This window comes from Vibrio sp. 1F263 (genome assembly GCF_041439035.1).
GTDB classification, from domain to species: Bacteria; Pseudomonadota; Gammaproteobacteria; order Enterobacterales; family Vibrionaceae; genus Vibrio; species Vibrio tasmaniensis_A.
Genome location: NZ_JBGONI010000005.1, coordinates 115344 through 173014, shown reverse-complemented (window position 1 = coordinate 173014; position 57671 = coordinate 115344). Strand labels below are relative to the sequence as shown.

Genomic DNA, 57671 nt, shown 5'->3' with positions numbered 1-57671 from the left:
GCTAATTCACATATGTTTTACAATGTAAATTAGTCTAGCTCAACTAGGTTCTTCTTGAACTCAGCGTGTTGCTTTTTCACTTCGTCTTCTGGCTCACCAGTCATTAGACTCACAATAACGATAGAAAGCGTCGATAGGATGATTCCCGGTACGATTTCGTAAACATCGAACCAACCGCCCGTGAACTGCTTCCAAAGTACAATCGTAACACCACCAACCACGATACCCGCTAGAGCGCCGTTACGGTTCATACGAGACCAGTATAGGCTTAATACGATTGCAGGACCGAATGCAGCACCAAAACCAGCCCATGCGTAAGATACAAGGCCAAGTACTGAGCTGTCTGGTGTCATCGCCAGAACAAGAGCAACAAGAGAAATTAGAATAACCGCGAAACGGCCGACACGAACAATCTCTTCTGACGTTGCGTCTTTCTTCAAAACTTGCTTATACAGGTCTTCTGCCATTGCAGATGAAGAAACAAGAAGTTGTGAATCCGCAGTACTCATGATTGCCGCTAGAATGGCAGCAAGTAGGATGCCGGCGATTACTGGGTGGAACATCGCGTTCACAAGAAGCATGAAGATCTTCTCGCCATCGTCTAGCTTAGGTGCGCCAGAGTTCGTCACATAGATTAGACCAACAAGACCCACAAGCATTGCACCAATCATAGACAGTGCAGTCCAGATAACGGCAATGCGGCGCGCTGTTGTTAGGTCTTTATTACTACGTGTTGCTTTGAAACGCGCAAGGATGTGTGGTTGACCGAAGTAACCCAAACCCCATGCCGCTAGTGAGATGATCGCAATAGCAGACAGTGGCTCACCCTTCGCATCATTCCATAGCGTTAGCAGCTCTGGGTTGATGTTGTGTAGGTCGCTAGAAAGCTGACCTAGGCCACCGTTCATTGCCGCGATTGGTACAATCAATAGCGCTGCAGACATGAGTAGACCTTGAACCAAGTCAGTCCAAGATACCGCTAGGAAACCACCAAACAGAGTGTACGAAACTACACAGACTGTACCGATAATTACCGCTGTTGTGTAATCAAGGCCGAATACCGTTTCAAACAATTTACCACCTGCTACCAAGCCTGAACTTGTGTAGAAAAGGAAGAATAAAAGGATAAAGAAAGCAGAAATTGTTTGGATCAGCTTAGAATTATCATTGAAACGACGAGATAGGAACTCAGGCAGCGTCAGTGATTCAGTCGTAATGCTGTAAGTACGTAGACGTTTTGCACTGATTAACCAGTTTGCCCAAGTACCAACAAGTAGACCACCAGCAAGCCAAAATGCTTCAAAGCCAGCAGCGTAAGCGTAACCTGGCAGGCCAAGTAGCAACCAACCACTCATGTCTGATGCGCCAGCAGAAAGTGCAGCAGGCCATGGGCCTAACGAACGACCACCTAGGAAGTAGTCTGTTGAGTTAGATGTACGTTTGTAAGCAATAACACCGATCGCTAGCATCATAATTAGATACGCAATGAACGTCGTCGTTATTGCAAAACTGTTTTCTATCATTTGATAGTCCTCATTTTGTAGAAAGCCTTCCATGCCTAATTCAATGCAAGACACTCACCGTAAAGGCAAGCGAGTGCATTGAGTTAGGTATTGAGGCTCCAATGCACTATGAATTAAATCCAAAGATGGAGAAAACCCAACAATGGAAAAAACCAAAAGTACTTAGAGCCAATTTTACTGAAGGTTAGTGAGCTTCACTTCCAAGTTCGAGCAAGGTCGCGTTACCGCCCACGGCTGTTATATTTATAGTTCGCGTACGCTCGGTAATGAAGCGCAGCGATAGGTGTGGATCATTAGCAACATTCATTGTCACCAGATCCGTTTCAGCTACTAAACCGACGATTGCACCGTCACGCTTAGCAAGCTGTAAATTGATAGCTTGTGCCGTTTGCGAGTTACCTACGTAACCCACGCTACGTACATCGCAAGACAACAACTGTTGAGCAGCGTCGTACGAAGCAACCTGCACCAGGTTGGTTGGTAGATTCGCTTGTTTCGCGGCATCTGCAATTAAGGTGTTGAACTGCACGTCATCACTGCACAATTGAACGCTGTTACCTGCCAATAGTGCTGCAGTAATCATCGCTGTTGCAGTTTGCAGTGCGGGCACCTTCTCTTCACAATCATCAACAATCACCAAAGCCACACCGCGGCCTGCGGCATACAACTCATTGGTTTCGCCCGTAGGACCTGCCATTAAGTGATGCTCAGAAAGCAGCGCAGACGCTTGCTCTAGATGATAAGTTGCCACTGCAGCCAAAGGCACAGATTGACTTTCGATCTCTGATTTCAGCGCAAGTACCTGAGCACTCTTGTAATCAAAGTCGGTAAGATTCCATTGTTCCCACGCTAGCAAAGCATCAGAAAAACCTGTCACTTGATGAACCATGATACTGCTCCTTATGCCTTGTCTTGTGATTGAGAGAAATGAACATCTGTAAAACGGTATAGGTAGTGAGGACCACCCGCTTTAGGGCCAGTACCTGACAAACCTTGGCCGCCGAATGGTTGAACCCCAACAACGGCGCCCACTTGGTCACGGTTGATGTAGCAGTTACCCACACGAATGTGCTTCTCGATCCAACGATAAGTTGTTTCGTTACGGCTGTGGATACCCATAGTTAGGCCAAAGCCCGTTTGGTTAATTTGATCGACCACTTGCGCCAACTCACTCGCTTTGAAGCGAACAATGTGCAGCACAGGGCCAAACTGTTCTTCTTTCAAGCAGCTGATGTCATCAATTTCAAAAGCACTTGGTGGAACAAAATCACCATGTTCACAATCACTACCTAGAGAAAGTTGAGCCACCTTCTTCTGGGTATTGGTCATGTTTTCTAAGTGCGCCATTAGCTTCTGTTTTGCGTTTTGGTCGATAACAGGGCCAACATCGGTTTTATGCAGGTGTGGAATGCCAACACTCAGCTCGTCCATTGCACCGTGAATCAATCCAACCACGCGGTCTGCAATGTCTTCTTGGATGTAAAGCACACGTAGTGCAGAACAACGCTGACCTGCTGAAGCGAATGCTGAACGAATCACATCACGAACTACCTGTTCAGGCAGTGCCGTACTGTCGACGATCATCGCGTTCTGGCCGCCTGTTTCCGCAATAAACGGAACTGGCTTAGCGTTACGAGTGGCTAATGACACATTGATACGCTGTGCCGTTGGCGTAGAACCAGTAAAGGCAACGCCCGCAATCGCATCATGGCTTGTTAGTGCACTGCCGATCTCAGCACCGCGACCCGGTAGTAACTGAATGGTGCCAGCAGGGAAGCCCGCTTCATTCATCAGTTCAACCGCACGAGCAGCAATCAAGCTTGTTTGCTCGGCAGGCTTAGCCACAACCGTATTACCCGCCACTAGTGCTGCAGTAATTTGGCCAAGGAAGATGGCTAGAGGGAAGTTCCAAGGGCTGATACAAACGAAAACACCACGACCTTGTCGAGAAGCGATTCGTGTTTGGCCATCAAAACCTTTTAGTTCGAAACCTTGTAGGTTATCCGCTTGTTTAGCGTAGTAACGACAGAAGTCGACTGCTTCACGTACTTCATCAACACTATCGTGAATTGTCTTACCCGCTTCTTGATGACAAATCGCCACCAGCTCAGCGAGGTTGTCTTCCATCAAGTCAGCCAACTTATCAAGCGCTGCCGCTTTGGTTTCAACTGAAGTTGCGTTCCAATCAGCAAATGCTGCATCTGCGCCAGTGATCGCTGCGGAAACATGATCAAGGTTAGCAAAAGCCACCTGACCCACATTAATACGACGATCGTAAGGTGCCGTCACTTGCTCAACGTTCTGCTCAGCCTTGATCATGCTTTCGGCAAGAGATTCCCCGTTGATCACAGGGCCCGCAGTCCATTGATTGTTTAAGAAGCTTTTTACTTGCTCTTCAAATTGATGCGCTTCGCTTTCAATATCAATGTTCACACCGTAAGAGTTTTTACGCTCAGGGAATACCGCTGGAGGCAGAGGAATCTTAGTGTTGTGCAGCGTATCGAACGCCAGAAGCATATCGACAGGGTGTTGCGTCAGCTCTTCCACAGGGCAACGCGCATCAACTAAACGGTGTACAAACGAGCTGTTTGCACCGTTTTCTAGCAAGCGACGTACTAGGTATGGCAGTAGATCTTTATGGCTGCCAACCGGTGCGTATATACGTACCGACTGTTGGTAAGCTTCCATCGCATGGTTGTACAGAGAATCACCCATGCCGTGTAAGCGTTGGAATTCAAAGTCTTTATGGTCGGTCATGACAGCAATAGCAGAAACTGTATGAGCATTGTGGCTCGCAAACTGCGGGAAGATATTGCCGCGAACACTTGGGCTCAATAGGTAACGCGCACAAGCAAGGTAAGCTACGTCTGTCGCTTCTTTACGTGTGTAAACTGGGTAATCAGTAAAGCCAGCTTGTTGCGACCATTTGATTTCGCTGTCCCAGTAAGCACCTTTAACTAAGCGAAGCGGGATCAAATCACCCTGCTCTTTCGCTAGGCGGTTTAGCCATACTAGAACCGGTAGTGCACGCTTTGAGTAAGCTTGAATAACCAGACCAAATTTACCCCAACCTTTTACAAGGTCAGTGCGGTACAGTTTTTCGAATAATTTAAGAGAAAGCTCTAGGCGATCCGCTTCTTCCGCATCAATCGTAATCGCAACGTCTAGCTCTACTGCGCGGCGCAATAGCTGCTCTAACGTGTCGCAAAGTTCCGTCAATACGCGGTCTTCATTCGCCACTTCATAACGTGGGTGAAGCGCAGAAAGCTTGATAGATACCGATGGCGCAGGGCTCGATTTTGAAGAGACCTTCGATTCTGGAGAAACATAGTTGTCTCGACCTACGGCTTCAATCGCCATTAGGTAATCTTTGAAGTATTTGTTTGCGTCAGCTGTAGTCAGTGCCGCTTCACCTAGCATGTCGTATGAGTAGGTAAAACCTTTGTCACGCATAGACTTACCGTTCTTTTGCGCTTCAGCAATGCTGCGACCAAGAACAAATTGGTGACCCATCACCTTCATCGCTTGGTGCATCGCTTTGCGAATCACCGGCTCAGAAAGCTTGTTCACTAAACGGTTAACCGCTTGACCTGCACTCTGCTCTTTAGATGAAAGTCCAACCACCTTGCCTGTTAGCATTAATCCCCAAGTGGATGCGTTAACAAATACTGAGTCTGAATTCTTTAGGTGAGATTTCCAATCCGCAACGCTTAATTTGTCACGAATCAGCGCATCAGCGGTTGCTGAATCAGGAATACGCATCAAGGCTTCCGCCAGACACATTAGCAAGATGCCCTCTTGAGTATCTAAGCTGTATTCAAGCAACAATGCATCGATCATCTGGATAGAAGTCTTATCCGCACGGATAGCTTCGATCAATGATGTCGTTTTGTCTGTGATCTGCTGCTTTTCTGACTCAGAAGGGGTAGCTAGCGGCAGAAGTTGCTCTAGCCATTGGGTTTCATCCACCATATATAATGGTGAGATAAGCGACCATAGATCAGCAAGCGACTGCTCGTTGAATTCTGGCTTTAACACATCAGTAGCTGTAAACATGCGTTTTCCTTAATCTCACACCCGGAATTAGCCCGGGATCTCTACAATGGCTGCAGTGTATTTAGAGTATATAAGGATTACTTGTCAAAAACTCCGAGTTTTTTGCTAAAAACTCGCTTTATTAACAAAACAAACACAAGGTCACATATGAAACTTTAAAATAATATGCCGTTTTGTTTCACTATTTAACAGAAATTTTCTTTTTGTATTGAGATGGTGACATGCCTTGAAGGCGTGAAAAGGTGTGAGTAAAGGAAGATTGACCGGAGAAACCAGCCAGTTCAGCGACCTGACCAAGGCTGAGGTTACCTTGTTCGATTAAACGACGAGATCGGTCGATACGCTTGCCTAACACGTACTGATGCGGGGTAATGCCCATTTGATCTTTGAATAGCATGTGGAACTGGCTTTCACCCAGAAACACACTGCCTGCAAGCTGCGCGACGGAGATTTTATTTGCTAAATGCTGTTCTATGTAGCGATCCAACGCTTCAAGATCAAAGCGTGAATCTTTGATTGAGGTTTCAAATGCCGAGATGTGTCTTTGCATCAGCGCGATCACCGTGTCATTACAGGCTCGGCTTAGTAGAAGATCATTAGGACTGGCCTGCATTTCTTGCACCAACATATGGATAAGCTTTTGAATTTGCGCGTCTAATTGGAAGTAGACGTTCGATGATTCTAACTGATTGATCTTCTCTAGCATCAGAGGGTCATCATCCGTTGGCACTGGCATATTGAGTACTAGGATGTCCGACTGGCCAACCACACCACCGAAAGCATGATCAGAGCTCGCCGTTACCACACAACCTTGACCTGGGCCGACAAGATTACCTTTACCGCTCACTTCAAATTCAGCCTGACCTTTTAAACCAATCACCACCTGCGAATAATGATGATCGTGACAGTCCATATGCGAAGGCAAAGTTATGATCTCCGCTGGTCGGGGGCCTGTAAGCCCTAGCGGAGACAAGTCTAGGTTTGGAAAGGGTAAAGGTTTTGGCATGACAGCAAAGTACTTAGGTCGACATGATAAGAATAATACTCTGAAATCTGCAGAAGATGAATTTGTAAATGATCATGAGAGATGTTTTCTCTTCTTCAAAGAAAGATCATTATTGATAACCACGTGATCATGTCTCCGGAAGTATGATCAAGTGAGCCCAAACTACGGGCTTTGTAAAGTCAACCTTCCAATCTTTAGGCCATTCTTCCTTGTTCCAAGAGCAAATAAATCTGAACACCAAAAGTCAAAGCAAGTCACAAATGGAAACCAAATGACTACACCATAACGACAATATTTTCTTATATAGCTCAATTATTTCGGTGTAAATATGTAAAAAGTGTATCCGAAGTACCGAAACTTAGCTTTTGAGTAGATTGGAGGGCAATAAAACGGTATAAAGACGGGTACTGTGTTAATTGCTAATAACTAGTGACTGACAACTAGGAAGTAGACACTTTATTAACGAGCCAATTTTAAATATACAAGTTGCAGGGACCTATGACTAACTTTCGAATTTCAGCGCTTTTACTTGCGCTATCCCCACTTTGGGTATCTGCATCGTTATCAGCTGAAGAACTGAATCAAGTCGATCCCGTTTCAGCTATCGATGCAAAGCTAACAGAGAAAAACTCAGATATTGAGCGTATTTCAGCGACCAAAGTATCGGCAACTGAGACCTTAAAACAACTTCAAAACCAGAACAGTAAGTTGTTACGTGAAGGTGAAGAGTTAAAGGCAAAACGTAACCGAGCTAAATCTGTACTCGACAAACAATACAGTCGCTTACTTGACGATCCAGAAACGGATCTGGTTTCTTTTCAGAAAGGATACCAAGATGCTTGGGCTGCGGTTAAAGAGAATCAATCGTCTCAGCTAGATAATCAGCAAGCGATGAATGAGAACGAAATTTACCTTTCTCAAATTAAGCAAAAGCAAGCTCGTTTGAATAATGAGCTGGCTAACTTGAAAGAATCAAAAGTTGAAGCTCGCGTTAAACGTATTGCAACAGAACTTCGTGAAAGTGCCGTTCTTGAAACGAGCTACACCACCACATGTTCATCAACAATGACACTGGGTGAGTGTATTGCTCAAGGTAAACACCTGACGAAGCAGAAAGCAGTACAAAACTTCAAGAGCAAATTACTTGAACAGCTCACAGAAAGCACGCTAGCGAAGCAAAACTTACAAGGTGTTCAATTGAACATTCATGTTCAAGACAGCCAAGCAATCAAGAGCGGTTTCTCTGGAAACAACTCTTACTTTGTGCAGATGCAAGCTCAACTTCAAGCAAAACCGGAAGCGATTGCAGCATGTAACTTATTGAACGTTTCAACTCGCTACTGTTTAACGGACAGCGACGTTAAGGTTACAAAGAAGAGCGACAAGCAGTGGGCAAACGTGATGGTACGTTCTGATCAGTACAATGACTCAGTCACTATCAACGGCATTAAATACGGCAGCACACCCCTAGAGGTTTCGCTACCGAGCGGTCGTCACCAAGTAACCATTTCAAAAGAAGGTTACGAGTCATACAACCGCACAGTGACTATTAACGGCAGCGATACTATTTGGGTGAAACTCCTTCCTAGTAAAGAAAATGAAATCTAAATATATAAAGCTAAGCCTGATATAAATAGCCGTGCCTATTTCACAAAGCTGAATGAATACTCGCCATCTTGTTTGTAGTTATAGAAAGTAGCTTCAAACGAAATGGCGTTTTCGTTAGAATATTCAATTAACCTAAATTACGACTGAAGTAGCCCAACATGCGCCAAGGTTTTCCTACTCTATTATTTGCACTTGCTCCATGCTTAATGACGCCTGCTGTTTTCGCTGAAGCGACATCTCCAGCAATCACGTCATCAGTCATCGACATTGAAAGCTCTCTTTTCGAAGAACATGCCAGTTTAACGGCTATCGAGAAGAAGATGGCGGACAAACAAAATCAAGTCGACAACCAAGCAGAGCAAATGGCACGTCAAGCCAAGTTATTAGCTCAATCAGAGCAAAAACTCGCAACGGCGAAAACTAGCCTAGAGCAAGATTACACTCGCATGATTGATGAGCCAGATTTCGATATCTCGCCGGCTCAAAATCGCTTTCAAGATGCCTGGAAATCGGTAAAAGAGCACAAGCTTACGATTTCGGATTCAGAGCAAAAGCTTCAAAGCTTAGTGATGGAACTAGAGGCCATCAAAGCCGAAAAATCGGCTGTAGAAATGTCTATCGCCCATTTGAATCAAGACAAACTAAGAGCAAGAGCTGAGAGATTAAGAAGCGAGGTCACTCAAACACAAGAACATACCGTTAGCTTTACCAACCGCTGTAGCAGCGACATGACGTTAGCTCAATGTTCAGACCAAACGGTGGCTTTGACACTTCAAAAAGCAGTAAAACAATTTCAAAATAGCCTTGTATCCAACGCGACAGAATCAAAAATAGTAAAAGAACACCTAGCGTCTGCATCTTTGAATATTCACGTTCTACAACACAGCGTGAAATCATCTGGCTTCTCCGAAGATAACCGTTACCGAGCCGTGATTACCGCGAATTTAGAAACTCGTCCAGATAAGAACACTCCTTGCCGCTTACTTGGCATTCAATCCTCAAACTGTTTCGATCAGAGCGATCTGCAAGCCGATGATCAGCAGAAAGAAGTTGCATGGGTTAACTTGGTGGTTCGTTCAAATCAATATAATGACAAGGTTTCTATCAATGGTGTGAACTATGGCAGCACTCCGGTTGAAGTGATGTTACCTACAGGGCAGCACATGGTTACGATTGAGAAAGAAGGTTATCTTTCTTTCCACCAAGAGCTGAAAATAGCCCGAGATCACAATCTAAGAGCAGTATTACAAGCGAAGCAGAACTCACTGAATGTGGGGACTAAGTTTGCTGACCCAATGGGCAATGGTGCTCAAAGTCCAGAAATGATTGTGGTTGGATCTGGGACTTACCTACTCGGTGAAAATAACGCTGAGCAAGTCACGATCAAACACCCATTTGCATTAGCGGCAACCCCAACTCGTGTTCAAGATTTTAAAGCATTTGTGAAAAATACGGGGTACCAGACAGACGCTGAGCTTATGAACACTTGTGATACCTTCGTGAATGCAGAAATCACGACTGTGTCAGACAATGACTGGAAAACTCCTGGTTTCAAGCAAGTCGATAACTCACCCGTTGTATGCGTCAGCCAAAGCGATGCGAAAGCATACACACGTTGGTTATCTAAAAAAACAGGATTTACTTACCGTCTACCAACACAACAAGAGTGGGAAGCGGCGGCAAGAGCGGGTCAAGATACCAGCTTCTGGTGGGGCAACAAATTCCGTTCAGGTAGAGCTAATACTGGTTGGTCTGGTACACAGTGGTCAAACGTCAGTACTTCTCCTGTTAAATCATTCTTGCCAACGCCAACGGGTTTCTACGACATGGTAGGTAACGTTTGGGAATGGACTGCAACCCAAAAAGGCATCGCTAAGGGGGGCGCGTGGAGCTTCTCTCCTGAAGAGGCAAAAGTGTTTGCTGAACTGTACGTTTCGCCTTCTACTGCCGCTAACTACTTAGGATTCCGAGTATTACGAGAGTTATAAGCTCTTGGTATTACTCAAAGCCCTCAAATATTTACCTTAGATTCTCCTAGTATCAGGTTGAGTCAGTGTTTATAGGGGAATTCCCTCCTTATATTCGATCTCGCCTAGGAGTAAATTCGTCGATAGAGTAGTAAGTCACTCTGGGTATCTATCTGATACCTCAGCTTAATTTACATGACCCTCGTAAATTAAACTGGAAATCTTCTACGTGTCGACAAGGTATATCTTGTCTTTGGCCAGCCCTTCTTCAGGCTGGCTTTTTTTTGCTTTTTTCTCATCCTTTTTGTTTAGCCATTGATCAATAAAAGCGCACTTAAACAGCATGCCGTTCAACTATTAATCACACTCCATTTTTGATGCATAACTCGACTTCTAATTGTCATTGCAGCTCTATAAGAAACTGATATCATTGCGACACTCCCTCTCACGAGATAAAGCCTTGCCGGATCCCCTCGACTCCATACATCGTTCTTTATTTGAACAACTTCCAGGTTGCTGGGGTTGCAAAGATACTGACTCTGTCTTCGTGTATGCCAACCTTGCTTACAACCAATTAATTGGCTTAAAACCCAACGAAACTTGTACGGGCTTAACCGATTTCGATATGCCTAGTCAAACAACCGAATGTGCGCAGGATTTCAGGGCTCAAGACAAGCATGTAATGGATACACGCAGTACTCTTAAAATCCTCGATATTCACCCTTATCCAGACGGACGATGGCACGCCCATATTTTTACTAAAACCCCTTGGCTTGATGGGAATGGCGAAGTTCAAGGCACCATTTTTTATGGTCAAGAACTCACAGACACCGCCATCTTAGAGGTAGGCCATTGGGTGTGTCAGGCGACTTGCGAAAAAGACAATCAAGTGTCCATTGCAGGATCGAAGCCACGCATATCAAAGCTCAAAAAGCGACTGACTTCGCGAGAATCAGAAGTGCTGTTCTTGCTGCTATTCGGCAAGAAACCACAGTACATCGCGTCTACGTTGAACATTTCAATCAAAACGGTCGAAGGGCATGTCGCCAGGTTGAAGCAGAAATTTGATGCGCGCAGTAAAAGCCAGTTGATTGAGTATGCGTTGGACTCGGGGCTAGGCTCTATGATCCCAGAAACCCTGCTTAAAAAGCAGATCTCCGTTGTTCTGCACAGTGACTAGATATTGGTTTGATGAGATACAGACAAAAAAATACCGTTGATAAGTCTAATCAACGGTATTTTTGGATCAGTTAAGCAGTTAAGCAGTTAAGCAAATTAAGGCGCCAGGCGGTCGATATCCCAACGGCTATCTTGGCGTGAGAATAAGAAGCGATCATGCAAGCGGTGCTCGCCACCTTGCCAAAATTCAATGCTATCCACACGCACACGGAAGCCACCCCAGAAAGAAGGCACAGGAATCTCTCCTTTCGCGAACTTCTGTTTAAGCTCTAGATATTTGCCTTCTAAAATCCCACGAGCAGAGATACGACTACTTTGCTTACTTGCAATTGCGGCCAATTGGCTCTCTTTTGGTCGTGACGAGAAGTACTTCATATTTTCCATTGCTGTCAGTTTTTCAGCCGTGCCCGTAATATGAACTTGTCGCTCAAGAGGGTGCCAAGGGAAATGCAAACTGATTTTGCTATTGTGCTCTAGCTGGTGCGCTTTACGGCTACCTAAGTTGGTGTAAAAAACGAAGCCGTCTTTATCAACATTCTTTAGCAGAACAATTCGCTGGAATGGCTGACCATTTTCATCAACCGTAGCAACTGTCATGGCAGTAGGGTCCGTCAACTTAGCTTCAATAGCTTGCTCTAGCCATAGATTGAATTGCTCAATCGGGTCTGCGGCTAAGTCTTTACGTCTCAATCCACCCTTAGCGTATTCGCGACGAATATCGGTCAGTTCCATTTGCTTGCTCCTTTCAATTTTTTTTGATTTTGCGCTGTAATCCTTTGAAACACAAGTCTAAGCCATGGTTTTGTCTCACAGAAGGTGCTCTGTGTTAACAAGATCTCGGTACTCTATCCATCATATTGATAATCTGTATACAAACCGATGACATGCTGAGATCCTAGTGACTAAGATACTGCTTAACATAATGACTCCCTTCGTTTTATTCTCATTGTTATTGGGGGCTATTGGGCTGAGCGCAACTCATTTTTTGGCAGTACAATTTCAAGAAAAAGTGGTCACTCAAAAGCTCAACGAAGCAGCCAATAAAGCGAACCTACAAATCGACTCTGAACTGGATAAATTCAAACAGATCCCTGATTTGCTCAGCCATGACCCACGTCTGCTCTCTTATTTTGACTCATCACCACAAACAGACAAGATTTCCGCTGCGCAGCTCAATCAATTGCTATTTGAATGGTCGAATCAAAGCCAAGCTGACACCATCTATATTCATGACCCGAGCGGTACTGTGGTCGCTTCCAGTAATTACCAGAAACTCGGTACTTTCGTGGGTGAGAACTTCTCGTTTCGTCCTTATTTTGCGTCCGCGATTGAAGGTAACAGCACACACTATGTCGCACTGGGTGCTCGCTCCAACGTACGCGGTTACTTTTTGTCTTCGCCTCTGTATATAGAGAATGACATTGTTGGGGTTATCACCGTTAAAGTGAGTCTAGAGAACCTTGAAAACATCCTAACCAGCGATGATTTTGAGATTGTGGTACTCGACTCTAACCAAGTGGTTTTTCTCTCCAGCCAAACTCAGTGGCTTTATCACTCGTTGTTGCCATTAAGCCAGAAGCAACAAACCGATATCGCCCTGCAGCGCCAATACGGTCAAAGCGAAATTTCGATCATAGAAGCTTTTCGCTCTTCCAACTATCAACCACAAGTTAACGACGCCAATCAGCCCAACAACATTCAACCAAATCGAGTACAAAGAGAACTCACGGCAAACCGATTGTTTAAACTTGGACCGTTCAATCTTTACCCCGCAACCTTCAGTAACAATCAGTACCAAGTTGTCGCATTAAAAAAGGCCGAAGCAGAGCTTATTAAAGTGCTGCAGATCGATGTCATCTTCGTGGTGATTTACAGCTTGGTGATGCTCATCGCGTGGTCTTGGCGACAGACTTACGTCGCGAAAGTTGCGCTAACCCGGCTCAACCAAAACCTAGAACAAACCGTTGATAAACGTACTCACTATTTGAAGAAATCCAATCAACAACTTCAGCAAACCATTTTTCAATACCAAGCATCGCAGTTAAAGCTGAAGCAGACAGAACAAGAGCTGACCCAAACAGCAAAATTAGCGGTGCTCGGAGAGCTGTCAGCCAGCATTAACCACGAAATCAACCAACCGCTTGCAGCGCTTCGAACTTATAGCGAGAACAGCTTAAAGCTGCTTGAAATGGACCGGACAGATTTAGTGAAGAGCAATCTTGAGAAAATGATTGGCCTCAACAACACCATTACCGACATCATAGCGCGACTCAAAGTCTTTACTCGCAAGGTCACTAAACAAGAACATCATGTCGCGAACCTGCACCAAGCGGTCAACAACGCCACCAGTATTCTCAGTGCGCTGATGATCAAGCAAGGCATTACACTAAGACTAAGCACGGTGCCAAATAACATTAATATTGCCATTCATCCAACCGAACTCGAGCAAGTACTGGTGAATCTGGTTCACAACGCGACCCAAGCGCTTCAACAACACGTTCTTGAACAGAAAATCTTGCAGGAGCAACAAAACTTGGAAAACGTTGACCAACCGGCCAGCCCACAGATAGGCATCGAATGGCAATTGCATCATAATTCTTGTCAGTTGATCATTTGGGACAACGGAATTGGCATGCCGGACGATAAGCTAGAACAGCTTTTCAACCCGTTTTTTACCACTAAACCGGAAGGCCTAGGGCTAGGGCTTTCAATATCGAAACGGATTATTGAAGCTTATCACGGCACGATCAGCGCCAACCGATTAGAGCCTTCAGGCATGGTATTCTCGCTAAACATCCCGTTATATAACGATAAGGGCTAACGTGCCGTTGTTATCGTTGATTAGAAAATGAATTTTACATACTGCTAATTTCACACATAGCTAACCTCACATACTGTTAAGGATTCGACTTTTGCACCCTCTGCCTAAACTCTATTTTGTCGATGATGAACCCGCCATTCGAGACTCCGTAGAGCAAGCCATGCTCATTGAAGGCATCGATATTGCCTGCTTCCCCAATGCCATTGAGGCACTAAAGAGAATAGATGTGACGCAAGCTGGGATTGTCATTACCGATATTCACATGCCAGTGATGGATGGCATTCAATTGACACAAAAGCTGCTGAATCAAAACCCTCATTTTCAGATCATCGTACTGACAGGCCATGGGGACGTGCAAACAGCCGTATCCGCAATGAAAGCTGGCGCTTATGATTTTTTGGAAAAACCGTTTGTGGTCGATGCCCTGCTGACCGCAGTAAAAAAAGCATCGGATAAGCTCGCTTTGGTTGAAGAGAATAATCTATTACGTAAAGAGTTGGCGGTACAGAATCAGGTGGGCCCAAAACTGATTGGTCAATCGCCATCAATGCAGGCATTACGCCGAGAACTGATCTCTCTAGATACCAAAACTAACCCACTTCTACTGTTCGTCGGTGACTTAGGAACGGGTAAAAGGGTCACGGCGCAGTACACGCACGATCTTCACAGCCATCAAGCTGCAGAGCTTTGCCCTGTTGCTGCGTTTAATTTGCCACGCAGTGACGAAGCGACATTCCATCAGTTTGTTTTGCAACTGTTCTTGAAACATCAGGGTGGGACACTTTATATCCATGAAACAGAAGCATTAACTCAAGACCAATGGCAGTGGCTAGCGAACCTAAAACCCACTCTACTTCGTGAAAACTCATGCAAGACCAATGCAACTTGTATCATTTTAGCAACCACAATACTTCCTACTACAATGGTAAGTGAGTTCCGTCGATTTGATTTGCTACCGCTAGCGCAACGAATAGAAGATATTGGTTCTTTGTTTAAACATTTTGCTCGTGGTGCGGCAAGTCGATATCAGTTACCCCCACCGGTGATTACAGAAAAAGAGGTTCAACGATTGATCGCCACTCACTGGAGTGAAAATATTCGACAGCTTCGCCAACATGCAGAACTCAGAGTGTTGACTAAACCCAAGCTGACATCGCTTGAATCAGAGCCTAATCATAATCAAGATCAAAGCGATAAGAGCCACATCGTTCTAAAGACTGAAGAGCAACAACTGTCATTAAGCCAACGAACCGATAGCTTTGAGCAAATCATCTTGATAGAGGCACTACATCGTCATCAAGGGCGCTTAAAAGAGGTACAGCAAGAACTGCAAGTATCGCGAAAAACGCTTTATGACAAGCTGAGAAAACACCAACTTGATAAAACAGATTTCAAAAAACAATAAGAGTTAAAAAATATATAAATTCAAAGATTTAAAGGAGCAAAGCCTTAACATTTATCAAAAGTAAGAATACACTCACAAAGCTTGCACTTTTATTTAGCGAACAAGGACTGTTATGAGTCAGAAAAATTTCAGCAAATTGAACGAGACCGAACTTGAGTATGTCGATGACAAAACAGCGGCACTGCTCCTCAATACGCCCACCAGTGCGCGTATTATGTTGTGGGTTATCGTTCTGTTTTTTGTCGCTGCTATTGGTTGGTCTGCTTGGGCTGAAATCGACAAAGTGACTGTTGGCCAAGGCAAGGTGATCCCTTCCTCTCAGATTCAGGTGGTGCAAAACCTTGAAGGTGGTTTGGTTAAAGAAATTTTAGTCAAAGAAGGGCAACGAGTTCAAAAAGGGCAACAATTACTATTAATAGATGACACTCGATTCCGCTCTGACTTTCGTGAACGTGAGCAACAAGTTGCGAACTTAACGGCTAATGTACTCATGCTGTCCGCCTCACTGACCAGTGTGGTTATCAATGAAGAATTCTCAGTAAAAGAGTGGAAAAAAAGTGTCTTACTCGATTATGGTAAACTCGCCTTCCCACCACTATTCTACGACCTTCACCCCAAATTGGTTAATCGCCAAAAAGCAGAATATCGTCAAGATCTGAATAACCTGAAGAACCAACTTTCCGTTTTTGATCAACAGGTTGGACAGAAGCAACAAGACCTAGTTGAAATAAAAGCGCGTGTTCAGAATTTAAGACAGAGTTACAACTTTGCCCGCCAAGAGCTGGATATTACCAAGCCTCTTGCTGATGAAGGGGTGGTGCCAAAAATTGAACTGCTCAAGCTGCAAAGACAAGTTAACGACACTCGTCGAGAAATGACCTCTAGCGAACTCAAAATCCCTCTTCTACGTTCAGCAATCAAAGAAGCGATGCTCAGTCGTATCGATGCTGCACTGAACTTCCGATCAGAACAACAAGAGAAGCTAAACCAAGCACAAGATAAGCTCTCTGCAATGACGGAATCAGCGGTTGGCCTTGAAGACAGAGTTAATCGTACTGTAGTAGTTTCTCCAGTAACAGGAACCGTCAAAACGCTTGGTATTAATACCGTAGGCGGTGTTATCCAACCGGGTATGGACATTGTTGAGATTGTACCAACTGAAGATTCCCTATTAGTTGAGGCGAAAATTGCTCCACAAGATATCGCATTCCTCCGTCCAGAATTGAGCGCTGTGGTTAAGTTCAGTGCCTATGACTTTACTAAATATGGTGGTTTAGTGGGTGTGTTAGAACACATCAGTGCTGACACCACTCAAGATGAAGAAGGCAATAGTTTTTACATCGTGCGTGTTCGTACCGAGAAGTACAGCTTTGGGGCTAATGAAGAGCTGCCTATCATTCCAGGTATGACCGCTTCTGTCGATATCATCACCGGTAAAAGAACCGTGCTTGAATATATGTTGAAGCCAATTTTGAGTGCTCAAAACAACGCACTAAAAGAGTAAGGACGGTTAATGCTTGAGAACGTCTTCCTAGATGCAGTGAAAAAACAAGAGCAGCGGCAATGAAATCTCGTTTTTCGTTATTGCTGCTGTTCCTTACCTCTTTTACTTCCGGAGCACTGAACAAGAGTGACCAAAGGTGGATAGACGCAGTCTCTGTAACCTACGGAGAAAGAGCAGGGAAACGAGTGTCGACATGGCGCTCAAATATGACGTCGTACGCAGGGTTAAGTGAAAAAGAGAAACTCGATTCGGTAAACCGGTTCTTCAACCAAATGTACTTTGTCGATGACAGTATACTTTGGGGAAAGAATGACTACTGGGCGACACCGCTGGAGTTTTTGGGTAGTAACGCGGGTGACTGTGAAGATTTCACTATCGCAAAATACTTCTCTTTACTTGAGCTGGGCGTCCCAGATAAGAAATTACGATTAGTGTACGTAAAAGCACTTGAGTTAAACCAATTCCATATGGTGTTGGCTTACTACTCTACACCCAGTGCAGAACCGTTAATTTTAGATAACTTAAACCCTGAAATAAAACGTGGCTCCAAGCGCAGAGATCTACGACCGATATACAGCTTCAATGGTAAAAACCTATGGTTGATCAAGTCGGCGGCAGGCAGCGGTAAGTTATCAGGAAAATCTTCAAGATTGAGCTTATGGAACGACTTACGTTCGCGTGAGCGCTCTCTAAAATTAAACAAACCCATTATCAATTACGATGAGTAGGTACAATGACTTTATATAAACAGCTTGTGGTCGGAATGGTTGCGGTTTTCATATTACTGATGACCTCAGTTTTTATGATCGAATTCAATACCACCCGTGACTACTTAGAAGAGCAGCAACGCTCTGAAGTAAATAATACCATTAATACTGTTGGACTGGCGCTCGCCCCTTACCTCGAAGAAAAGGATCAAGTGGCTGTAGAGTCTGTTATCAACGCACTGTTTGATGGTAGTTCTTACTCTGTCGTACGATTGATTTTTTTAGACACAGGAGATGATATTCTTCGTTCATACCCTGTGAAACCAAGTGGTGTCCCACAATGGTTTACCAACCTGAATTTGTTTAAACCGATTCATGATCGCCGCGTGATTACCAGTGGTTGGATGCAACTTGCTGAAGTTGAGATAGTGAGCCACCCAGGCCCAGCCTATACTCAGCTTTGGGAGGCATTTACACGGCTAGTGACCTTCTTTGGAGCGATTTTCTTACTGGGTTTGATCTCGATTTCATGGATACTCCAACGAGCACTACGTCCGCTGTCATTAATCATAAAAAAAATGGATCAAATCGCCAAAAATCAGTTCGGTGAGCCTCTGGTTCGCCCTAAAACAAAAGACCTCATCTTAGTCGTCGACGGTATTAACCACATGTCGACTCAAGTTGAACTTGCATTTAAGAGCCAAGCACAAGAAGCGCAACGACTTCGTGAACGCGCGTATATCGATCCTGTATCTCAGTTAGGTAACCGTGCTTACTACATGTCTCAACTAACTCAGTGGTTAGAAGAGTCTAGTTTAGGTGGTCTGGCGGTGCTAAAAGCCGAATTTATTAGTGAAGAATATGATGACAAAGGCTATCAAGAAGGCGATGCCTTAGTTCACCAATTAGCTGAACAGCTACAGGCATCTATTTCATCTCCAGATATTACTATCGCTCGTATTTCTAGTGATGAGTTTGGCTTCATTATGCCGAACATTGATGAAAGTGAACTGAAACTCGTCGCGAGCAGCATCGTAAACTGCATTCAAAATCTAGGTTCAGATCCAACAGGTATGGCGAATCCACACATAGCTCTCGGTGTGACGTACAGCAAGAAACGTAAAACCAGTACTGAAATCATGTCTTTGGTCGATAACGCACTGTCTAGCGCGAAAGCGAACCGTGAGCTCGCTTACGGTTACGTAACTGCTGACGACCATGGCGCTGTAATGGGTAAACAGCAATGGCGCATGTTGGTCGAAGAAGCAATCATCAATGACCTAGTAACTTTCCGCTTCCAAGCTGCAAATAATAGTTTTGGCAAAACCTATCACCAAGAAGTGTTCTCTGCGATTGAGAAAGAGGGGGTTCGTTACGGTGCCAACCAATACTTATACGCATTAGAACAGCTTGAAATGAGCCATATCCTAGATCAATACGTTATCGAGAAGATGATTGATAAGCTGAATGCAAAAGAGCTTACTAGCCCCGTTGCTATCAATATCTCGCCAAGCAGTATTTCTCAGCCAAGCTTCATCCGTTGGATCGGAAAGTCTCTTGAGAAAAATGCGTCAATCGCTCATCTGTTGCATTTTGAAATTCCCGAAAACTGTTTCGTCAATGTTCCTCACTACACGGCACTATTGTGTAACACCATTCGCAACGCTGATGCGGTGTTTGGTGTCGATAACTATGGACGCAACTTCCAATCGCTCGATTACATCAACGAGTACCGCCCTAGCTATGTGAAGCTGGATTACCTATTTACTCATAACCTTGATGACGAAAAACAGAAATTTACGTTAACGTCTATCTCAAGAACGGCTCATAACCTTGGTGTGACGACTATTGCGTCACGAATTGAAACTCAGACTCAGTTAGATATTTTGTCTGATAACTACGTAGAAGTGTTCCAAGGCTTCATTGTTGATAAATAGTTGTAAGGTTATATCGCATGCAAGATCCACTATTAAACTCACTGATCTACGTTAGTCGGTATTACGGGTTAGCCAACTCGCCCGAAGCGTTGATCAATGGGCTACCACTCTCTGATGGAAAGCTAACCCCTTTCCTATTCCCTCGCTCTGCAGAGCGTGCGGGGTTAGTGGCCAAAGAAAACCGTTCCGATCTAGAAAACATCCCTCACTTAATTCTGCCAGCCGTATTGTTACTCAAGCAAGGTGAGGCTTGCGTTCTTAATAGTATCGATATTGAGAAGCAAGAAGCCGAAATCATCACAACGGAAAGTGGGATGATGCCAATCGTCATCCCAATCGAAGAGTTGAAAGAGCAATTCATCGGCCGTTACTTCTTAGTAAAGAAACAATTCCGTTATGATGAACGCTCACCAGAAATTTTAAAAACGCGCGAAGGTCACTGGTTTTGGAGCACAATTTGGCAATCTAAAAAAATCTATCGAGATGTGCTGATCGCATCAATTCTAATCAACCTTTTCGCTATTGCAGCTCCAATGTTTACTCGTTTGGTGTACGACAAAGTGGTGCCAAACCTTGCGTTTGAGACGCTATGGGTACTCGCGAGTGGTATTTTTGTCGTCTTCCTCTTTGACTTGCTTTTAAAGTTAATGCGAAGCTACTTTATTGACGTTGCGGGTAAGAAATCCGATATCCTGATTTCATCTAAGTTGTTCAGTAAGGTGCTCGGGATTCGTATGGAAGCGAAGCCTGCTTCTGTCGGTGCTTTTGCTAAAAACCTGCAAGAATTCGAGTCAATCCGTGAGTTCTTTACTTCGGCAACAATAGGCTCATTAATCGATTTGCCATTCGCTCTTATGTTCCTGGCGTTAATTTGGTTAATGGCTGGCAACCTTGTGTTTGTTCCTGTCGTTGGCGTGGTGATACTGATCATCTATGCGTTGTTAATACAAGGCCCGCTGCGTCGTACCATTGAAGAAGGCTCTCGCCTTGCTTCTCAGAAGTACGCAAACTTAATTGAGAGTTTAGCGGGGCTAGAAACCGTTAAGCTATTCAGCGCTCAAAGCCAATTCCAATTCCGCTGGGAAGAAGCTGTTGCGCACATGGCAAACTGGAACATCAAAAGTCGTCGTATTACCGATAGCATCCAAAATACAGCAGGCTTTGTTCAACAAAGTACCAATGTGGGGATGATCATTTTTGGTGTGTACCTAATGGCAGAAGGCACTCTTACAATGGGTGGCTTGATTGCCGCTACTATGTTGAGTGGTAGAGCAATTGGTCCTCTTGTCCAATTATCATTGCTTTCTACGCGTTATAACCAAGCGAAGTCATCAATGACCTTGATTGAACAAGTCATGTCGATGCCCAGTGAGCAAGAGGAAGGTAAGCGATACATCCACCGCCCTATTATTCAAGGGCATATCGCGCTTGATAAAGTAACATTCCATTACCCTGATTCGCCAATCGCTTCTATAAGAGACCTGACTCTTAATATTAGTCCAGGTGAAAAGGTCGCGATTATTGGGCGAATTGGTTCAGGTAAAAGCACACTTGAACGCCTGATTATGGGCCTGTACAAGCCCACAGAAGGTCATGTTCGCATTGATGATACCGATATGGAACAACTTCACCATGTCGACGTACGACGCAATATAGGCTGTGTGCCGCAGGACAGTAATCTATTCTATGGCACGGTAAGAGACAACATTACCTTGGGACGCCCGTTGGTTGACGATCGTGATGTCATGGATGCTGCCAACCGTGCAGGTGTAACCGCTTTTACTCAGCAAGATCCGGCAGGCTTAGAACGCCAAGTAGGTGAAGGTGGTGGTTTACTCTCAGGAGGTCAACGTCAGTCGATAGCTATAGCTAGAGCCTTCCTAGGGCGCCCTCCTGTATTATTGATGGACGAACCTACCAGCGCTATGGATAACCGTTCAGAGATGCACATTAAGCATCAGCTGAGCCAGCTGTTACCTAGTGAGACTTTGATTCTTATCACCCACAAAACGTCGATGTTGGATATCGTGGATAGAGTGATTGTGATGGAGAAAGGCAGCATTATTGCCGACGGACCAAAATCACAAGTTCTGTCAGACTTGAAGCAAGGAAAGGTAAAAGCGGCAAGTTAAAGCGCTCATGTGACTTAAAGAATCGAACTAAGTCAATATCAGCAAAAGCAAAGGGGGAGCATCAGCTCCCCCTTTCTTATTTGGTCTAATGAGCAGAAAACTGCTCGAACCGCTCTATTCTGTCTGGGGCAATATCAGAGTCGCTCAATTACAATGAGATATCTTCTTTCTCCATTTTGAAAGAACATTGAATTTCATATTGATTGAACGAGAAAACACTGCCGCCGTGCGTTCGCTTAGTCGTCACCATCTCATCACCAAACAAAACAGATACACGGGTGTACACTTTCTCGTGCGCCTCTACTGTGCACTCGGCAAGGTTTGTTTCAAATTCAGCTTCGAGTGTATCCAACTGCAATTTAGTCTTCTCTATCGCTTGATTGTTTTTTTCTCGTTGCTGCTCAATCTCCAACGCTTGCTCTTCGCTTCTTTCCGCTTTTGGTCGCTTCTTAAATTCGAGTTCTTGACGGATGACGTCCATGGTTTGTTCTTGAGCGTGCTTATAAATCTCCTTCAATTGAGCTATCTTTTTTTGATATCCCTCGAAGCGAGCAAAGCCATGAACCTTAGTTGCTGTATCCCCTTCAACGCCTAAGAAAACACATTCCACTTTACCGCCGACTTTAGCTTCACCGCCACTAAGTGTGCCATGCTTCTTAAAGGTATCCATCACAATGAGGTTGTTGCCACAACGAATGTCGTTACTCATGCTATGTAGGTTGAGTAGAATGTCATTGGCGGTTTGCAGTTCAGTATTCTGTGCGTAGCTTGCTGTGATAGAGCCTTTGCTAAGTACCTTACAACTTTTTGGCTCATCCTCTTTGGTCGTATGACCAATAATTCCTTTCGCGACTTTTATATCCCCCTGAGCCTGAACTTCTGCAGATTCAATAAAGCCACCAACAGTAATGCTTCCGGTCGCCTTCACTATCATTCCAGGTTCTATATTCCCAGAGACAAACACATTACCTTTGAATTTAACGTGCCCAGTAGATACGTCGACATTGCTAACACATAAGGCGTCATCCACTTCGATACTTCGCTCTTTAATAATGGGCAGACCAGAGGATGAAGAAAGTAATAAATTAGGGTCGTCAGGGGAAATGTGGGTGCCTTTTCCTGGCTTAATCAAACTGTCTTGGCCCGGAAGGGGTGGGATAATTCGACCTTGGACGGTAAAGCCCGCAATACCCTTGGTGGCAGGAGTTCGTTTCATTAGCGGGTCATTCTGACCAACGGTAATGGTTTCGCCGAGATCTCGCATATCGATCTTACCGGCGTCTTTACTGCGAGGCTTTAATACTTGATGAGTAATATCTTCAACCAATGCTGAAAACTTAGCATCTTTACCCTTCACAGCTGGAGAACCTTTGGCAACGGGCTGAGTAAATTTTTCACCCGGCTTTAGCTTGCTGCTCATCATCAATACTTTTCTAAGTGCTAGCTTATTAATTCCTTTCGTTATGTGAGCCTGAGCCAAGCAATGAATGATATCGCTGCCACGTAATGCCTGCCCATTATATGCCCCAGTTACAACAAGACTTGCGAGCATCTCATCATCAGACAGTTCAACCGTAACACTGGAATTACGAACTTCAGCAATTAATATTCCTTGATAAGCTTCTCCCTTACCTTCTTTAGCAAGAGTGACAAAACGCAGTATCTCTTCTTCGAAAATAAAATAGTTTGATGCGTTCAAAGCTTCTAAGGTTGTTGGTAATGTCTTATTGTCAAAGCTTGCGTTGACCACAAACCCAGACGGCAGACATGCCATCACTTGCTTCCTATCTTCCGACAATGTAACGATGCTATCCCACATTCGAATTGTGTACCCTTAATAACTCTGTTGTTATGCAGTCTATATAATTCGCTCAGTGCTTAGAATCACTACAGTAGAATAATCAGCGTCACATCACTTACTTTCGATGTTGCAAAGGGACTCATAAATAAGACTGACCGATTCTAATCTCTTCTTCACCTTTACAAAAAAGATTCTTTCACGATTTTTCAAACTATGAATATTGGGTACGAGCATAAGATCGCAATACAGCGACGGAGCTTCATCACCAAACGATTCGGGATGAATTGATGTGATAATATGAAATTATACCTTCCAAACAACGGCGATGATTAGATCGGTAGAATTGAGATAGGAAATGAGCGCCATGATGGACATGTTCAACAAATTGAGAAATTGCATAAAGATTGGATTATTGAAATGACATAGGTCATTGCATACCGCGGTTCAGTTTACAGTGTAAATCCGGCCTTCTAATTTACACTGTAAATCTAATTAACAGCTCGACATATGCTCTGTCGTTCCAAATTTAGTGACGATCGTTGACCTACTTATTTACAGTGTAAATTTAATAGTAGAGTACCGACATCTTTCCTAAACTGTAGCTCAGCTTGTTTTCGTCCGACTAGATTAAACTGTTCGACACAAGTCCCCCACTCTTTCTGCTGCACGACTTTCGCGATAAGTAAGTCTGAAACAACGAAACCTGTATCGATTATAGCGTCAGATTCAGTTATGTGCGCTTGATGACCATTACTTTGGAGAATCAAATTCAGGACACTGAAACCAATGCTGTCGTAACTATTACCACCATCGACATAATTCCTGATGAGTTGGATTTCAGACTCTGCCATAGATTCCGCTTGCCTTGGTAATAATGCGCGCACCATATCAACCTCGAGAGAAGCCAAAGAACCAGAAGTGAGAAAACAGAAACTACGTTCAAAGTGACTTATCAGATTGTAGACCCAATTCTGTGCGCTTTTATTAAGTGGCTTAACCATCAATACCGAGTGACAGCCGCTTGCTTGATCGCGCTGGTGGCCAATGTGCACAGGTACAAAATCGTTATCGCGCCAGAATGAAATCAATTCACTGGTCGCGCCAAAGCTCGTTGCTAAGTAATCCGCCTGATTAGTTTGCTTTGACAACTGCCCCAACATCCAACGACCAATCCCCGAACCTTGATGACGTGTTGAAACGGCAATACGCATAACTCGAAGGCAACGACTGAGCGCCGCTTGCGTACAACCCAGTTGGTTTGCGAGTAACACTGGAGCTAGGTGACCTTGAGGTCTTCGTTTTCCAAGTTGAATCTGAGCAATCAGATCGCTATCCAACCGACCTTCTTCAGTTACCAACATACAACCTAAACATTCGTTTTTCTGCCAAGCAGCGTACAAACGGATTGCTGGATTGTTGAGAAACTGCATTAGATCGTTTGGTGACGTTTGATAATGAGCGTCAACAAGAAGAGAAAAGCATTGCTGTAGCGGCTCCGGGTTCGCCAAGCATTCTGCCTTTGATAACTCGACCAAGCTCAGTTGGTTGATTGCCAGATCAGAAAAGCTATCTAACTCATGAATCACCGAGTCACTCAGCGACGCGTCGTTACCAAGCAGGAAGCAATCAAACAACCAGCGCTCTAGTGGATCATTGCGATTCCAACGAATGGGCTGATCGAGCTTAAAGCCTTTCCACCCCGGGCGATGCTCTGAAAGCCAAGACTCGAACTTAAGTCCAAACCCTCTCCCACTCCCCTCGTATCCGTGAACGGTGGTTGAAAAAACCATACGATGATAAATGCCAACCATAGATTTAAGCATCGGGATTGGAATCGCAGCCGCTTCATCGACTAATAGCAAATCACAATCAGGCTTAGACTTAAGTAATTCATCTGGTGCTACGAATCTTAAACTTCCGCTTTGATAGCAAATGTAAGTTGCGTTGAGCACTTCACAGTCTTCTAGGCTTTGACTCGCGTGGGAAAATACAGGCTCGATTGCTTTCACTGAAGGCGCTGTCACGATGATATTTAATCCATACTGCTCAACCAAAAGCTGAGCAGCGGCAATACCCAATGTAGAACTTTTACCACGCCCTCTATCTGCCGTGAGAACTAAAGGTCGTTTACGATGCCCAGACACCACTTTTTTAACCAACTCAACAGCCAGATTTTGCTGTTCGAATTTGTTCAAACTGTTTTCAAAGTCTTGCTTGAGTGGAAGTGCTTTAGTCGCTTGAACAACATCGTCTGTTTCGTTGTGTTGTGAAATCGAGATGAGCTTATTGAAATTCTCCTTTAACCAACGTTGGCCAAAGCTCTCGTTATCTTCAGAGTCATCAACTTTTGGCGGCAACACCAACAACAGCCCACCACCGATTAACGAACCTAGTGCAGCGCTAAAACCATTCGCATCAAACTGCTCTCTAAAATCACAAACAAGAACTTGGCACTCACGACCAAGCAATTGTTGGCCTTTTTTGACTGGAGCATGAATCACACCTTCAAACGGAGTTCCACCAATCTGGAAGATGCTCGGAGTGTACGAATTTTCAAGGAAGGTTAAAACAGCAGAGTTTTGCCAATCAAAGTCGCCATCAAAGACCACACCGTAACGGTGACCATTGTGTTGGGCAATATTAGAAAGTGTATACAGAAAAGTATTGGTTGGGTTTGTCATAGTTAGCGTCCAGATTCATCTAAACACAGTTTATCACAGCCAAATAAAAAGCCGCATAAAGCGGCTTTAGAGGAGTAATGAAAGTCGTGACTTAGTCTAACTTAGATTGTACGAATGCTAGGATTTCTTCCATTGTTGTATCATCAACTTTCTTAAGATTTAACGCCAAGTTTGAACCCTTACGGCTATATGACGCTCGACCTTTAATAAGTTCAACTTTTGGAGACGCTTTCTTCGCGGGTGCTGGTGCTAGTTCGAGCACCCAACCTTCTAAAGTCTCTGTCACGTCTTTTGTTAAACGAGTTACGCCTTGAGCTTCGCTGCGCTGCCACACAAAACCTTCAGAAGCACCACACTTGGTCAGTAATGTTTGTTGCTGCTCACTAGTAAGACCGCTAAATTGTTTGTGTAACTTAACAATAGTCGGACGGCCAAGATCGCTCACATTTGGGTAAGCTTGTAATAATTCAAGTGGTAAAGCGGCCGCTTTCAACGCGCCACTCACCAAAGCTTCACTGCACTGGAACATTTTAGCGAGTGCTTTCTGGTCTTCAGCTTCGCCTTTATCAAGCTTCGCTTGCATCTCCTTCCCCTTCTCATAGAGCGAAAGGGGTTTATGAGCGTTAGCTACATCTGATAAAAACTTAGCATGTTCGCCGTTAATGTTTTCAGCGACATAGATCAAGAACTCTTTGTCAGCCAAAATACATGACATACGACGACGGCTACCATCAAGAACTTCAATCTTGCCGTCTTTGTTCTTACGGCCAACCGCTGGATATTGCTGGCCGCGCTCTTTAAGCGTAGTTAGTACGTCAGAAAGCGCGTGCTCATTCAAGAAAGACTGCTCACGAGCATTCTCTTCAAAAACAACCGTTCGTGTTGCTACATCAGCGGCTGGAATTCGAACCAATTCAAATGAAACTAAATCTTCACCCGCAACAGAAAGCTCAATCACTTGAGCTTGCTCTTTTACCGCAGTTTGAGCTTCTTGTGGCGTAGCTACGCGACGTTTGTTTGCTTTACCAAATAGCTTTGCATTTAAGTCAGATGTTTTAATTGCCATTCTTGTTATCCCTGATTAAGTGAAGGCCAGTTGCTATGTAATACACGCTCTAATTCTAGAGCACTTTTTTGTACTGCGTCTTGAGCCACAGCCAGAGTTTTCTTACCGCCCTCAAAGTCGCTTACCGTCAGATCGAAAACCGTGCTGTAAGTGTCAGCACAAGTTTCAAAGGCGCGGCTTCTTGGAATCGTGGCCATCATTACTTGGTCATTCAACAGGTAGTTCATCTCAGTCAGAACTGATACCTGTTTTTTATTGTCGTCTTCAAACATCGTTGGCATTAGACGAACGAACTCAAGCCCTTTCCAATCGTCCGGGAACATTTCATAAACCGTTGGCAAGTGCTGGAAGAAGTTAACCGTTGAAGCCCAGTCCAAACGCTTGGCTGCACATGGTATTAAAAGCGCGTTCGACGCGTACATTGCATTCCACACTAACGGGTCCACGTGTGGTCCTGTATCAATCATGATCACATCAAAATCATCGGCGATTTTGTCGATAAGCTTTTCTTTCAAAAGACGAACAATATCAAGTGACTGATCTCTAGACAGACTTTGCCATGCTTCAGCGTTAAACATCGCATCTTCTGGGAAGGCTGAAATAGTCTTCAAATTAGGATACTGAGTTGGCAACAGCACGTTCTTACGCAAGAATTCTAGGTCAACATCCTGCTCTTCTGGCACATTATCCAACATGATATCAACTGCAGAATAAATGCTGTCATGCTCTGCACCACTAATTTGTGGGTTTAAGAACAGACGCAAAGAGCCTTGTGGATCCAAGTCAATCAAACAGATACGGTAGCGCTTGTCCAAATTTAGAGATAAGCACGCAGCTAAGTGAACTGCCGTCATTGATTTACCCGTACCGCCCTTTTGGTTTTGTACGTTGATAATCCATGGTTTGTTGTCAGCATGCTGCTTACGTTGATGGAACTTCGGCACTTCTGCCGCGTCCATCAACATGTGAGCTTCTGTCAATGAAATCGAGTAGTGATTGGCATTGTTCTTTGTAAACTGATGGCCATCAGCTTCAAGTTTAGTGATCGCTTCATCGAGTTTACGACGCGTTAAACCAGAACGAGTCTCCATCATAGCTTTAGACATTGGAGGGAAATGTTCATCACTTCGCTCTTCCAAAATAATCTCAATTCGGTCAGCCTGAACTTGTTGAGTTTGTTCGGCTAGCTGATAGAGCTTATCAATCGTTTGTTCTCTTTTCATTGCCAGTTTCCGTAATGATTAACTAAGTACAAATTGTACAGCGATTAGCAACAAACACAACAAAAACATGAATATGCATTTATGAGTAAACTCACATAAAATAGACAGTGTTTTTACAATTTGATGAAACATCACCTCAGAGTAATACTGAAAGTCATCATTTTCATCATGCACAACCATGTTATTTCTAGTGCACATTTAAAATGTTACAGCATCACTTATTTACAATGTAAATGAAATTATCGTTAAAAAACTGCGGAACGATTGAAACACAACTATAGATTACGGTTGGTGTGATTTGCATTCGAATTTATAGATTTTCAATTCAATAAAAATTAAAAAAACGCTCAATGGACAAAAAATTCAAAACAGAAGAGAAGAGGAGGTGCAAAAAAAACAACAGAGGATTCTAACCTGAGCGGAAGAATGATCATGGTACATATCCAGTGTAAGATAATTAATAACACCCAATTGTGAAGCATGATCAAGGCGTAAACTTAGCAATATTGATCCGAACAACTGCACATTACAAATGATCAAATTACGGAAAAATGATCAAGTAAATATCGTTCCGGAAGCATGTAATTTAAGAGCTAAGTTACGGACAAATGCTTTTGCAATGGGGATTCAACGCCTATAAGGGCTCAATGATTGAAAATTCAATCTACACTGACCGAGAATACGCAAACATGACAATTTCATGATCATGCTTCCAAGTTAACTCCCACCTACGCTAAATACGTCAAAGCTATCCATTTTCAACAGATACAGGTTAAATTTTATCCTCAATAGGACGGGAAGGATAAAAAAGTACCATCACTTGATCATTGTTCCGATAGATTGGCCATCATAAATATCCACATTGATGTGTATGAAGTGACTTAGAAGATGATGTTGACTTCCGAACTGTGGATAAGCTGTATAAATATAATGATCATGCTTTCAAGCCAATAATGATCATGCTTACAATGACTTAATGATCATACTTCTGAAGTTCTGTGATCATGCTTTCTTTGATTTAATGATCATAGTTTCGGGGTTTTTATGATCATGCTTTCCAAAGGGTTTTATTTTAAACGTTTAAATTCAGCAACTTAAAGGCAAAGAAACAGCCAGATCATTAGATCACTTAATCATTTAAGATCATATTAATCAAAAAGATCAGTTATTTAAAAGCCAATAAATTCTCTTTATTTATGATCATTCTTTCTTTATCATTCAGGAACTATAGTGAAATTACGGTTAGTGTGATACGGATCAAAAATGAAACCAGAAGAGAAATTGTTAATTAAGGCACGAAGCCACAAAGATGGTCATTTATTTGAGGTATCTGAAACAGCCGTTGAATGGATAGAACAATATCAACACTTCAAAGGTGTCACCAAAAGCATTGTTGAGCTTCTTAACCTAATTTCACTTCGTGGGTTTAGCAGCAAAGACGGTTACGTTTCCACTACCGAGATTATTGAATCAACCGATGGCCAAGTTACTCGTGCAGCCTTACAGCAAAGGTTAAGAGCTGCGGTTAGTATCGGCCTTTTCAGACAAATTCCGGTTCGCTTTGAAGAAGGTCTTGCTGGCAAAACTATGCTGCATCGCTTTGTGAACCCAAACCAATTGATATCGGTACTGGGTGCTACTAGCTTAGTGACAGAAAGCGTGAAGCAAAATGAGAAGCAAAAGCGATCTAAAGCTCTAGCTCAAACCAAAGTCAACAAGCGCTTATTGAATGAACACGGACTCAATACCCCACCAACGATGAAAGACGAAGCCGATCAATTTATTGTGTCGCCAACTAATTGGGCGGGTATTATTGATCAAGCCTTAGCGCCCCCTAGAACGCGCAAGAGCTACCAAAAATCAATGGTTTCGATCTCTGGAACTCGAGCGGTGATCGAGACACGATCTTCAAAAAACATTATGACGGTTGATGATCTGATGACGCTATTCGCGTTATTCACGCTTACTGTTCAATATCATGATCATCACCAAGATGATTACCATCTAGACGCTAAACACACACCGAACAAAACACCACTTTACATCACGGATATTTTGTCCTTGCGTGGCAAGAAAGACAGCGGGCCGGCACGTGATTCGATCCGTGACAGTATTGATCGTATCGAATTTACCGACTTCCAATTGCATGAGCTCACAGGCCGTTGGCTTAGCGAGAACATGCCAGAAGGCTTTAAGAGTGATCGTTTCCGATTCCTAGCTAGAACCATTACCGCATCGGAAGAAGCGCCTACAGAAGGCTCTGACGGCGAAATTCGCATTAAACCGAACCTGTACATCCTGGTTTGGGAACCGTCGTTCTACGAAGAGCTGCTCACTCGTGATTATTTCTTCCTATTTCCGCCAGAAATCCTGAAGCAACATACCTTGGTCTTCCAAATGTATTCGTACTTTAGAAGCCGTATGGCACGCCGCCATACAGATTGCATGTTGCTCAGCGAGCTGAATCAGAAATTGGCGCGTAACATCGATTGGCGTCGTTTTTCGATGGATCTGATCCGCGAGCTCAGAAAGTTAGGTGAAGTAGGGGAGCAAGAAGATACCTTCCTGGTTAACCTTTGGGGGTATCACTTAACGATCACCGCGTTGATCGAAAAAGGCAAAACGACTGATTATCAGGTTGATATCAAATGTAATGTGGAAGAAGTCTTACGTTACTCAAGAGCACGCACCACCAATGCAGGCAAGCGTAATATGGCACCAACGTTACCGAACCCACTGCGTAATGAAATGGTGTCTAAGCAGAAATTGGAAGAGTTGTCTGAGATTATTGATGGTGAGTTTGAGCCAATTCAGCGCAAAGCACCGTCGCCAAGAGGCAAATTGGGACGTCGAGTTAAGCAGCGTAAACACTCTGTTGAGATCAACGCTGACGAAATCATGATTACTCTCTCTAAATATACCTCTGCAGAGGCTCTAGAACGCAGCATAACGGCTTTATCTGCTATGACAGGACATTCACATGCTTCAATCAAAGAAGAGTGTTCAGAGCTCATTGAGAAGCTTGATTGGTTGAGAGTAGGGGAGGACGTTATCCCATACGAAACACTGAGTCGTTTGATTGAGCTTTACAACGACCGTGACAGCACCAGCAATCGACACTTGTCTATTGAGCGCTTGATCTCTGGTTTAGCTGTGCGTCGTAAAGTGTGTAAACAAGTTCACGAAGGTCATTTAGACGAAAACGTGTTCCTAGCGCTCGACGAAATGGCGATTGGCCACTAGTCACTAACCACCAATCACTGTCACTGCTCAGTTGTAAGAAGCCCATATTTACGGTCGACGAATGGATAGTTTTAACACATTAGGTGCTGATTAAAACCGCACCTAACGCTGACAAAGTGATGACAAAGTAACGCATCCAGTTGATTATTATTTATCCCGAATAGACAACCTTTTGTCCTTTCTTATGATTAATAGATTGGCTCATATTTTGTTACATCATACTGAATAGATTTTTGCGAGTTCCTAAGGGACTCGCTTTTTTTTTGCCTGTAATTCGGCTAATCATTAACATTCAAAAGCTTACCATTTAAATTCTACAGCTTATGGAGTCCGCTACTGAAGCATGATCAAGGTGAGATCATGCTTTCTACGGTGCTTATTTTTGATGGGGTTCAGCTTTGATGCTTGATCGAACAGGGGTTGAACAAGGAGTGGATCAGTGCAGTTGACGTAGAGCTATACCTTGATCATCGTTCTGGTGTTGACTTGCCATAAAGCGTACATGCGATTCGATCAATTTTTCTGATTCTTCTTTCCAGCGCGGTTCTTGTTGTTGGTTGGTAAACTCCAAAGCCAATACACACAAGTGCTGTAGCCGCTGTGTACACCACTCTTGTAAGTCAGGTTCTGATTTTGGATTACAAGACACAGCTTGAAGCTTACTATAGGCAAACATCAGGTATTGGAAAGCTTTTTCCTGATGGTGCGAGCCACAAAGTTCGTTTGAGATAGATGGTGGGCTTGGTGGTGGAAGCTTTGTCGATGCCGTCAGAATTTCATCTTTATATCGATAAAACGTAAAGATTCTCAAGCATCCGTCTAACCAGCATGCGATGCCTTTGCTCTGTTCATCCGTGATCAAAGGCCCCCAGAGTGCATCTGGAGGCGTTAAGATCAAAGGCTCTAACTTCTCCACTTGATCATGCTTTCGGTCTTTGTACCAATTTCCGATCCGCTCTAACCAAGTGTCTAGTTCATTCATGCAACGTTATCCCACTGTTTAACATAGTGATTATCTGAAACTTGCTTGATCTCATGCTGTATTTCACTGCTTTGTTCACGAATACGATCAGCGTCTATTGAATAGTTTGGCTCATTTTTCACGAGTTCGCCAAATGGTAGATCAGGATCGGGCACAGCAGAGATCAATAACTTAGTGTACGGGTGTTGTGGGTTGGTTAAGATCGACTGGGTTGATCCCCACTCAACGATCTGTCCCTTGTACATCACAGCCGTCTCTTCTGCGATGTAGTGTGCTGTTGCGAGATCATGCGTAATGTACAAAAAACCTATCCCTAACTCTTTCTTCATCCTCTGCATTAGGTTCAAAACACCGAGTCGTATTGAAACATCCAACATCGAGGTGGGTTCATCGGCAAGGATAACCTCAGCACCGACTGCAAGTGCTCTTGCTAAGTTTATGCGCTGTCTTTGGCCTCCACTGAGCTCATGAGGGTATTTGGTGAGAGTTTCGATGGGCAACTCCACCAGCGTTAACAACTCTTTGAGACGCTCTGTGAGAGCTTGTTTCGTAGCAACTTGCTTGTGGATCTTAAGGGGCCGCGTTAAGTGGTGTTCAATGGTGTGGGTTGGATTGAGTGAGCCAAATGGGTCTTGAAATATCATTTGCACGCGGCTTCGGTAATCCAAGATATCTTTACGACTTTTTAAGGTAGAAATATCTCTGCCATTGAACAGTATTTCTCCCTCTGTTGGCGGATACACTTTGGTCATCAGTCGAGCGCAGGTGCTTTTCCCGCAGCCTGATTCGCCAACCAGTGCCAATGTTTTACCTGCATGTAAATCAAAACTCACCCCATGCAGTGCTCTAAAGATCTCTTCTTTGCCAAATCCACCACCAACAGTGAATTCTTTAACGAGGTTTTTTACTTGAAAAATAGGTTGTGACATGGAGCTCTCCTAGCACGCAGTTGCGTGAGCGTGTTCGTGAATATTGGGGAAGGAACTCCATAGCTTTTGGGTGTAGGAGTGCTGAGGGTTATTGCGAATCTCATGGGCTTGGTTGACTTCAACTATCTGTCCATGACGCATGATGGCAATTCGATCGCACAGTTGGCTCATTAGTGCGAGGTCGTGGGTGATAAACAATATTGAGAAACCAAACTCTTCTCTGAGTTGGTGTATTTGCTGCAGAATTTCGCGCTGTACAACCACATCCAGTGCCGTGGTCGGTTCATCCATGATAATCAACTTAGGGTTGAGCGCGAGAGCTATCGCAATCACCAAACGTTGGCGCATCCCACCGCTAAACTGGTGCGGGTACTCGGTTAGACGGTGGCGAGGGATATTGACTAGGTCGAGTAACTTTTCGGCGCGATCTTTTGCTTGCTCGTTGTTCATGCCCTTGTGGTGGCGCAATACATCGGCAAACTGTTCTTCAATGGTCAGTACAGGGTTAAGCGAGTTCATCGCGCTCTGGAACACCATTGCGATCTCACTCCAACGTAAGGTGTTCAAGTGGCTGTCCGATAAGCTCAGCAGATCTTGCCCGCCAAACAGTATTTGCCCGCCAGAGATGAAAGCCGGTGGCTTATGCAGGCGGTTAATGGCAAATGCGATGGTACTTTTGCCACACCCGGATTCTCCCGCTAAACCAAAAATCTCGCCTTGGCCTATATTAAAGCTTACGGATTTTACGGCATTAAAATCGCCGTCATCGGTAATGTAATCGACACATAGATTCTTCACTTCGAGAAGAGGTGTCTCTGAATTTTCCCTAGACATGATAAACACTCAGTTATGATATTGATAACCATTATCATTAACATGTGTTGAATTTAGTGGAAGAGAAGAGCACAAAAAGAATGAAGTGACTCGAATTATTTTTTGATTATTTCATGAAGTTTCAGCGGGAAAGAGGAAATGAGAACGAGGAAAATGAGAGGTGGATCAAACCACATTTCTTATGGGGAATCTTTTAAATGTAATGGCACAAAATGGCTTTGGCAAAGTTTAAATGAGGCATTTATTAATTAGCTTTGTGAAGCGTCGGAATCATCACATTTCAGTACAGAATTGCTTAACAAGCGAAATAGCATTTGCTACAGATTACCTGTCCATTACATGGTGCTTTTCGGAGGAAAACATGTCCATTAATTCTATCAACCATGATGAAATGACAAATATTGCAAATAAGTGGGATGCTGAAGAAGAAGTATCTTTCAAACCAGAAAAGAAAATGAAGTCTGCTGAAGCTCGTCGTCGTATTGAAGCTCTAAGAGAAATTAGAGAAAGCGGTTTTAGTCTGGAAGAAGCGAGGGAGCTAGGTCTAATTCATTAACAATCCCCATTGCATTTAGAAGGGTGGCGCACCGTCACCCTTTGATTTATATGCCTTTTTTAAATAAGTTTGTGCTTTTTATAAGTAAACCATGCTCCTTGCCTCTCACCATTTAAATCTATTGTCCTTCCTCTACATTACTTGTTCTCGACTAAAAACATGCCCTTGGCATACTCTTTAACTAAGTTGTTTGACAGTTATATGCAACGCCACTAATTTTAAAGTTAAAGCAAAAATATGCGATGTTGTTGGTAAGGAGAAGGCTATGTCTAATTCGGTGGCTAAAGCCAAAGAAGTGCTGTTCTATGAACCTGAAGATCCAAACGGGTACCTGTCAAATTTTGCCGCTTGTCCTATCAAAATCGACGATCAAGTTTGGGCAACCAGTGAGCATTATTATCAAGCGATGAAGTTTGCCTCTCAAGCGCTGCGTAACACCATTCTCGAAGCCTCGACTCCTGCTGAAGCATTCTCTTTAAGCCGTGATTATGAAGACCAAGTTCGGGAAGATTGGTATGACATTCGTGTTGAAGTGATGCAGTTCATTGTCACAGAGAAGTTCAGGCAGAACCCACAGTTTGCGTTGTTTCTTACTAATACCGGAGATTCGGTGATCAAAGAACATTCGCACAAAGACCACTTCTGGGGGGATGGTGGCGATGGAACCGGCGAGAACCATTTAGGCAAGATTCTGATGGCAGTACGACAAGAGCTTCGTACTCAGCAACTGCATTTGATTGCTGCACACTAATCCATTTACCTCCGTGGTTCCAAATTAAGTAGCTCGATTACAGGCAAACTCTTTTGGCCCTTAAAGATGAATTAAAAAAGGCCGCCCTACTTAGCTTCTGTGCTAATCAGGGCAGCCTTTTAGGCTTAAGAGCGAGTTAGTCATCGAAGAGAGCTAAATTACGTTACCTAAGCTATATCTTTATGCGAAGGTTACAACTGATGCTGTTGCTATAAGTAACTCTGTACGATGTCGTTGAGCTGACCATCGTCTTTCATTTGGTCGAGGCGCTGGTCGATGAAGTTTTGCAGTTTAGGATCCATCTCTGGGTCAAATGCTAAATGGATGGGGTAGTTATTGATTACTGAGCCAAACTCTTGCATCTGGTAGTCATCAATACTGAGTTTCTGTTCATTTAGGTTGTATTTGATTCGAGATTCCATTTCAACAAAAACGGTATCACCCGGAGTTCGGTTTAATACACGAAAAGCCGCGCTGTAATCTTTAACTCGAATCTCGTTAAGCTTACCTTGTTGGATATAAGGCTCTAGATTTGGATATTCAAACCCCACCAGTAATACTACCGCTTTTCCGTTTAAATCATCGATAGTGTTGAACTCAAATGGCTTCTTGCCGCTGCTAAGTAACACATGTTTTACATTGTAAATCGGATCTTTAGACAGGTTTACAGATTGGATATTTCCCCAACTTGGGCTGCCATAGGTGACCCAGTTTGGATTCTCTCTAGCGTCGAGCTTATCGACCATTCTGTTGAAAGGGTAGGTGTGGTAATCGATCTCGTATTGGCTGTCGTCAAATACGGCTTCAACAATATCCGAAACCATTCCTCTGTGAGATGACCCGTCAGTTTCGATCTGAAAAGGTTGCGCTTGGCTTGCAATGATGTAGTAGTGAACAGGTTCGCTTGCAAAAGCATAACTGCTTGAAAACAAACTGACTATGGATGTAACTATTAGATGTTTTTTCATAACCTTCCCTAGTTATTTGATGAATGACTACTATTATACTAGTTGAGTAATTGTAGTTTGCTAGGATAACAATAATGGTAATTTTTGTATGGTGAATAAAGGAAAACGCTATATTGGACTCTCCCGACAGTTGATCGGGGTAATCATCGCAATCAGTACCTTATTCACAGTCATAGTGACAGGTCTAGGTTTGTATGTGGAGTACCAAAATCGAGTTTCTTTTATCAGTTCTCAGATCGAACAGGTTAAGGATGGTTATCTTTCCGGCTTAACCGCCAGTTTGTGGGTTGAAGACCGAGAGCAACTGTTTGTGCAAGCTGAAGGTATCTCGCGCTTACCCTCGGTCAGTTATCTGTTAATAGAAAGTCCCGATGAAAAAATTTTAGAATTAGGTCAACAGACGTCCGGTCAGTCTTATTCTCAATCTTGGGATATGGTGCATCAGATGGGAGGCTCAGAGTTCCAACTGGCGACGCTCACGGTGCAGTCTGATCTGAGTATGATTCTCAACGACTTTGAAGATCGGGTCTTATTATTGCTCGCTTTCGAAGCAGTTAAAATCTTCTTATTGTCTCTGGTGTGTTTAACCATCGTCTATCGTCTTGTAGTCAAGCGCTTAATGACCATGTCTTCTCAGATCAACCATCAACAGGTTGAAGACAACAAACCGCGATTTTTAACACCCACTAACTCTACGTACAGTGATGAGATCTCGACACTAGAGAGTAGCTATAATCAGTCGATTGAACGTATTCGTCAACAATACCAAGAATTGGAAAAAGCTAAAGATACTGCAGAGGTAGCGAACCGTAACAAGAGTGAATTTCTTGCCAACATGAGCCACGAAATCCGCACTCCAATGAACGGGATTATTGGGCTTTCATCACTGCTTTCTGAAATGGATATGCCGAAAGAGCAAAAAGAGTATGTCGACATGCTCAACACCTCTTCGCTTACTCTACTCGATTTAATCAATGACATTCTCGACTACTCGAAGATTGAAGCGGGTCGTTTAGAGCTTCAGCAAGAGCCGATGAAAATGATGGGTATTGCTGCCGATGTAGAGTCGACCTTCAGAGTTAAAGCCGAGCAAAAAGGGCTCAAATTCCAACTGGCGATTGATCCTAAGATCCCAACCATGGTGATTGGTGATGGCACCCAGCTAAGACAAGTGCTGAATAACCTAGTCGGCAATGCCATCAAATTTACCGAACATGGTCATGTCATGCTCTCACTTCGTTTAGAAGAAGTCATAGAGCCGGAACAGAAGCTCAGAGTGAAATTTGAGGTGACCGATAGTGGTATTGGTATCGCAGAAGACAAACAACAATCGGTATTCGATAAGTTTCAACAAGCCGACGGCAGCACCACCCGCATCTACGGAGGTACGGGGCTTGGTCTTACGATATGCGATAAGATCGTGACCTTAATGGGCAGTAAGCTTGAGCTAACCAGTATCGTAGGCAAGGGAAGTACATTCTACTTTACCGCTGACTTTGACCCGAGCTTAGACGTTGACGAGAGCAACATAGATTTTAATAAAGTCTCGGTACTTCTGGTTGATGACAGCCAGTTGAACATGCGTATTACCTCAACACAACTTCAATCATTCGGCGTTAAGTCTGAGTGCTGTGAAACCGCCACTCAAGCGTTAGAGCTTGTTTCAGAGTCTGTGGCGAAGTCGTTGCCTTATGATCTGGTGCTGATTGATAAAGTGATGCCGTCTATAGATGGATTCCAATTAGCAAGAAGTTTGATTGAGCGTTTTGACAAAGCTTGTCCGAAGCTAGTGATGATTTCTGCCGATCCTCGAAAACAGGATGAAGCACGCGCCAAACAAGTGGGTTTTGTTGCCTACATTGCTCGCCCTTATCAAGATAATCAGCTTAAATGGACGCTGAGTGAAGTCCTGGCGAGATCGGCTGATACCTCAACCTTTACCTATCCAAATCGAGGTGAGGTCGCGTTTAAAGATAATCAACCCGTGCCATTAACCAAATCATCGAGTTCTGTTGAAGCTACAACATCTGCTTCTGTTAGAACGACACAAATAGACAAACAAGCTCCAATCAAAGAAGAGCCAAAACCAGTTGCTGCTCCGTTTAGTGGTAAGGTTTTAGTCGTTGAAGATTCTAGAGTGAACCAACAAGTCGCCAAAATGATGCTTAAGAAGCTGGGGTTTGAGGTGGATATTGCAGACAACGGTGAAATTGGTGTCGAGAAATTTAAGGCCAATGACTATGTGATGATTTTCATGGATTGCCAGATGCCAGTTCTTGATGGTTTCGAAGCGACCAAGCAGATCCGAGCGCTCGAAGAAGGAACCTCTAAACACATTCCTATCGTTGCGCTGACGGCCAACGTCGTGCAACGAGATAAGCATTTGTGCTTCGATGTGGGTATGGATGAATTTTTACCAAAACCCGTCAATCAAGGGAAACTGAGAGAGATCGTTGCCAGTTTCTTGTCGAAAGGAACTGAGTCGAGCAAGGAACATGAGCAGAAAATCGTTTAGGTTCAATTAGCTGATGTCTCGCTAAAGCATATCCAACTCTATAAGAAACTCCGACAGAATCAGTCGGAGTTTCTTTTTTTTGCTAATGAGCACTTGGTTAGCCAATACATCTCGTTAGCTAAATACACATAGTTATTTAAATACATATAGTTAAATAACTATGTGTATCAATACTGATTGAATCCATAAGCTGTTGTATTTAAGAAAACAAGCATGTGGTGATTGTCATAGCCGTGAAATACAACTGCCACGAAAATATGCTCTTAATGTCACAATCCCGTTATAGCATGCAGCCAACTAGAACTATGGTTTAGTTTTAACCTTAACGAAATTCAACCCGTGAGAGCCTAAGATGTTCAAACCTTTGTATGTATTTGATATGGACGAAACGCTGATCAATGCCGATGCAGCGATGCTTTGGAATGAGTTCTTGGTTGAAAGGGGCATTGCCACAGCGCCCAACTTTATTGAAGAAGATAAGCGCTTAATGGGTTTATATTCGGAAGGCAAATTGAACATGGAAGATTACCTAACATTTTCCATGCAGCCTTTGGCCGATATGCCAACAGAGCAAGTTACAGCATTGGTCGAAGAGTGTGTTGAACAGCATATTTTGCCTAAACAGTTCAAGCAGTCGAAACCCTTGATTGAGCAGCTTGAGAATGATGATATCGATATGTTGATCATCTCTGCCAGCGTGACTTTTTTAGTGGAAGCGGTGGGTCGCAAGATTGGTATCGAGAACGCACTTGGTATTGATTTGATTGAAAACCAAGGTCGCTTCACGTCTCAGATCTCAGGTGTACCAAGCTACCGTGAAGGCAAAGTGACGCGTTTAAAAGAGTGGTTGGATGATCAAGAAACCAACTACTCAGACATCCACTTTTATACGGATTCAATCAACGACTTACCTTTGTGTGAACACGCTGATTTTGCTTACCTAGTAAACCCATGCCCGCGTTTGAAAGCACTGGCTGATCAACCGAATTGGTCGATTCTCAACTGGGATTAACGCTGATCCCATCTTTGAATTAGGTTCTTTCTAGAACTCATCAAGCCGCTGACTACAGCGGCTTTTTTGCATCATCAGTCTAATGTTCGATTTATTACCTTAGCTGATAAAAGGATGTATGTAACAATTCAATAACATCTCTTACTCTGCTGTAAATCAAACAACCATCTTTCAATCCCTTGATAGCACTCACTTTCTTGTCTTGATGGTTTGTGTGTAACAAATATTTTACAAATTGACAGGGTTTCACCGAAATTGTCCATTTTCCTCCACCCATTCCATTATCTCGGCTTGTGGGCCAAATTTAATTAAGGACAAAAAACACACAACACAAAACCAATAGGTACAAGGAGAAAGTTCATGGTGGATACATACAACCCGCTTGGCACGGATGGATTCGAGTTTGTTGAATACACGGCCGTTGACCACAAGGGAATTGAGCAACTTAAAGCGCTGTTTGTGTCACTTGGTTTTGCTGAGATCGCCAAGCACCGTTCAAAAGAGGCTTGGCTGTATCGACAAGGTGACATCAACTTTATCGTCAATGAACAGCCTCACAGCCAAGCGGAAGCGTTCGCTAAAGTGCATGGGCCATCGGTCTGTGGCATGGCTTTTCGTGTCAACGAAGCAACCGCTGCAATGGAGCAAGCGTTCAAGGGCGGTGGTGAAGAGTACAAAACAGAAATAGGGCCGATGGAGCTGAGCATTCCTGCCATTTATGGCATCGGTGAAAGCCTGCTCTATTTTGTGGATCGTTATGGCAAGCAGAGCATCTATGACGTCGATTTCCGATTCTATGACGATGCGGAACAGCGCATGGCCGAAGCCAATGTTGGCTTGTATGAAATCGACCACCTCACGCACAACGTTAAGCAAGGCAATATGGATGTGTGGTCTGGGTTCTATGAGCGTCTTGGTAACTTCCGTGAGATTCGTTACTTCGACATTGAAGGCAAGCTGACAGGCCTTGTGAGCCGCGCCATGACCTCACCGTGTGGCAAAATCCGTATCCCTATCAATGAGTCTTCCGACGACAAATCACAAATCGAAGAGTTTATTCGCGAATACAACGGTGAAGGTATCCAACACATCGCACTCGCAACGGATGACATCTACAAAACGGTGAAGACTCTGCGTGATCGCGGCATGGACTTTATGCCAACCCCAGATACCTACTATGAGAAAGTTGACGATCGTGTGAAAGGCCACGGTGAAGACACTGATCTGCTGCGTGACCTACGTGTTCTGATTGATGGCGCACCGACCAAAGACGGCATCTTGCTGCAAATTTTCACGCAGACGGTAATCGGGCCTGTGTTCTTTGAAATCATTCAGCGTAAAGGCAATGAAGGCTTTGGCGAAGGTAACTTCAAGGCGCTGTTTGAATCGATTGAAGAGGACCAGATTCGTCGAGGAGTATTAGACGATGCATAAATGGATCTCGTTTCCTCATCGGGAGGGGGTGTGTTCTAAACAAGCGCATGCCGACTTCCCCGAAGAGGCAATTTATGAGCGAGAAGCTGGCCGGAGTGGTTTCTTCGGCCCTGCGGCTCACTTTCATCACCAACACGCCCCAACAGGTTGGTCGGAGTGGGAGGGCGATCTGCGCCCTCGCGCTTTTGATTTTACGCTGGTGGAAAAAGCCAGCCAGATAACCCCTTGGGCGGTGCCTCATCTTTTACACAATGCGGACTGCAAAATCCGCGTGTGGCGCATGGATGAGAAGATGGATTTCTTAGTGCGTAATTCCGATGGTGATGAGCTGCTGTTCATCCACCAAGGCAGCGCCGATCTCTATTGTGACTATGGTCATCTGGCGGTGAGTGAAGGGGATTACGTGATGATCCCGCGCTCGACCAACTGGCGTTTAGAGCCAAGCGAGCCGATGTTTATCTTGATGATTGAGAACACAGACGCGGCTTACTCCTTGCCAGAGAAAGGCATGGTCGGTAATCACGCGGTGTTTGATCCGGCGGTGCTCGACATCCCTTCAATCAACGATCAATTCCGCGCTCAGTATTCAGAAAGCCAGACTCAGGTTCAGGTAAAACGTCACGACAAAGTCAGTGTGATCACTTATCCGTTCAATCCATTGGATGCAATTGGCTGGCATGGTGATTTGGCCGTGGTGAAAGTGAATTGGCGCGATATCAGACCGCTGATGTCACACCGCTACCACTTGCCACCTTCTGCGCACACTACGTTTGTTGGCGCAGGCTTTGTGGTGTGCACCTTTGTACCACGCCCGATTGAGAGCGATCCCGGTGCGCTGAAAGTGCCGTTCTACCACAACAATGATGATTATGACGAAGTGCTTTTCTATCACGCGGGGGACTTCTTCAGCCGCGACAATATTGAAGCAGGCATGGTGACTTTCCACCCCGCGGGTTTCACGCATGGGCCTCATCCAAAGGCTTTTAAAGCGGGTCAGGCGCATAAGAAGAAGTTCACCGACGAAGTGGCGGTGATGATTGATACTCGCCATGCACTGCAGTTCTCTGACGAACTCGATAGCGTTGAGAACAAAGAATATGTCTACAGTTGGCAAGAGAAGTAAGGGGCAACAAGGATGAAATTAGCAAGCAAGAAAAATGGCACTCGCGACGGTCTACTGATGGTCGTAAGTAAAGATCTTAAACAATGTGTAGCTGCCACCGAAATCTTCCATGCGATGCATCTGGTGGCAACCATGCAAGTAGCTTTGGATAACTGGGATAGCGTTGCTTCTCAGTTAGAAGAGTTATACACCTCGTTAAACAACGGGCATGTGACAGGCAGTGAAGTGTTTGCACCTCAGTATTGTGAATCGCCTCTGCCACGTGCTTATCAATGGGCTGATGGCAGCGCGTATGTAAACCACGTTGAATTGGTGCGTAAAGCACGTGGTGCTGAAATGCCAGAAAGCTTCTGGGTCGATCCATTAATGTATCAAGGCGGTTCAGATGCCTTTATCGGCCCTCGTGACAACATCGAGTTTGCCAGCGACGAGTGGGGCATCGATTTCGAAGGTGAGGTTGCGATTGTCACCGGTGACGTGCCAATGGGTGCCAGTGCTAAACAGGCGCACGAGTCGATTCGATTACTGATGTTGGTGAACGATGTGTCGCTGCGCGGTTTGATTCCGGCTGAGCTCGCGAAAGGCTTTGGTTTCTTCCAGTCTAAGCCTTCTTCGGCGTTCTCCCCAGTTGCGGTAACACCTGATGAGCTTGGCGAGCAATGGAAAGGCAGCAAGGTACATCTATCGTTGATATCGACCTACAACGACCAACCTTTTGGTTGTCCGAATGCGGGCGTCGATATGACTTTCAACTTTGCTGAACTAGTAGTCCATGCTGCGAAAACTCGCCCACTATCGGCCGGTGCAATCATTGGCTCGGGCACGGTTTCCAATAAACAAGGTACTGACCACGGCACCTCAATTGCTGAGGGCGGTGTAGGCTATTCATGCATTGCTGAAGTACGCATGATAGAGACGATTCGAGATGGCAAACCGTCGACTCAATTCATGTCGTTTGGTGACTCGATCAAGCTTGAGATGTTCGATGTAGCGGGTGACTCCATTTTTGGCGCGATTGACCAGAAAGTCAGTCAATATCGAGCGCTATAGTCCACGTAATAGGATTTCTGTATGAGCGAGAGCATCGTGAACAAGAACATTATACTTTACGGTTATTGGCGCTCTTCGGCTGCCTATCGAGTACGTATTGGGTTGAACCTAAAACAACTCAACTATGAGTCTAAATCGGTGCACTTGGTGCGTAATGGCGGCGAGCAACATGATCCACAATATCGCGAACTCAATGCCAGTGAGTTAGTGCCTGTGCTGGTGGATGGTGACGTTCAACTCAATCAGTCACTGGCTATTCTTCAGTATCTCGATGAGCACTATTCTTGTGAGAGTAGCCCGGAAGTCTCGCTGATTCCTGAGCAAACACCACTGCGCTATCAAGCACTGGCGATGGCTCAGGATATTGCGATGGAAATTCATCCTCTTAATAACCTGCGCGTGTTGCAATATTTGGAGCGAGAATTGTCGTGCGAGCAAGAGGCGAAAATGGATTGGCTTCGTTACTGGATGAGCCAAGGGTTTTCAGCGTTAGAAGAGAAGCTGGCCAAACACCGAAAAAGACACGGTGATTCGGTGTATAGCCTCACGGGTTCGCCTTGTATCGTAGACATTTGCTTAGTGCCGCAGGTGTATAACGCGCTGCGCTTTGGCGTTGATATGTCGCCTTATCCGCTGATCAACTCGATTGTCGAAGCGTGTAATCAGTTACCAGCCTTTATTGATGCGATGCCAGAGAACCAAGCGGATGCAAATGCACCGATGTGAACGTATTGAATTGTTTTTTAATGAACTGGAAACGTTATTTGGATTAAATCACGTTATAATTAAGATTGGGTATATTTAAAGATATTATGTACTCATTCTTTTCGGGTTTAATTTCCAAAATTATGAATATTTATCTCATCTAGCATTAAACGGTCCGAATAAAACAAGCCTCATTATAATTAAATAAGAGGCTTGTAATATAATTTATATTAGTGGTGATTATCATTCGACAATATTAATAATAAACAACACCTTCGCCTTTTGTAATCAGAGTACCAGCTTCATTGGTAATTATTTTATCTAAATCAAATAATGAACCAATCGCCGCATTACCCAATCCAGCTTCAACGAACTTACACACGGCATCAATTTTTGGTCCCATAGAACCGGCAGGGAATGAAAACTCTGCTAAACCAGCAGGCGTTGCTTGCTTCATTTCTGCTTGGTCTTCTTTACCATAGTTACGGAAAATCGAACCATCGGTTAAGATAATAAATAAGTCGGCATGGATTTTTTCAGCGAGTAGTTCGGCCGTAAGATCTTTGTCAATGACGCACTCTACGCCAGTACTCTTACCCTGTTCAATACTCACGGGAACACCGCCGCCGCCACAAGCGATAACAAGATTTTCTGTATCTAGAAGAGTTTCAATTTGCTGAATTTCAACAATGCTTTTTGGCATAGGAGAAGGCACAACGCGTCGGTAGTACTCGCCATCAGCTTTAAACTGCATTGTGCTTTGAGCCATTAACTCTTTAGCTCGTTGCTCTGTATATACAGGGCCAACAAATTTAGTCGGGTTAGTAAACGCCGGGTCTTTTTTGCATACTTCAGTTTGCGTGACTAGCGTCGCTACGTCTAATTCAGGGTCAATGTTTCTGAGCTCTTGTTGTAACATGTAGCCCACCATGCCACAGGTTTGAGAGCCGAGTACATCCATTGGGTATGGGGTAGTCTCTGGCGAATATTCGCTATAAGCCGCGTTTTGTTCCATCAACAAACCTACTTGTGGGCCATTACCATGAACGATAACAATCTCATGCTCGCGTGCGATTGCGGCAATACTCGCCGCTGATTTTATTATATTTTCACGTTGGTTCTCAGCCGTTAATGCTTGGCCTCTTGCTAAAAGAGCGTTACCGCCTAAAGCTAATACTATGCGCATGATAATGTCTCCGATCATTTAATAATGATTTTATTTATTTTACGTAGGGATTAACCGCTTGTTTCTAATTAAATTCAAGCTTATTAATAGGAGTGACTATTTTTTTTAATTACTCTTAAGTAATTAACATGCCGAGATAGTATGGGAAAATAACTGTTCTAAATGTGATAGCTATCAAATTATCATTTCACTAGAAATGGATCTGTGGAAACGGGAGTTATTGTAATTCGATTAAATATCCATAAGCTTGGATACAATCCAGTAGTGGACTCTTTTTTTGTATAAATGATTCGTCTTTATTGAATATTATCTCTGGCTATAAAATGATTAATTTTCAAATTTTGTTTTAAATATGACGTTCAGATCGCATTAAGATCTTTAGAAAAGGCACGAAGCCAAACAGATGAGAGGGTTCATGAGCTCAAAGAGTGGCTTCGATTTAGTTTTCAATCGGCTGCCTTTACTCTAGATGTTATCTGACAGCCAAGTGAAAATTGGAGATAGTTAGCCACTTTCTAAGGCTAAAGCTAAAGCGAAACAACGCGCTTTATCTCTTCCAAAACCTCGGCGTTAGCAATTGCCCCGAGGTTTTCTACATCCTTACCATTTACAACCTGTTTCACCGCCAACTCCACCAGTTTGCCAGAGCGTGTTTTTGGCACATCGCTGATCGCAAATATCTGGCTTGGCACATGCCTTGGTGAGCAAGATGATTTGAGTTTACTTCTGATGGCTGTCAGTAACGTTTCATCTAGACTCACATCTTGCTGCAGTTGGACAAACAGCCATATCTGCTCGTTGCGGTCGATGTCTTTGCCGACTGCTATCGAATCCACAATGCCTTCAATAGTGTTCACTTGCTGGTAGATCTCGGCAGTACCAATTCGCACACCACCAGGGTTGAGTGTGGTGTCGCCTCGCCCGTAGAACAGATAGCCACCATGAACGCTCTGTGCGACTTCATCGCCGTGATGCCACACATTATCGAACCTATCCCAATAGGTGCTGTGATAGCGCTCTCCGGTGTCATTCCAGAAGCCAACAGGGAAGTTGGGTAGGGAGTTGGTACACACCAGTTCGCCACGTTCATGATTAACCTTGTGACCAGACGAATTGAACACCTTGATGTCGACGCCGAGCCCTGCCTGTTGGCACTCACCACGATACACCGGCGAGATAGGGTTGCCTAAAACAAAGCAGCCACAAATATCCGTGCCGCCAGAAATAGACGCCAAATGTAGGTCTTGCTTGATGTGTTTGTAGACGTAATCGAATTGCTCAGGGTAGAGCACTGAACCCGTCGAGCACAGTGTTCTTAATTGAGGCAGAGAGTGGCTGTCGATCGGTGAGAGTTCCGCTTTCTCAATCGCTTCTAGGTACTTGGCTGAGGTGCCAAATGTCGATATATCAGCTCGCTGCGCTAAATCCCACAGAACGTCAGGTTGCGGATAAATCGGGCTGCCATCAAAGATCACTAAACAAGCCCCGCTGGCTAGTGCAGAAACGTGCCAGTTCCACATCATCCAGCCACAAGTGGTGTAATAGAACACGCGATCTCTCGGTTTAATATCGCAATGAAGCTGATGCTCTTTTAGGTGGTTGATGGTAGTGCCACCAACAGAGTGAACAATACACTTAGGCTTTCCGGTGGTACCGGAAGAGTAGAGCACAAACAGCGGATCATTGAAGCCGATACGAACAAATCGAAGAGGTTGTGGCTGATAGTGATGAATGATGCTGTGCCAGCTTTGGGGTGACACATCATGTTTAACGTTGTTCTTCTCTAAATCGTTCTTCTCTAAATCACGAGTCGGTTTCAAATAACCGATCTCACACACCTGTTTTAGCGCGTTTAAGTGCTCGATGATTTCACGGTTCTTGTCTGCCATATCAAATGTTTTACCATTGAAGGTGTAGCCATCACAGGTTAACAGTACCTTAGGTTTCACTTGGCTAAATCGCTCAATCACACTCTCGACGCCAAAATCAGGCGAAGTCGATGTCCAAATCGCACCCAAGCTAGTAGTTGCCAACATCGCAATCACGGTTTGAGGAAGATAAGGGGTATAAGCAGCAACTACATCACCTTGTTGAACACCTATATCGACAAGCCATTGTTGAACGTTAGATACTTCCTTACACAAGTTTTGCCATGTGTAGCTTTGATGCTCGCCACGCTCATTCTCAAACCAAATCGCAAGCTCGTTTGGTAACGTTTTTGATGAGTGCAGCAAGTTTTCGGCGTAGTTAACTTGAGCATTCGGAAACCACACCGCATCGCGATTCGATTTTGACTGTTGCCAACGGCTCTCGCCTTGAGTTTTGATGAGCTCTCTTTGTGCGTTATCAATACTGTCTTGCGAGCCCACCATTCCACAAAACTGCCAAACGTTCTGCCAAAACGACTCGGGATGTTCCACAGACCATTGATGAAGCTCCGTGTAGTTTTTCCATTCCGTCTCTAGCCCTAAGTCTTGTGGCTTTAATCCTGACAGAGTGAGGCTATCCATAAATCGGGTTACGTTGGCGTGTGCGATACGCTGGTCGCTAGGCTGCCAAATTGGCTTATTGCTTTCGTGCATTCCTTTACCTTTAACAAAATGTTAACGATTTCAGTCTGGTATTTAGGTTTTACAAAGTCAAAAGATCAGCAAAATAAGGGTGCGTCGGAACTGTGTAAACAAAATGTTACACGATCGCTTATTTCGAAAAATCGCGCAAATTGGCGGATATAAGGAGTGGAGATAGGCTTAAAGTGAGACATTCGAAAGGAGGTGTGTAATGACTCAATATCATTCTAAGCCCGTGAGCCAAGAGGGATGGGTTGAGTGGAGCCTCGAAGAAGACGCCATTTGGCACGACTTAGTGAAAAGGCAACTGGACGCCATTAATGACCGCGCATGCGATGCTTATTTGCACGGTTTGACCCTGCTGGATCTGCCATTAGACAGAGTCCCTCAGCTTCCAGAGATAAACAAGGTGCTAATGGAAACAACAGGTTGGCAGGTTCAGCCTGTGCCCGCATTGATCGATTTCGACCGATTCTTTGACTTGCTCGCTAATAAAAAATTCCCAGTTGCGACATTTCTGAGAACGCGAGATGAGTTCGATTACTTACAAGAACCTGATTTCTTTCATGAAATTTTCGGCCACTGTGCCATGCTCACCAATGCCGATTTCGCGGCTTTCACTGAGCATTATGGAAAACTAGGCCAAGCCGCCACATCTAAACAGCGCGCCTATCTTGCCCGTTTGTATTGGTTTACGGTTGAGTTCGGTTTAGTAAAAGAGGGACAAAAACTGAAAATTTACGGCGGTGGTATTCTCTCGTCTCCGGCGGAAACCATGTATGCATTGGGTGGTGATTTGGCGGTTCGTGAGCGGTTCGATCTGCAAACGGTGTTAAGAACTCCTTATCGCATCGACATCATGCAGCCGAAGTATTACGTGATCGACGAGCTGTCTGAGCTCTTCCAAATCAGTCAGGAAAACCTATTACAGCAAGCTGATCTCGCCATCGATGCGGGGTTACTACCACCACTTTTTGAACCCAAGGAACCAACACATGTTGAATGAACAAAAATGCGAAGCCTGCAGTATCGACGCGATTGCCCTAAGTAAAGATGACCAACAATCTTTACTGTTGGAGTTGTCTGATTGGCAGATCATCGAAAGAGACGGCATCCCACAACTTGAGAAGGTGTTTAAGTTTAAGAACTACAAACAAGCATGGGCATTCAGCAATAAAGTGTCAGAGTTGGCAGAAGAAGAATTCCATCACCCTTCGATCTTATTGGAGTGGGGCAAAGTCACCGTCACTTGGTGGAGCCACTCAATCAAAGGCCTACACAAAAATGATTTCATCTGCGCCTCACGCTGCGATGTGTTCGCCGTGAGTGAATAGACTTTTGGGTTTCGAGGAGCTGTCTTTCTTATCTCTGTGATGCGATTATCTTATTATTCAGCTCATAATGTGAGTTGAATAATTACCTTAAACAGCTCATAGTATGAGTTGAATAAGTGATACTTTCGCATCATGGGGCGTAATATGTGGATTTGGCAGCAAGATAATTGGCCAAACTTTGTTTGGGATAATCAGAAAATAGGCGTGAGGTTAAGAGAAGTACGGCTTAATCAGGGCATTCTATTGGGCAAGATTGCCTCACAGTCTGCGGATCAATCCCAAACCATGCTCGACACCTTATTAGCGAACATAGTCCATTCCAGTGCGATTGAGGGAGAAAAGCTTAATGCTTTCTCGGTCCGATCTTCTTTAGCCAATAAACTCGGTGTCAGTGAAGATCGACCTTTTCCTACGACAGAACAAACCGATGGCCTGGCTGAAATTATGTTGGATGCGGTGCAGAACCTAACAGAGCCACTAGCGCTTGATCGGATTTTACATTGGCACGATAGACTGTTTCCTCAAGGTTACACCATGTTTAACCCTGTAGTCGGAGGTCAGCTAAGAGGTGACACTCCGATGCAAGTTGTGTCAGGAAGAATTGACCGCCCAACCGTGCACTTTGAAGCACCTAGCCGAGACATTCTTGATGCTGAGTTAGATGTGTTTATCACATGGTTTAATGGTTCACTTTCCGATGAATCACTCGATCCGTTACTGAGAGCTGCGATAACCCACCTTTGGTTTATCACTTTACACCCGTTAGATGATGGTAATGGCCGTATTACTCGATTGTTGACCGACTTGGCTTTAGCACAAGCAGAGAAGCAGTCGGTACGTTTCTATGCGATGTCGGTGGGGATTCTCGCTAACCGCAAGCATTACTACGAGATATTGGAGCGAACCCAGAAAGGTGGACTCGATATTAGCGAATGGTTGATGTGGTTCTTAGATACGTTAGATGAGACGTTTACAGGCGTTTTCGCTGAGGTTGATCAAACTGTATATAAGACCAACTATTGGCGCAGCATCGACCAAACAAAGCTTACGGCAGAACAAGTAAAAGTGCTGAATAGGATGCTCGATGGTGATTTTTCAGAAGGTATCAATGCCAGCCAATATCAGAAAGTAGCAAAGGTGAGCAGTGCCACAGCAACACGTCATTTGAACGCTTTGATTGAGCATGGCTGCTTAGTTAAATCTGGTTCTGGCGGACGAAGCACCCGCTATCTGTTGCCGAAGTAGGGTCTATGCCTTTGATGTATCTCAGGGTAAGTTTGACCTAGCTATTAGCGACCACATCCCCCTGCTCTGCTTTCAATTTAGAGTATCAAAAACTCATAAATCTCAAAAGAATAATGTTATGCAACTGCAGTTCTATATTGGTATTATGATACTTTGATAAGCGTGATGAATCGAGTTAAATGATGCAGTTAGATGAGTATATTAAAGAGACGTTAGTACAGATAGTAAAAGGCGTGAATGATGCTGCTCAAGAGGTTTCTTCGTTAGGTGGCACTGTTAATCCTCATGCAACGTTTATTGATGTTGGTTTTGATGTACACCCTGAAAAGCCACCAAAGCAAACTATTAAATTTGATATAGCAATCCAAGTAAAAGAAAGCACTGATGTTGATGCTAGCGCAAAAGCCAAATTATCAGTTTTCTCTATCGGAGGCGGTATTAAAAACTTAGATGAATCAAACATTGCTCATAGAGTCACTTTTGAAGTTCCTTTAGACCTCCCTTGCCAAGCTTTTACTAATATAGAGTAAGCGTGTTAGTTATGCTGCTGCTTTTCTCGAAATGCAGCAGCATTGGCCATACAAAGATAACATTTACCCCTCTACTTTTTATCTTGTAACGGCTCTTTAGCCAAACGCACTTTCCCAAACTAGCTTGACCTGCATCAGCGACTTGCTGCTTTCTCGTCCTACAACCCCCACTATTGCTCATAGTATTGGTTTTATGAGGCTGCTCTATGATATATTTCTCGGCCAAGCGTATTACAGACGAAGGCTAATAATGTCTATCAACCTTTCACTCCTTCCACCCAGTGAGAAAAATAAAATCGAACTGGATAAGCAAGCATCGTTTCTTGTTTGGAAACTGAAGCAAGCGAAATGTGGCCCTGAAGCCATTGTTGAAGAAGCAATGAAGCTAGGTGATCCAGAAGAAAAGGCTTGGTTTGATCAGTCTGTAGAAAAATACAAACGAGTAATGGGTGTCGCATAAACGCAGACAAACCTTACCCAGTAAAGCTGTTGAATTGAAATGACGCAGTAATTTGCTAGAATTTGCACCGTTAATTGAATCAGAGAGAAGATCCCGATGGGAAGAAGTTTTGAAGTGCGCAAGGCCTCAATGGCGAAAACTGCAGGCGCAAAAATTAAAGTTTATTCTAAATACGGTAAAGAGATTTACGTACTGGCTAAGAACGGCAGCTCTGACCCAGACATGAACTTACCTCTTAAGCACCTGATTGCTAAAGCGAAGAAAGACCAAGTACCCGCTCACGTTATCGACAAAGCGATCGATAAAGCGAACGGCGGCGGCGGAGAAGACTTCCAACCAGCTCGTTACGAAGGTTTTGGCCCAGGTGGCACAAGCGTAATCGTTGACTGTCTAACTGACAACGGTAACCGTACTTTCCAAGACGTTCGCCAATGTTTCGTTAAAACTGGCGCGAAAATCGGTGTTGAAGGTACTGTTTCTCACATGTTCGCTCACCAAGCTGTATTCCAGTTTGCAGGCGAAGATGACGAGATCATCCTAGAAACGCTAATGATGGAAGACGTAGACGTGACTGACGTTGAGCTAGAAGACGGTGTTATCACTGTATTCGCTCCAACGACTGAGTTCTTCAAAACGAAGACAGCACTAAACGCTGCGTTCCCAGACCTAACGCTAGACGTTGAGGAAATCACTTTCGTTCCTCAAACAACTACGCCAGTAGCTGAAGAAGATTCTGAGAAATTCCAGAAGTTCTTAGACATGCTTGACGACTGTGATGACGTTCAGCAGGTTTACCACAACGCTGAGCTGTAATATCAATCTATAATTGATAGCTTTGCTCTTGTGAGTAGAATGTAGAATACAAAAAACCGAGCCTAGTGCTCGGTTTTTTTATGGGCATAATTCAGACGTTTATCCGTGAGCATGACTCTTTGATCGCAGCCCCTTGATGGCAGCTTCTAGATCATAGCTCCTAGAGCATAAGCCCTTGATCATCGTTCCGTGACCTCCGGTATGCAAAGCGCTCTCGGGCGACAAATCCATGCTGAGAGTTTTCTGATCAAAGGAAGCACGGTGAGGTTGAGCGTGATAGCACACGGCCAAGCAATGAAAAAGCTTTGCAGCCAGATTGGCGGCCACTCGGGGCTGAATCCCATTTTGTAGCCAGAAATTAACCCAGACATGATAGTCGCCATGGTCAGGGAGGATAAAATCGCGGTTACCCAAAATTGTTTGTTGTTCATACTGTGTTCTCCCGTGATTTTCTGTTGTTGATGAGATAAGGTTACATCTATCCATTAATGAGAAAAATAGGCACATATAGAAGTATGAATTCCATATTTGGAAACATTGATGATCTGTTCTTATTCTGTGCAGTGGTTGAAGAGGGCTCTTTGCTATCGGCTTCTAAACGGCTGCAACTCCCAGTGTCGACTATGTCGCGTCGGTTAACCGCATTGGAAGATCGCCTGAATATCCGACTTTTAGAAAAGAAAGGTCGTGAGCTGGTGGCCACCAAAGACGGCGAGGCGGCCTTTTCTGCACTGAGCAGCGGCATGGAGTCGATTCATCAGGGCTTTAATAGCTTGCTAGAAGAGCGTGACGCTATTCAAGGCAAGATAAAGCTCGCCGTACCTCACAACTTCTATAGTGGCTTTTTAAGGTCGATGGTAGAGCAATTCCTCACTCAATATCCGAACGTTCAGCTCGATCTTACCTTGAGCCAGCAACAGTTTATCCCGCAGACCGACCGTGACTTACTGATCACGTTTAAGATCTCAGAGATGGAAGGCATGATTGCTCGTCCACTTTTCAAAGCCAAACACGGATTTTTCGCGAGCCAAGAATACTTAGATTCGCGTGAGACGATTGAAAAGCCGGACGACCTAGAGCTTCAAGACTGGATCAACGTTGATGATGTGTTTGATATGCCGCTCTACAAATCCGACCGCTTAGAGCAGATGATCACGATTAAACCCAAGTTCATCGTCAACGATATTCATGCGGTGGCGGCCGCAGCGCAAAAAGGTTTGGGGCTTGCTTCATTGCCTTTTCGTCATGTATCCCCTGAGATGAATTTGATTCAAGTGCTCCCTGAGTATCATCGGGGTGATCGCCAAGCGTATTTAGTGTACAAAGAAAGAAAATATCAGCCAAAGGCTTTGACCCTGCTTATTGATGCGTTGATTGAGAGTGTTCGATCTTTTCATAGCGATGACTTGGTCAAATAAAAGGAGAAAGAAATGAAAGTAAGTTTTATCGGGCTAGGCGTTATGGGCTTCCCAATGGCAGGCCACCTAGTCAAAGCCGGTTTTGAAGTAACGGTGTTTAACCGCACTCACAACAAAGCATTAGACTGGGCTGATAAACACCAAGGTAAAACGGCAGAATCTGTGGCTGAGTGTGTCGCAGAAGCTGACGTGGTATTGGTTTGTGTAGGTAATGATGACGACGTACGCAGCATGACAACCAGCGAAACAGGCGCATTGGCAGCAATGAAGCCAAACGCGATTCTTGTCGACCACACTACAACGTCTGCTGTGCTGTCTGAAGAGCTTGAAGTGGCAGCGAAGCAAGCTGGTGTTCGCTTTATGGACGCGCCAGTGTCTGGTGGCCAAGCGGGCGCAGAAAACGGCGTGCTAACCATCATGTGTGGCGGCGAACAAGCGCTTTTCAACGACCTTCAACCTGTGTTCGAAGCTTACGGTAAGTCGTCAGTTCTGATGGGTAAAGTCGGCCAAGGCCAACGCGCAAAGATGGTCAATCAGATCTGCATTGCAGGTGTATTGAATGGTCTTTCTGAAGGTTTGGTACTTGCAGAGAAATCAGGTCTTGATATCCCAACTCTGGTTGATTGCCTTAAAAATGGCGCTGCCGGTTCATGGCAGATGGAAAACCGCGCGACCACAATGGCGCAAGATAAATTCGATTTCGGCTTTGCCATTGATTGGATGATCAAAGACTTAGGTTTCTGCCTAGATGAAGCAGAACGCCAAGGCATCCAACTTCCTTTGACGGAAAAGACCAACAACGCCTACAAGACACTGTCTGCCCAAGGACAAGGTCGCATGGATACATCAGTATTGATGAAAGCTGTAGTTGAAGAGACTAAGAAGTAGAAGAGACGAAAAAGTAGAAGAAACTAAGAAATAGAAGAGTTTGAATAGTAGACGAGATTAAGTAGAGAGACTAAAAGTCGTCGAAGCTTCGTTCTGTTTTGACAAAATAGCCGCTAACTAGCGGCTATTTTTTATTTTTAATCAAAAAGAAAAATAACATATTTTTCAACAATGTAAGTGGTTGTAAGCTTGTTTTGGTTGAAAGTCCATCAGCACCGTTCGCGTGCTGCGAGATCTGTATCAATTTCGCTTCACTCTATGCTGGTGAATTGTTTAATTGATCAAGTTATGTTGCTATTTCATTACAAAATAGTTGAGGAACGATCGCAGTTTGGACTGGTCTGTTTAGGTTGGTGGGTTATAAGTCAATGATAAAATCATTAAAAAGAGTGATACAATTATCATTATTAATAAATTCCCATACATTATTTTTCAGGGTTATATGAAATCAATATCAACAAAGCTTCTTCTAGTTCCACTGTTCTTTTCTATCTTTTTAGTTGTAAGCAACTTAAAAAGCGAAGCTACTTCAAATGAGGTTATGGACAGTTTTCACTCTGTGTACGAGGACCGAGTCATTCCGTTATCTGATTTGAAAAGTATTTCGGATTTGTACGCGGTAAGCGTGATTGATGCGGCGAATAAATACCATGTGGGAATGATAGAGCAGACGGCTTTTTATTCTGGTGTTTCTGTTGCGATGAAAGAGGCTCATGAGCTATTCCTTCATTATCTGGCAACGCAGCTAACAAGAGAAGAAGAAGGGTTGGCAAAAGAGCTTCAACTTAAAATAGACAAGGTGGAGCGAGAAGTACCATTAATTCTTGATAAACATAGAAATATGATGATTGATGATTGATGATTCTGAGATGATCACTCAGCTTTATCTCCTTGTTGATGATATGGGAGGCGTTCTTGGTGAATTGATCTCATTGCAATTGGACGTCGCTAAGGAAGAATTAGCCCATTCTGATTCAGTTTTAGAGTCCAACTCTTCTTTCTCATGGTGGCTGGTTCTTTTCTCTTCTATCGTTGCTTCTGGCTCATCTTATTTCCTAGTGAAAAGAGAATTGAGAAATTTACCATTGATCGTAAATTGGATTAGAGCCCTTGAGAATGGACGTTTATCGGACGTTAAATTGAAAGAGGGTGGAAATGAGCTCGACACTATTTCAGATTCTTTGTCTCAACTGTCTGCAAAATTGAATGATATCCTGTCACAGGCAGGTGTAAGCATGAATTCAATTAACCAAAAGCAAGAAGAGTCTTTAGCTCTGATAGAGCGATCCCAGAGTAACTCTTTGAATGAACTATCATCGGTAGAGCAAATCGCGACGGCCGCGACTGAGTTATCTTCAACAGCGAGAGACGTTGCTGACAACGCACAAAGAGCTGAGCAGTCAGCAATGGAAGCGAATGACATTATTCAGCTAAGCCATGGAACATTGAAAAACTCAACTGACACGACAGAAGAAATTTCTGAATCAATATCAGAAACTCAAACGGTCGTGAATTTACTTAGAGAGCACTCAGAGCGTATCAGCAGTGTTGTTGAGGTAATTAAGAACATCTCTGAGCAAACCAACTTGTTAGCGCTTAATGCCGCGATTGAAGCGGCTAGAGCCGGTGAGCAAGGAAGAGGGTTTGCTGTTGTTGCTGATGAAGTAAGAGCTTTGGCTGGGAAAACTCAGCAGTCCACTATCGATATCCAAGAGATCATTGCGCAGTTACAAGACCAATCTAAGCAAGCGGATGAATCTATGGTGAAAAACGTTGAACTGATGCGCTTAACAAAGTCTACGACTGATGAGCTTGCTCAATCTTTTCATTCGATATCAGAAAAGGTTTTAAGTATTTCAGAAGTGAATGCCATCGTTGCTACGGCATCAGAAGAGCAAAGTGCCGTTACGACAGATATATCGACACAGCTTGAAAATATGAACGTACTGGTTCAACAAAATATTGAAGGCATTGATCAATCAGCTCAAGCAAACCAAAGCGTTGTTGAAGTAACGAAAGAACTCAATTCAGAACTAAGCTTTTTTAAGTTAGACAAATAACCAGTCGATGCTAGTGTGCTTTTTCTTTAGAAATTAAGCCCCCTTGATTTAGATGTAATAATTGAGACCATGACAAGATAGCCGCCATTGAGCGGCTATTTTTTTGTCTGGTATATGTGCTATCGAACACATTTCGCGACTGATCCACATCGATGTACGGGCAAAGCGGCGCCTGTAATCTAGTTAGACTACGTGAGATTAATGCTGCGGAACGCGCTTCAAAGACTCTAACTTTTCAACTAAAAAATCAATAAACAAGCGTACATGAGGTCTTGGATATTGAGTATTCTTATATATTGCGAATATTTCGCCACTCCCTTGCTCACTGTGCATTGAGGTCCATTGAGGTCCATTGAGGGAGTAACTCCCTTAACTGTCCATTTTCTAAGTACGGTTTTAGCATCCAGTCAGACAGTAAAAGAACGCCAACTCCGCTAAGCGCAGCATGT

The 57671-nt window shown here is 44.0% G+C and carries 45 protein-coding genes and 1 pseudogene (1 of these 46 only partly in view); 28 read left to right on the top strand and 18 right to left on the bottom strand.

The features are described from left to right. Positions 1-29: 29 nt before the first annotated feature. The 4 genes from putP to ACED25_RS05375 form a co-directional block, all read right to left on the bottom strand. On the bottom strand, positions 30-1520 hold the full coding sequence (gene putP, locus ACED25_RS05390) for a sodium/proline symporter PutP (protein WP_029222791.1): 1491 nt from the start codon (positions 1518-1520) through the stop codon (positions 30-32). Positions 1521-1707: 187 nt separating this feature from the next. Next, the gene (locus ACED25_RS05385; protein ID WP_371694812.1) at positions 1708-2412 is read right to left on the bottom strand and encodes a 1-pyrroline-5-carboxylate dehydrogenase; all 705 of its coding nucleotides are present in this window, start codon (positions 2410-2412) and stop codon (positions 1708-1710) included. An 11-nt stretch (positions 2413-2423) separates the two neighbouring features. Beyond that, positions 2424-5579, bottom strand: a complete 3156-nt coding sequence (putA, locus tag ACED25_RS05380; RefSeq protein ID WP_371694811.1) for a bifunctional proline dehydrogenase/L-glutamate gamma-semialdehyde dehydrogenase PutA — start codon at positions 5577-5579, stop codon at positions 2424-2426. A 181-nt stretch (positions 5580-5760) separates the two neighbouring features. After that, complete coding sequence (locus ACED25_RS05375) at positions 5761-6585, bottom strand: AraC family transcriptional regulator (RefSeq protein ID WP_012600035.1); 825 nt, start codon at positions 6583-6585, stop codon at positions 5761-5763. Between the two features lie 498 nt (positions 6586-7083). Between ACED25_RS05375 and ACED25_RS05370 the strand changes: the two genes are divergently transcribed. The 3 genes from ACED25_RS05370 (at position 7084) to ACED25_RS05360 (ending at position 11340) form a co-directional block, all read left to right on the top strand. Beyond that, entirely contained in the window at positions 7084-8193 is a 1110-nt protein-coding gene (locus tag ACED25_RS05370; RefSeq protein ID WP_009846003.1) for a PEGA domain-containing protein, read from the top strand. A gap of 158 nt (positions 8194-8351) precedes the next feature. Continuing rightward, positions 8352-10181, top strand: coding sequence for an SUMF1/EgtB/PvdO family nonheme iron enzyme (locus ACED25_RS05365; protein WP_371694810.1), 1830 nt, complete (start codon positions 8352-8354; stop codon positions 10179-10181). A 376-nt stretch (positions 10182-10557) separates the two neighbouring features. Beyond that, complete coding sequence (locus tag ACED25_RS05360; protein ID WP_371694809.1) at positions 10558-11340, top strand: PAS domain-containing protein; 783 nt, start codon at positions 10558-10560, stop codon at positions 11338-11340. Between the two features lie 95 nt (positions 11341-11435). Here ACED25_RS05360 and pdxH read toward each other — a convergent pair whose 3' ends face one another. After that, the gene (pdxH, locus tag ACED25_RS05355; RefSeq protein ID WP_009846006.1) at positions 11436-12071 is read right to left on the bottom strand and encodes a pyridoxamine 5'-phosphate oxidase; all 636 of its coding nucleotides are present in this window, start codon (positions 12069-12071) and stop codon (positions 11436-11438) included. Between the two features lie 190 nt (positions 12072-12261). Here pdxH and ACED25_RS05350 point away from each other — a divergent pair, with 190 nt between their 5' ends. The 6 genes from ACED25_RS05350 (at position 12262) to ACED25_RS05325 (ending at position 21845) form a co-directional block, all read left to right on the top strand. Then, complete coding sequence (locus ACED25_RS05350) at positions 12262-14160, top strand: ATP-binding protein (protein WP_371694808.1); 1899 nt, start codon at positions 12262-12264, stop codon at positions 14158-14160. Positions 14161-14260: 100 nt separating this feature from the next. Then, on the top strand, positions 14261-15565 hold the full coding sequence (locus ACED25_RS05345; RefSeq protein WP_371694839.1) for a sigma-54-dependent transcriptional regulator: 1305 nt from the start codon (positions 14261-14263) through the stop codon (positions 15563-15565). 112 nt (positions 15566-15677) lie between these two features. Beyond that, entirely contained in the window at positions 15678-17069 is a 1392-nt protein-coding gene (locus ACED25_RS05340) for an HlyD family type I secretion periplasmic adaptor subunit (protein WP_009846009.1), read from the top strand. 59 nt (positions 17070-17128) lie between these two features. Further along, positions 17129-17797, top strand: coding sequence for a transglutaminase-like cysteine peptidase (locus tag ACED25_RS05335; RefSeq protein WP_012600028.1), 669 nt, complete (start codon positions 17129-17131; stop codon positions 17795-17797). A gap of 5 nt (positions 17798-17802) precedes the next feature. Beyond that, on the top strand, positions 17803-19713 hold the full coding sequence (locus tag ACED25_RS05330; RefSeq protein ID WP_304570139.1) for a LapD/MoxY N-terminal periplasmic domain-containing protein: 1911 nt from the start codon (positions 17803-17805) through the stop codon (positions 19711-19713). 17 nt (positions 19714-19730) lie between these two features. Next, on the top strand, positions 19731-21845 hold the full coding sequence (locus ACED25_RS05325) for a type I secretion system permease/ATPase (protein WP_009846012.1): 2115 nt from the start codon (positions 19731-19733) through the stop codon (positions 21843-21845). Positions 21846-21993: 148 nt separating this feature from the next. Here ACED25_RS05325 and ACED25_RS05320 read toward each other — a convergent pair whose 3' ends face one another. The 4 genes from ACED25_RS05320 to ACED25_RS05305 all read right to left on the bottom strand — a co-directional run bounded on the left by ACED25_RS05320 (position 21994) and on the right by ACED25_RS05305 (position 28616). Next, positions 21994-23664, bottom strand: coding sequence for a DUF342 domain-containing protein (locus ACED25_RS05320; protein WP_017100479.1), 1671 nt, complete (start codon positions 23662-23664; stop codon positions 21994-21996). 530 nt (positions 23665-24194) lie between these two features. Continuing rightward, positions 24195-26327: a GNAT family N-acetyltransferase gene (locus ACED25_RS05315; protein WP_371694807.1), complete on the bottom strand. Its 2133-nt coding sequence runs from the start codon at positions 26325-26327 to the stop codon at positions 24195-24197. 91 nt (positions 26328-26418) lie between these two features. Then, positions 26419-27393: a ParB/RepB/Spo0J family partition protein gene (locus tag ACED25_RS05310; protein ID WP_009846015.1), complete on the bottom strand. Its 975-nt coding sequence runs from the start codon at positions 27391-27393 to the stop codon at positions 26419-26421. Between the two features lie 5 nt (positions 27394-27398). After that, positions 27399-28616, bottom strand: a complete 1218-nt coding sequence (locus ACED25_RS05305) for a ParA family protein (RefSeq protein WP_009846016.1) — start codon at positions 28614-28616, stop codon at positions 27399-27401. A 1263-nt stretch (positions 28617-29879) separates the two neighbouring features. On the opposite strand from ACED25_RS05305, the gene ACED25_RS05300 reads away from it, so the two are divergent. Then, positions 29880-31859 carry a replication initiator protein RctB domain-containing protein gene (locus ACED25_RS05300; RefSeq protein ID WP_371694806.1) on the top strand — a complete coding sequence of 660 codons (1980 nt, stop codon included), beginning with the start codon at positions 29880-29882 and terminating at the stop codon, positions 31857-31859. Between the two features lie 436 nt (positions 31860-32295). Here ACED25_RS05300 and ACED25_RS05295 read toward each other — a convergent pair whose 3' ends face one another. The 3 genes from ACED25_RS05295 to ACED25_RS05285 are packed head-to-tail and all read right to left on the bottom strand — an operon-like array spanning position 32296 to position 34604. Further along, positions 32296-32841, bottom strand: a complete 546-nt coding sequence (locus tag ACED25_RS05295) for a hypothetical protein (RefSeq protein WP_017097200.1) — start codon at positions 32839-32841, stop codon at positions 32296-32298. Next, on the bottom strand, positions 32838-33770 hold the full coding sequence (locus ACED25_RS05290) for an ATP-binding cassette domain-containing protein (protein ID WP_017097199.1): 933 nt from the start codon (positions 33768-33770) through the stop codon (positions 32838-32840). Before ACED25_RS05290 ends, ACED25_RS05295 begins: the two co-directional genes overlap by 4 nt. Positions 33771-33779: 9 nt before the next feature. Continuing rightward, complete coding sequence (locus tag ACED25_RS05285) at positions 33780-34604, bottom strand: ABC transporter ATP-binding protein (protein WP_009846021.1); 825 nt, start codon at positions 34602-34604, stop codon at positions 33780-33782. 361 nt (positions 34605-34965) lie between these two features. Between ACED25_RS05285 and ACED25_RS05280 the strand changes: the two genes are divergently transcribed. Both ACED25_RS05280 and ACED25_RS05275 read left to right on the top strand, forming a co-directional pair. Then, the gene (locus ACED25_RS05280; protein WP_004732575.1) at positions 34966-35160 is read left to right on the top strand and encodes a PA3496 family putative envelope integrity protein; all 195 of its coding nucleotides are present in this window, start codon (positions 34966-34968) and stop codon (positions 35158-35160) included. A gap of 190 nt (positions 35161-35350) precedes the next feature. Beyond that, positions 35351-35911 (top strand): NADAR family protein, encoded by a 561-nt coding sequence (locus ACED25_RS05275; protein ID WP_012601297.1) that lies wholly within the window; start codon positions 35351-35353, stop codon positions 35909-35911. 209 nt (positions 35912-36120) lie between these two features. On the opposite strand, the gene ACED25_RS05270 is transcribed toward ACED25_RS05275, so the two are convergent. Then, complete coding sequence (locus ACED25_RS05270; RefSeq protein WP_371694805.1) at positions 36121-36879, bottom strand: substrate-binding periplasmic protein; 759 nt, start codon at positions 36877-36879, stop codon at positions 36121-36123. Positions 36880-36967: 88 nt separating this feature from the next. On the opposite strand from ACED25_RS05270, the gene ACED25_RS05265 reads away from it, so the two are divergent. Next, positions 36968-39394, top strand: coding sequence for a response regulator (locus ACED25_RS05265; RefSeq protein ID WP_012601295.1), 2427 nt, complete (start codon positions 36968-36970; stop codon positions 39392-39394). A 352-nt stretch (positions 39395-39746) separates the two neighbouring features. Beyond that, positions 39747-40406: an HAD family hydrolase gene (locus ACED25_RS05260; protein ID WP_371694804.1), complete on the top strand. Its 660-nt coding sequence runs from the start codon at positions 39747-39749 to the stop codon at positions 40404-40406. A gap of 94 nt (positions 40407-40500) precedes the next feature. On the opposite strand, the gene ACED25_RS05255 is transcribed toward ACED25_RS05260, so the two are convergent. Beyond that, positions 40501-40683, bottom strand: coding sequence for a hypothetical protein (locus tag ACED25_RS05255; RefSeq protein ID WP_371694803.1), 183 nt, complete (start codon positions 40681-40683; stop codon positions 40501-40503). Positions 40684-40766: 83 nt separating this feature from the next. On the opposite strand from ACED25_RS05255, the gene hppD reads away from it, so the two are divergent. Genes hppD through maiA form a run of 4 tightly spaced genes read left to right on the top strand, consistent with a single transcriptional unit; the run spans position 40767 to position 44739 of the window. After that, positions 40767-41840: a 4-hydroxyphenylpyruvate dioxygenase gene (hppD, locus tag ACED25_RS05250; protein WP_017100488.1), complete on the top strand. Its 1074-nt coding sequence runs from the start codon at positions 40767-40769 to the stop codon at positions 41838-41840. After that, positions 41833-42963 (top strand): homogentisate 1,2-dioxygenase, encoded by a 1131-nt coding sequence (locus ACED25_RS05245; RefSeq protein ID WP_102516216.1) that lies wholly within the window; start codon positions 41833-41835, stop codon positions 42961-42963. Before hppD ends, ACED25_RS05245 begins: the two co-directional genes overlap by 8 nt. A gap of 12 nt (positions 42964-42975) precedes the next feature. Continuing rightward, the gene (locus ACED25_RS05240; RefSeq protein WP_371694802.1) at positions 42976-44013 is read left to right on the top strand and encodes a fumarylacetoacetate hydrolase family protein; all 1038 of its coding nucleotides are present in this window, start codon (positions 42976-42978) and stop codon (positions 44011-44013) included. Between the two features lie 21 nt (positions 44014-44034). Further along, entirely contained in the window at positions 44035-44739 is a 705-nt protein-coding gene (gene maiA / locus ACED25_RS05235; protein ID WP_371694801.1) for a maleylacetoacetate isomerase, read from the top strand. A 235-nt stretch (positions 44740-44974) separates the two neighbouring features. Here the strand turns inward: maiA and ACED25_RS05230 are convergent, their stop codons facing one another. Together ACED25_RS05230 and ACED25_RS05225 are read right to left on the bottom strand one after the other, a co-directional pair. Beyond that, positions 44975-45904: a carbamate kinase gene (locus ACED25_RS05230; RefSeq protein WP_371694800.1), complete on the bottom strand. Its 930-nt coding sequence runs from the start codon at positions 45902-45904 to the stop codon at positions 44975-44977. A gap of 527 nt (positions 45905-46431) precedes the next feature. Beyond that, complete coding sequence (locus tag ACED25_RS05225; protein WP_371694799.1) at positions 46432-48486, bottom strand: acetoacetate--CoA ligase; 2055 nt, start codon at positions 48484-48486, stop codon at positions 46432-46434. Between the two features lie 199 nt (positions 48487-48685). On the opposite strand from ACED25_RS05225, the gene phhA reads away from it, so the two are divergent. The 6 genes from phhA to ACED25_RS05195 all read left to right on the top strand — a co-directional run bounded on the left by phhA (position 48686) and on the right by ACED25_RS05195 (position 52856). Further along, positions 48686-49480: a phenylalanine 4-monooxygenase gene (gene phhA / locus ACED25_RS05220; RefSeq protein ID WP_009846042.1), complete on the top strand. Its 795-nt coding sequence runs from the start codon at positions 48686-48688 to the stop codon at positions 49478-49480. After that, positions 49470-49808, top strand: coding sequence for a 4a-hydroxytetrahydrobiopterin dehydratase (locus ACED25_RS05215; RefSeq protein ID WP_017082919.1), 339 nt, complete (start codon positions 49470-49472; stop codon positions 49806-49808). The genes phhA and ACED25_RS05215 overlap by 11 nt, the downstream gene beginning before the upstream one ends. A 144-nt stretch (positions 49809-49952) precedes the next feature. Further along, positions 49953-51053 (top strand): Fic family protein, encoded by a 1101-nt coding sequence (locus ACED25_RS05210; RefSeq protein ID WP_371694798.1) that lies wholly within the window; start codon positions 49953-49955, stop codon positions 51051-51053. Positions 51054-51232: 179 nt separating this feature from the next. Then, positions 51233-51583, top strand: coding sequence for a hypothetical protein (locus ACED25_RS05205; protein ID WP_229647570.1), 351 nt, complete (start codon positions 51233-51235; stop codon positions 51581-51583). Positions 51584-51833: 250 nt separating this feature from the next. Beyond that, positions 51834-52043 (top strand): DUF3283 family protein, encoded by a 210-nt coding sequence (locus tag ACED25_RS05200; protein ID WP_004732615.1) that lies wholly within the window; start codon positions 51834-51836, stop codon positions 52041-52043. 96 nt (positions 52044-52139) lie between these two features. After that, positions 52140-52856: a YebC/PmpR family DNA-binding transcriptional regulator gene (locus ACED25_RS05195; RefSeq protein ID WP_009846045.1), complete on the top strand. Its 717-nt coding sequence runs from the start codon at positions 52140-52142 to the stop codon at positions 52854-52856. A gap of 179 nt (positions 52857-53035) precedes the next feature. Here the strand turns inward: ACED25_RS05195 and ACED25_RS05190 are convergent, their stop codons facing one another. After that, positions 53036-53287 (bottom strand): DUF2798 domain-containing protein, encoded by a 252-nt coding sequence (locus ACED25_RS05190; RefSeq protein ID WP_012601276.1) that lies wholly within the window; start codon positions 53285-53287, stop codon positions 53036-53038. 84 nt (positions 53288-53371) lie between these two features. Here ACED25_RS05190 and ACED25_RS05185 point away from each other — a divergent pair, with 84 nt between their 5' ends. From ACED25_RS05185 to ACED25_RS05170, 4 genes are all read left to right on the top strand, one after another. Then, positions 53372-54274: a LysR family transcriptional regulator gene (locus ACED25_RS05185; RefSeq protein ID WP_371694797.1), complete on the top strand. Its 903-nt coding sequence runs from the start codon at positions 53372-53374 to the stop codon at positions 54272-54274. A gap of 12 nt (positions 54275-54286) precedes the next feature. Then, positions 54287-55162 carry an NAD(P)-dependent oxidoreductase gene (locus ACED25_RS05180; protein ID WP_012601274.1) on the top strand — a complete coding sequence of 292 codons (876 nt, stop codon included), beginning with the start codon at positions 54287-54289 and terminating at the stop codon, positions 55160-55162. A gap of 442 nt (positions 55163-55604) precedes the next feature. After that, positions 55605-56021 (top strand): MCP four helix bundle domain-containing protein, encoded by a 417-nt coding sequence (locus tag ACED25_RS05175; RefSeq protein ID WP_371694796.1) that lies wholly within the window; start codon positions 55605-55607, stop codon positions 56019-56021. Beyond that, positions 56014-57222: a methyl-accepting chemotaxis protein gene (locus ACED25_RS05170; protein ID WP_017078378.1), complete on the top strand. Its 1209-nt coding sequence runs from the start codon at positions 56014-56016 to the stop codon at positions 57220-57222. The genes ACED25_RS05175 and ACED25_RS05170 overlap by 8 nt, the downstream gene beginning before the upstream one ends. A gap of 198 nt (positions 57223-57420) precedes the next feature. Here the strand turns inward: ACED25_RS05170 and ACED25_RS05165 are convergent. Beyond that, positions 57421-57671, bottom strand: a pseudogene (locus tag ACED25_RS05165) (LysR family transcriptional regulator) (it continues 674 nt past the right edge of the window).

Excerpts from the sequence above, each read along its gene's own strand:
- putA (WP_371694811.1), bottom strand. The coding sequence starts at position 5,579 with ATGTTTACAGCTACTGATGTGTTAAAGCCAGAATTCAACGAGCAGTCG.
- maiA (WP_371694801.1), top strand. The coding sequence starts at position 44,035 with ATGAGCGAGAGCATCGTGAACAAGAACATTATACTTTACGGTTATTGG.
- ACED25_RS05200 (WP_004732615.1), top strand. The coding sequence starts at position 51,834 with ATGTCTATCAACCTTTCACTCCTTCCACCCAGTGAGAAAAATAAAATC.
- ACED25_RS05260 (WP_371694804.1), top strand. The coding sequence starts at position 39,747 with ATGTTCAAACCTTTGTATGTATTTGATATGGACGAAACGCTGATCAAT.
- ACED25_RS05195 (WP_009846045.1), top strand. The coding sequence starts at position 52,140 with ATGGGAAGAAGTTTTGAAGTGCGCAAGGCCTCAATGGCGAAAACTGCA.
- ACED25_RS05370 (WP_009846003.1), top strand. The coding sequence starts at position 7,084 with ATGACTAACTTTCGAATTTCAGCGCTTTTACTTGCGCTATCCCCACTT.
- ACED25_RS05330 (WP_304570139.1), top strand. The coding sequence starts at position 17,803 with ATGACTTTATATAAACAGCTTGTGGTCGGAATGGTTGCGGTTTTCATA.
- ACED25_RS05300 (WP_371694806.1), top strand. The coding sequence starts at position 29,880 with ATGAAACCAGAAGAGAAATTGTTAATTAAGGCACGAAGCCACAAAGAT.
- ACED25_RS05180 (WP_012601274.1), top strand. The coding sequence starts at position 54,287 with ATGAAAGTAAGTTTTATCGGGCTAGGCGTTATGGGCTTCCCAATGGCA.
- ACED25_RS05210 (WP_371694798.1), top strand. The coding sequence starts at position 49,953 with ATGTGGATTTGGCAGCAAGATAATTGGCCAAACTTTGTTTGGGATAAT.
- ACED25_RS05365 (WP_371694810.1), top strand. The coding sequence starts at position 8,352 with ATGCGCCAAGGTTTTCCTACTCTATTATTTGCACTTGCTCCATGCTTA.
- ACED25_RS05265 (WP_012601295.1), top strand. The coding sequence starts at position 36,968 with ATGGTGAATAAAGGAAAACGCTATATTGGACTCTCCCGACAGTTGATC.
- pdxH (WP_009846006.1), bottom strand. The coding sequence starts at position 12,071 with ATGGAACTGACCGATATTCGTCGCGAATACGCTAAGGGTGGATTGAGA.
- phhA (WP_009846042.1), top strand. The coding sequence starts at position 48,686 with ATGACTCAATATCATTCTAAGCCCGTGAGCCAAGAGGGATGGGTTGAG.
- ACED25_RS05190 (WP_012601276.1), bottom strand. The coding sequence starts at position 53,287 with ATGAACAACAAACAATTTTGGGTAACCGCGATTTTATCCTCCCTGACC.
- ACED25_RS05305 (WP_009846016.1), bottom strand. The coding sequence starts at position 28,616 with ATGAAAAGAGAACAAACGATTGATAAGCTCTATCAGCTAGCCGAACAA.
- ACED25_RS05320 (WP_017100479.1), bottom strand. The coding sequence starts at position 23,664 with ATGTGGGATAGCATCGTTACATTGTCGGAAGATAGGAAGCAAGTGATG.
- ACED25_RS05240 (WP_371694802.1), top strand. The coding sequence starts at position 42,976 with ATGAAATTAGCAAGCAAGAAAAATGGCACTCGCGACGGTCTACTGATG.
- ACED25_RS05290 (WP_017097199.1), bottom strand. The coding sequence starts at position 33,770 with ATGTCACAACCTATTTTTCAAGTAAAAAACCTCGTTAAAGAATTCACT.
- ACED25_RS05335 (WP_012600028.1), top strand. The coding sequence starts at position 17,129 with ATGAAATCTCGTTTTTCGTTATTGCTGCTGTTCCTTACCTCTTTTACT.
- ACED25_RS05205 (WP_229647570.1), top strand. The coding sequence starts at position 51,233 with ATGATGCAGTTAGATGAGTATATTAAAGAGACGTTAGTACAGATAGTA.
- ACED25_RS05310 (WP_009846015.1), bottom strand. The coding sequence starts at position 27,393 with ATGGCAATTAAAACATCTGACTTAAATGCAAAGCTATTTGGTAAAGCA.
- ACED25_RS05350 (WP_371694808.1), top strand. The coding sequence starts at position 12,262 with ATGACTCCCTTCGTTTTATTCTCATTGTTATTGGGGGCTATTGGGCTG.
- ACED25_RS05230 (WP_371694800.1), bottom strand. The coding sequence starts at position 45,904 with ATGCGCATAGTATTAGCTTTAGGCGGTAACGCTCTTTTAGCAAGAGGC.
- hppD (WP_017100488.1), top strand. The coding sequence starts at position 40,767 with ATGGTGGATACATACAACCCGCTTGGCACGGATGGATTCGAGTTTGTT.
- ACED25_RS05340 (WP_009846009.1), top strand. The coding sequence starts at position 15,678 with ATGAGTCAGAAAAATTTCAGCAAATTGAACGAGACCGAACTTGAGTAT.
- ACED25_RS05385 (WP_371694812.1), bottom strand. The coding sequence starts at position 2,412 with ATGGTTCATCAAGTGACAGGTTTTTCTGATGCTTTGCTAGCGTGGGAA.
- ACED25_RS05170 (WP_017078378.1), top strand. The coding sequence starts at position 56,014 with ATGATTGATGATTCTGAGATGATCACTCAGCTTTATCTCCTTGTTGAT.
- ACED25_RS05285 (WP_009846021.1), bottom strand. The coding sequence starts at position 34,604 with ATGTCTAGGGAAAATTCAGAGACACCTCTTCTCGAAGTGAAGAATCTA.
- ACED25_RS05375 (WP_012600035.1), bottom strand. The coding sequence starts at position 6,585 with ATGCCAAAACCTTTACCCTTTCCAAACCTAGACTTGTCTCCGCTAGGG.
- ACED25_RS05325 (WP_009846012.1), top strand. The coding sequence starts at position 19,731 with ATGCAAGATCCACTATTAAACTCACTGATCTACGTTAGTCGGTATTAC.
- ACED25_RS05270 (WP_371694805.1), bottom strand. The coding sequence starts at position 36,879 with ATGAAAAAACATCTAATAGTTACATCCATAGTCAGTTTGTTTTCAAGC.
- ACED25_RS05215 (WP_017082919.1), top strand. The coding sequence starts at position 49,470 with ATGTTGAATGAACAAAAATGCGAAGCCTGCAGTATCGACGCGATTGCC.
- ACED25_RS05225 (WP_371694799.1), bottom strand. The coding sequence starts at position 48,486 with ATGCACGAAAGCAATAAGCCAATTTGGCAGCCTAGCGACCAGCGTATC.
- ACED25_RS05245 (WP_102516216.1), top strand. The coding sequence starts at position 41,833 with ATGCATAAATGGATCTCGTTTCCTCATCGGGAGGGGGTGTGTTCTAAA.
- ACED25_RS05185 (WP_371694797.1), top strand. The coding sequence starts at position 53,372 with ATGAATTCCATATTTGGAAACATTGATGATCTGTTCTTATTCTGTGCA.
- ACED25_RS05280 (WP_004732575.1), top strand. The coding sequence starts at position 34,966 with ATGTCCATTAATTCTATCAACCATGATGAAATGACAAATATTGCAAAT.
- ACED25_RS05295 (WP_017097200.1), bottom strand. The coding sequence starts at position 32,841 with ATGAATGAACTAGACACTTGGTTAGAGCGGATCGGAAATTGGTACAAA.
- ACED25_RS05175 (WP_371694796.1), top strand. The coding sequence starts at position 55,605 with ATGAAATCAATATCAACAAAGCTTCTTCTAGTTCCACTGTTCTTTTCT.
- ACED25_RS05255 (WP_371694803.1), bottom strand. The coding sequence starts at position 40,683 with ATGGGTGGAGGAAAATGGACAATTTCGGTGAAACCCTGTCAATTTGTA.
- ACED25_RS05315 (WP_371694807.1), bottom strand. The coding sequence starts at position 26,327 with ATGACAAACCCAACCAATACTTTTCTGTATACACTTTCTAATATTGCC.